Annotated in this window: 55 protein-coding genes, 5 tRNA genes, 1 pseudogene and 1 riboswitch (2 of these 62 running past the window's edge); of the genes and pseudogenes, 20 read left to right on the forward strand and 41 right to left on the reverse strand. The window is 43.1% G+C overall.

The window, feature by feature from the left end; all coding sequences use genetic code 11:
- The 27 genes and pseudogenes from rpoB to FTV52_RS01190 form a co-directional block, all read right to left on the reverse strand.
- On the reverse strand, positions 1-1405 hold the 5' end (the start) of the coding sequence (rpoB, locus tag FTV52_RS01060) for a DNA-directed RNA polymerase subunit beta (RefSeq protein WP_131260966.1). 2684 nt of this gene lie to the left of the window's left edge; the window shows 1405 of its 4089 coding nt (coding positions 1-1405); its start codon is at positions 1403-1405; its stop codon lies off the left edge, out of view.
- Between the two features lie 307 nt (positions 1406-1712).
- Complete coding sequence (rplL, locus tag FTV52_RS01065; RefSeq protein ID WP_004975779.1) at positions 1713-2084, reverse strand: 50S ribosomal protein L7/L12; 372 nt, start codon at positions 2082-2084, stop codon at positions 1713-1715.
- A 48-nt stretch (positions 2085-2132) separates the two neighbouring features.
- The gene (gene rplJ, locus FTV52_RS01070) at positions 2133-2639 is read right to left on the reverse strand and encodes a 50S ribosomal protein L10 (RefSeq protein WP_096902333.1); all 507 of its coding nucleotides are present in this window, start codon (positions 2637-2639) and stop codon (positions 2133-2135) included.
- A gap of 321 nt (positions 2640-2960) precedes the next feature.
- On the reverse strand, positions 2961-3656 hold the full coding sequence (rplA, locus tag FTV52_RS01075) for a 50S ribosomal protein L1 (RefSeq protein ID WP_179989539.1): 696 nt from the start codon (positions 3654-3656) through the stop codon (positions 2961-2963).
- Between the two features lie 3 nt (positions 3657-3659).
- Positions 3660-4088: a 50S ribosomal protein L11 gene (rplK, locus tag FTV52_RS01080; RefSeq protein WP_004975771.1), complete on the reverse strand. Its 429-nt coding sequence runs from the start codon at positions 4086-4088 to the stop codon at positions 3660-3662.
- A gap of 116 nt (positions 4089-4204) precedes the next feature.
- Positions 4205-4738: a transcription termination/antitermination protein NusG gene (gene nusG, locus FTV52_RS01085; protein WP_004975770.1), complete on the reverse strand. Its 534-nt coding sequence runs from the start codon at positions 4736-4738 to the stop codon at positions 4205-4207.
- A 7-nt stretch (positions 4739-4745) separates the two neighbouring features.
- On the reverse strand, positions 4746-5186 hold the full coding sequence (secE, locus tag FTV52_RS01090; protein WP_004975769.1) for a preprotein translocase subunit SecE: 441 nt from the start codon (positions 5184-5186) through the stop codon (positions 4746-4748).
- A 73-nt stretch (positions 5187-5259) separates the two neighbouring features.
- Positions 5260-5335 (reverse strand) — tRNA-Trp (locus FTV52_RS01095).
- Between the two features lie 51 nt (positions 5336-5386).
- A complete protein-coding gene (gene tuf, locus FTV52_RS01100; protein WP_179989541.1) occupies positions 5387-6577 on the reverse strand; it encodes an elongation factor Tu in 1191 nt (396 codons plus the stop codon).
- A 148-nt stretch (positions 6578-6725) separates the two neighbouring features.
- Positions 6726-6800 (reverse strand) — tRNA-Thr (locus tag FTV52_RS01105).
- Between the two features lie 14 nt (positions 6801-6814).
- Positions 6815-6890, reverse strand: a tRNA-Gly gene (locus FTV52_RS01110).
- Positions 6891-6926: 36 nt separating this feature from the next.
- A tRNA-Tyr gene (locus FTV52_RS01115) sits at positions 6927-7010 on the reverse strand.
- Positions 7011-7065: 55 nt separating this feature from the next.
- Positions 7066-7141, reverse strand: a tRNA-Thr gene (locus tag FTV52_RS01120).
- A gap of 98 nt (positions 7142-7239) precedes the next feature.
- Positions 7240-8733, reverse strand: a complete 1494-nt coding sequence (trpE, locus tag FTV52_RS01125; protein ID WP_104852931.1) for an anthranilate synthase component I — start codon at positions 8731-8733, stop codon at positions 7240-7242.
- 160 nt (positions 8734-8893) lie between these two features.
- Positions 8894-9565, reverse strand: a complete 672-nt coding sequence (locus tag FTV52_RS01130) for a phosphoglycolate phosphatase (RefSeq protein ID WP_179989543.1) — start codon at positions 9563-9565, stop codon at positions 8894-8896.
- Between the two features lie 61 nt (positions 9566-9626).
- Positions 9627-10277 (reverse strand): FHA domain-containing protein, encoded by a 651-nt coding sequence (locus tag FTV52_RS01135; RefSeq protein WP_179989545.1) that lies wholly within the window; start codon positions 10275-10277, stop codon positions 9627-9629.
- A gap of 69 nt (positions 10278-10346) precedes the next feature.
- A pseudogene (gene gspD, locus FTV52_RS01140) lies at positions 10347-12602 on the reverse strand (type II secretion system secretin GspD).
- A gap of 60 nt (positions 12603-12662) precedes the next feature.
- On the reverse strand, positions 12663-13502 hold the full coding sequence (locus FTV52_RS01145; protein ID WP_004975757.1) for a type II secretion system protein N: 840 nt from the start codon (positions 13500-13502) through the stop codon (positions 12663-12665).
- Positions 13502-14242, reverse strand: coding sequence for a type II secretion system protein N (gspN, locus tag FTV52_RS01150; RefSeq protein ID WP_096901906.1), 741 nt, complete (start codon positions 14240-14242; stop codon positions 13502-13504). Before gspN ends, FTV52_RS01145 begins: the two co-directional genes overlap by 1 nt.
- A gap of 162 nt (positions 14243-14404) precedes the next feature.
- On the reverse strand, positions 14405-14731 hold the full coding sequence (locus FTV52_RS01155; RefSeq protein WP_004975751.1) for an H-NS family nucleoid-associated regulatory protein: 327 nt from the start codon (positions 14729-14731) through the stop codon (positions 14405-14407).
- 145 nt (positions 14732-14876) lie between these two features.
- A complete protein-coding gene (locus FTV52_RS01160) occupies positions 14877-15308 on the reverse strand; it encodes a thioesterase family protein (RefSeq protein ID WP_004975749.1) in 432 nt (143 codons plus the stop codon).
- Positions 15309-15317: 9 nt separating this feature from the next.
- Positions 15318-16511, reverse strand: a complete 1194-nt coding sequence (locus FTV52_RS01165) for a heme biosynthesis protein HemY (protein WP_179989547.1) — start codon at positions 16509-16511, stop codon at positions 15318-15320.
- Positions 16512-17348 (reverse strand): hypothetical protein, encoded by an 837-nt coding sequence (locus FTV52_RS01170; RefSeq protein WP_179989549.1) that lies wholly within the window; start codon positions 17346-17348, stop codon positions 16512-16514.
- Positions 17345-18124 carry a uroporphyrinogen-III synthase gene (locus FTV52_RS01175; protein ID WP_179989551.1) on the reverse strand — a complete coding sequence of 260 codons (780 nt, stop codon included), beginning with the start codon at positions 18122-18124 and terminating at the stop codon, positions 17345-17347. The genes FTV52_RS01170 and FTV52_RS01175 overlap by 4 nt, the downstream gene beginning before the upstream one ends.
- Before the next feature lie 21 nt (positions 18125-18145).
- Positions 18146-19066 carry a hydroxymethylbilane synthase gene (gene hemC, locus FTV52_RS01180; protein WP_154321288.1) on the reverse strand — a complete coding sequence of 307 codons (921 nt, stop codon included), beginning with the start codon at positions 19064-19066 and terminating at the stop codon, positions 18146-18148.
- 122 nt (positions 19067-19188) lie between these two features.
- A complete protein-coding gene (locus tag FTV52_RS01185) occupies positions 19189-19929 on the reverse strand; it encodes a LytTR family DNA-binding domain-containing protein (RefSeq protein WP_104852924.1) in 741 nt (246 codons plus the stop codon).
- Between the two features lie 71 nt (positions 19930-20000).
- Positions 20001-21155 carry a sensor histidine kinase gene (locus tag FTV52_RS01190; RefSeq protein ID WP_179989554.1) on the reverse strand — a complete coding sequence of 385 codons (1155 nt, stop codon included), beginning with the start codon at positions 21153-21155 and terminating at the stop codon, positions 20001-20003.
- Between FTV52_RS01190 and argH the strand changes: the two genes are divergently transcribed.
- Both argH and FTV52_RS01200 read left to right on the forward strand, forming a co-directional pair.
- Positions 21146-22576: an argininosuccinate lyase gene (argH, locus tag FTV52_RS01195; protein WP_179989556.1), complete on the forward strand. Its 1431-nt coding sequence runs from the start codon at positions 21146-21148 to the stop codon at positions 22574-22576. The genes FTV52_RS01190 and argH overlap by 10 nt on opposite strands.
- A gap of 14 nt (positions 22577-22590) precedes the next feature.
- Entirely contained in the window at positions 22591-22863 is a 273-nt protein-coding gene (locus FTV52_RS01200) for an oxidative damage protection protein (RefSeq protein WP_004975738.1), read from the forward strand.
- Positions 22864-23390: 527 nt separating this feature from the next.
- Here FTV52_RS01200 and phoU read toward each other — a convergent pair.
- Positions 23391-24113 (reverse strand): phosphate signaling complex protein PhoU, encoded by a 723-nt coding sequence (gene phoU, locus FTV52_RS01205; RefSeq protein ID WP_004975736.1) that lies wholly within the window; start codon positions 24111-24113, stop codon positions 23391-23393.
- 450 nt (positions 24114-24563) lie between these two features.
- Positions 24564-25901 (reverse strand): TolC family outer membrane protein, encoded by a 1338-nt coding sequence (locus FTV52_RS01210; RefSeq protein WP_179989558.1) that lies wholly within the window; start codon positions 25899-25901, stop codon positions 24564-24566.
- A 431-nt stretch (positions 25902-26332) separates the two neighbouring features.
- On the opposite strand from FTV52_RS01210, the gene FTV52_RS01215 reads away from it, so the two are divergent.
- The 7 genes from FTV52_RS01215 to FTV52_RS01245 all read left to right on the forward strand — a co-directional run bounded on the left by FTV52_RS01215 (position 26333) and on the right by FTV52_RS01245 (position 33121).
- Positions 26333-27397: a hypothetical protein gene (locus FTV52_RS01215; RefSeq protein ID WP_131260985.1), complete on the forward strand. Its 1065-nt coding sequence runs from the start codon at positions 26333-26335 to the stop codon at positions 27395-27397.
- A 99-nt stretch (positions 27398-27496) separates the two neighbouring features.
- A riboswitch (TPP riboswitch) is annotated at positions 27497-27644 on the forward strand.
- Between the two features lie 102 nt (positions 27645-27746).
- Positions 27747-29642 (forward strand): phosphomethylpyrimidine synthase ThiC, encoded by a 1896-nt coding sequence (thiC, locus tag FTV52_RS01220; protein ID WP_096901934.1) that lies wholly within the window; start codon positions 27747-27749, stop codon positions 29640-29642.
- A 77-nt stretch (positions 29643-29719) separates the two neighbouring features.
- Entirely contained in the window at positions 29720-30340 is a 621-nt protein-coding gene (locus tag FTV52_RS01225; protein WP_179989560.1) for an NUDIX domain-containing protein, read from the forward strand.
- Positions 30341-30350: 10 nt separating this feature from the next.
- Entirely contained in the window at positions 30351-31157 is an 807-nt protein-coding gene (gene cpdA, locus FTV52_RS01230; RefSeq protein WP_167845706.1) for a 3',5'-cyclic-AMP phosphodiesterase, read from the forward strand.
- 212 nt (positions 31158-31369) lie between these two features.
- Entirely contained in the window at positions 31370-31897 is a 528-nt protein-coding gene (gene dksA, locus FTV52_RS01235) for an RNA polymerase-binding protein DksA (protein ID WP_004975725.1), read from the forward strand.
- Positions 31898-31899: 2 nt separating this feature from the next.
- Positions 31900-32829, forward strand: coding sequence for a tRNA glutamyl-Q(34) synthetase GluQRS (gene gluQRS, locus FTV52_RS01240; RefSeq protein ID WP_004975723.1), 930 nt, complete (start codon positions 31900-31902; stop codon positions 32827-32829).
- Positions 32830-32881: 52 nt separating this feature from the next.
- A complete protein-coding gene (locus FTV52_RS01245; RefSeq protein WP_104852920.1) occupies positions 32882-33121 on the forward strand; it encodes a zinc-ribbon domain-containing protein in 240 nt (79 codons plus the stop codon).
- Positions 33122-33132: 11 nt separating this feature from the next.
- Here FTV52_RS01245 and ftsW read toward each other — a convergent pair whose 3' ends face one another.
- The 5 genes from ftsW to FTV52_RS01270 all read right to left on the reverse strand — a co-directional run bounded on the left by ftsW (position 33133) and on the right by FTV52_RS01270 (position 38261).
- Positions 33133-34329 (reverse strand): putative lipid II flippase FtsW, encoded by a 1197-nt coding sequence (gene ftsW / locus FTV52_RS01250; protein ID WP_004975720.1) that lies wholly within the window; start codon positions 34327-34329, stop codon positions 33133-33135.
- Positions 34330-34348: 19 nt separating this feature from the next.
- Positions 34349-35695 carry a UDP-N-acetylmuramoyl-L-alanine--D-glutamate ligase gene (gene murD / locus FTV52_RS01255; RefSeq protein WP_104853279.1) on the reverse strand — a complete coding sequence of 449 codons (1347 nt, stop codon included), beginning with the start codon at positions 35693-35695 and terminating at the stop codon, positions 34349-34351.
- Between the two features lie 171 nt (positions 35696-35866).
- Entirely contained in the window at positions 35867-36118 is a 252-nt protein-coding gene (locus FTV52_RS01260) for a DUF6587 family protein (protein ID WP_004975717.1), read from the reverse strand.
- 32 nt (positions 36119-36150) lie between these two features.
- Entirely contained in the window at positions 36151-38004 is a 1854-nt protein-coding gene (locus FTV52_RS01265; RefSeq protein WP_179989562.1) for a ferrous iron transporter B, read from the reverse strand.
- On the reverse strand, positions 38001-38261 hold the full coding sequence (locus tag FTV52_RS01270; protein ID WP_004975713.1) for a FeoA family protein: 261 nt from the start codon (positions 38259-38261) through the stop codon (positions 38001-38003). The genes FTV52_RS01265 and FTV52_RS01270 overlap by 4 nt, the downstream gene beginning before the upstream one ends.
- A 185-nt stretch (positions 38262-38446) precedes the next feature.
- On the opposite strand from FTV52_RS01270, the gene xerD reads away from it, so the two are divergent.
- The 4 genes from xerD to thrC all read left to right on the forward strand — a co-directional run bounded on the left by xerD (position 38447) and on the right by thrC (position 43031).
- A complete protein-coding gene (gene xerD, locus FTV52_RS01275; RefSeq protein WP_004975712.1) occupies positions 38447-39364 on the forward strand; it encodes a site-specific tyrosine recombinase XerD in 918 nt (305 codons plus the stop codon).
- A gap of 150 nt (positions 39365-39514) precedes the next feature.
- Positions 39515-40330, forward strand: coding sequence for a DsbC family protein (locus FTV52_RS01280; RefSeq protein WP_004975709.1), 816 nt, complete (start codon positions 39515-39517; stop codon positions 40328-40330).
- Between the two features lie 199 nt (positions 40331-40529).
- On the forward strand, positions 40530-41834 hold the full coding sequence (locus FTV52_RS01285) for a homoserine dehydrogenase (RefSeq protein WP_004975708.1): 1305 nt from the start codon (positions 40530-40532) through the stop codon (positions 41832-41834).
- Between the two features lie 57 nt (positions 41835-41891).
- Positions 41892-43031, forward strand: coding sequence for a threonine synthase (gene thrC / locus FTV52_RS01290; RefSeq protein ID WP_004975706.1), 1140 nt, complete (start codon positions 41892-41894; stop codon positions 43029-43031).
- 120 nt (positions 43032-43151) lie between these two features.
- Here thrC and FTV52_RS01295 read toward each other — a convergent pair whose 3' ends face one another.
- On the reverse strand, positions 43152-44243 hold the full coding sequence (locus FTV52_RS01295) for a serine hydrolase (RefSeq protein WP_131260992.1): 1092 nt from the start codon (positions 44241-44243) through the stop codon (positions 43152-43154).
- 229 nt (positions 44244-44472) lie between these two features.
- Between FTV52_RS01295 and FTV52_RS01300 the strand changes: the two genes are divergently transcribed.
- From FTV52_RS01300 to FTV52_RS01310, 3 genes are all read left to right on the forward strand, one after another.
- A complete protein-coding gene (locus FTV52_RS01300; RefSeq protein WP_004975702.1) occupies positions 44473-45108 on the forward strand; it encodes a response regulator in 636 nt (211 codons plus the stop codon).
- Between the two features lie 40 nt (positions 45109-45148).
- Positions 45149-46711 carry a PAS domain-containing sensor histidine kinase gene (locus FTV52_RS01305; RefSeq protein WP_167845705.1) on the forward strand — a complete coding sequence of 521 codons (1563 nt, stop codon included), beginning with the start codon at positions 45149-45151 and terminating at the stop codon, positions 46709-46711.
- A 69-nt stretch (positions 46712-46780) separates the two neighbouring features.
- Positions 46781-48214: a sigma-54 dependent transcriptional regulator gene (locus tag FTV52_RS01310; RefSeq protein WP_004975695.1), complete on the forward strand. Its 1434-nt coding sequence runs from the start codon at positions 46781-46783 to the stop codon at positions 48212-48214.
- Positions 48215-48263: 49 nt separating this feature from the next.
- On the opposite strand, the gene FTV52_RS01315 is transcribed toward FTV52_RS01310, so the two are convergent.
- The 4 genes from FTV52_RS01315 to lptF form a co-directional block, all read right to left on the reverse strand.
- Entirely contained in the window at positions 48264-49427 is a 1164-nt protein-coding gene (locus tag FTV52_RS01315; protein ID WP_004975690.1) for a S41 family peptidase, read from the reverse strand.
- 24 nt (positions 49428-49451) lie between these two features.
- Positions 49452-50999, reverse strand: coding sequence for a 2,3-bisphosphoglycerate-independent phosphoglycerate mutase (gene gpmI / locus FTV52_RS01320; protein ID WP_179989564.1), 1548 nt, complete (start codon positions 50997-50999; stop codon positions 49452-49454).
- Positions 51000-51143: 144 nt separating this feature from the next.
- On the reverse strand, positions 51144-52214 hold the full coding sequence (gene lptG / locus FTV52_RS01325) for an LPS export ABC transporter permease LptG (protein WP_179989566.1): 1071 nt from the start codon (positions 52212-52214) through the stop codon (positions 51144-51146).
- 1 nt (position 52215) lies between these two features.
- Positions 52216-53316: an LPS export ABC transporter permease LptF gene (gene lptF / locus FTV52_RS01330; protein WP_179989568.1), complete on the reverse strand. Its 1101-nt coding sequence runs from the start codon at positions 53314-53316 to the stop codon at positions 52216-52218.
- A 158-nt stretch (positions 53317-53474) separates the two neighbouring features.
- On the opposite strand from lptF, the gene FTV52_RS01335 reads away from it, so the two are divergent.
- The 4 genes from FTV52_RS01335 to FTV52_RS01350 all read left to right on the forward strand — a co-directional run bounded on the left by FTV52_RS01335 (position 53475) and on the right by FTV52_RS01350 (position 56355).
- A complete protein-coding gene (locus FTV52_RS01335; RefSeq protein ID WP_179989601.1) occupies positions 53475-54923 on the forward strand; it encodes a leucyl aminopeptidase in 1449 nt (482 codons plus the stop codon).
- Positions 54916-55323, forward strand: a complete 408-nt coding sequence (locus FTV52_RS01340) for a DNA polymerase III subunit chi (protein WP_131260997.1) — start codon at positions 54916-54918, stop codon at positions 55321-55323. Before FTV52_RS01335 ends, FTV52_RS01340 begins: the two co-directional genes overlap by 8 nt.
- A gap of 48 nt (positions 55324-55371) precedes the next feature.
- Entirely contained in the window at positions 55372-55992 is a 621-nt protein-coding gene (locus FTV52_RS01345; RefSeq protein WP_004975677.1) for a hypothetical protein, read from the forward strand.
- A 144-nt stretch (positions 55993-56136) separates the two neighbouring features.
- Positions 56137-56355: a hypothetical protein gene (locus FTV52_RS01350; protein ID WP_096901968.1), complete on the forward strand. Its 219-nt coding sequence runs from the start codon at positions 56137-56139 to the stop codon at positions 56353-56355.
- Positions 56356-56464: 109 nt separating this feature from the next.
- On the opposite strand, the gene FTV52_RS01355 is transcribed toward FTV52_RS01350, so the two are convergent.
- Together FTV52_RS01355 and FTV52_RS01360 are read right to left on the reverse strand one after the other, a co-directional pair.
- Positions 56465-57010, reverse strand: coding sequence for a VTT domain-containing protein (locus FTV52_RS01355; RefSeq protein ID WP_004975673.1), 546 nt, complete (start codon positions 57008-57010; stop codon positions 56465-56467).
- Between the two features lie 123 nt (positions 57011-57133).
- Positions 57134-57671, reverse strand: partial view of a riboflavin synthase gene (locus FTV52_RS01360; protein WP_179989570.1) — the 3' portion only. 122 nt of this gene lie beyond the right edge of the window; the window shows 538 of its 660 coding nt (coding positions 123-660); the start codon falls outside the window, past its right edge — the gene reads right to left on this strand; it ends in the stop codon at positions 57134-57136.

Here is a 57671-nt window from a genome sequence, read left to right on the forward strand (position 1 = left end):
TCATCTCGCCCACTGAACGTACGCGACGGTTACCCAAGTGGTCGATATCGTCGACTTCACCTTTACCGTTACGGATTTCGATCAATGTTTTAAGTACATCGGTAATGTCTTCGTTAGACAAAATACCTTCAACTTCACGTGATTTCTGATCTGTACCCACTTCGTAAGGACGACCCAAACGACGGTTGAACTTCATACGACCTACTGGCGATAAATCATAACGCTCAGAAGAGAAGAACAAGTTATTGAACAGATTTTCAGCGGCTTCTTTCGTCGGTGGCTCACCTGGACGCATCACTTTGTAGATTTCTACCAAAGCATCTTCACGACCAACAGTTGTATCTGCACGTAAGGTGTCCGCAATGAACGAACCACGGTCGATGTCATTGGTGAATAGGATGTTAAATTGTTTAACACCACCTTCTGCAAGTTTCACCATGATTTCATGGCTTAACAAGGTGTTTGCAGCAATCACATCGCCATCTTTTAGCTGGATGTCTTCTGCAGTAATACGTTCGTACAAGTACTCATCAGGAACTGAAAGCTTCTCAAGACCAGCTGCTTCCATTTGACGTACGTGACGCGCATTAATGCGTTTACCTTGCTCAACAATCACTTTGCCGTCAGTATCAGTGATGTCAAATTGTGCCATTTCGCCACGTAAGCGTTCTGGGACAAGGTCAATTTGGTAGCTACCCATGTCTAAATAGACAGGTACTTTCTCAAAGAACAAGTCTAGGATTTGTTCATTGCTATAGCCCAATGCACGCAACACTACAGTCGCAAGCAATTTACGACGACGGTCAATACGCACATAAACGAGGTCTTTGGCATCGAATTCAAAGTCTAACCATGAGCCACGGTAAGGAATAATGCGTGCTGAATACAACACTTTACCGCTCGAGTGGGTCTTACCTTTATCATGGTCAAAGAACACGCCTGGTGAACGGTGTAATTGAGAAACAATTACACGCTCAGTACCGTTAATCACAAAGGTACCGTTATCCGTCATCAATGGCATTTCGCCCATGTAGACTTCTTGCTCACGCACATCTTTGATTGATTTCGTTTCACGATCTTTAATGATCAAACGAATTTTTACGCGCATTGGTGCCGCATAAGTTGAGCCGCGAAGAATACACTCACGTACATCAAACTCAGGCTTACCAAGACTATACTCAACAAATTCTAAAGCAGCATTGCCAGAATAACTTTCTATAGGAAAAACTGAACGAAATGCGGCTTGGAGACCGATATCTTCGCGGCTTTTTGGAGTTTTGCCATCTTGAAGGAAAGTACGGTACGAGTCGACTTGAATCGAAAGCAAGTACGGTGCATCCATTACTTGGGGCAATTTACCAAAATTCTTACGGATCCGTTTCTTTTCGGTATATGAGTATGCCATCTGGAGTCCTCGGAAAGTAAACTAAACCCGCCTGCAGAACGGGTTTAGAAGGAATTACGCAGGCCGATATGGCCACCACTCTTTACAAATGCTGCAATTTTTAGTGGTATTAAAACGCTTAACAATATTTTTAAATGTGGAAAAATATTGGTAAGCGTTTGATTTTATTGATTTATATTGTTTTCGATGGTTTTCCCATCATTCAAACAAAAATCGAGCCGATAATTGTAACGCAAAAAGGCTGATGACCCAAGAGCCATCAGCCATTTTTTGGAGTCGATTATAAAAAAATCGACTCCCCTTAAGATTACTTAAGTGTAACTGTAGCACCAGCTTCTTCAAGTTTCTTCTTAAGCTCTTCACCTTCTTCTTTAGAAACAGCTTCTTTGATCACTGAAGGAGCGCCTTCAACGATGTCTTTAGCTTCTTTAAGACCAAGGCCAGTAGCTTCACGAACTGCTTTAATTACAGCAACTTTGTTCGCACCGAAAGAAGTCAACTCAACGTTGAATTCAGATTGCTCTTCTGCAGCAGCAGCGCCAGCGCCTGGAGCAGCAGCAACAGCAACAGCAGCAGCTGATACATTAAATTTCTCTTCAAAAGCAGAGATAAGTTCAACAAGTTCAAGAACAGTTTTTTCAGCAACTGCGTTTAAGATTTCTTCGTTAGTTAAAGCCATGAGAATAACTCCAAATGGAAATTGAATGGTGTGGAAATAAATTTAAGCTTATGCAGCTTCTGACTCGTTTTTCTCTTTGAGCGCAGTAATAAGGCGACCCAATTTCGAAATAGGAGCTTGAAGAACGTTTGCAAGCATAGTAAGCGCTTTTTCTTGGTTCGGAAGATTCGCAATTACGCTAACTTCAGCACCTTGATAAAGTTTGCCGTCAAATGCAGCAGCTTTAAGTTCAAATGCTTTATTCGTTTTAGCGAATTCTTCGAACAAGCGTGCAGCTGCACCCATGTCGTCTTCAGAAGTTGAGAAAGCTAAAATTGTTGGGCCAACAAGGTTGTCGTTCAAGATCGTGAATTGCGTATCTTGAAAAGCACGTTTAGCCAAAGTATTACGTACAACACGTGTAGTAACACCTAATTTACGCGCTTCAACACGTAGAGCCGTTAATTGCTCAACGCTCATACCTTGATAGTCAGCAACAACAGCAGAGAACGCTTTAGAAGCAACTTCGTTAACTTCTGCTACGATCTGTTTTTTGTCTTCGATAAGAAGAGCCATTGTAAAACCTCCTAACGGTGATTTATGTGCTTACGTGAAGCACACTCCCAATTCGTAAATTCATTGCTGAACTTACACGCGGAGGAGGAATAAATCACACCACCGCGTCTACCCAGGCTGGAAGATTAAGAAAGCAGCATAAAACTACTCTCGCCTGAGGTCTTTGACGCTGATAAATTCTCATTTACCAATTCAAAGTCCGCCTGAATGTCCCCATCTCCTGCTAGGAGAGGGTTAGGGAGAGGTTTAACCCTCATCCCGACCTTCTCCCAGAGGGAGAAGGAGACTTTTCAGGACTTTAAAATTCTTTCTAAGTCAGACTTAGTTAGAAACGTTCTGTACATCAATAACAAGACCAGGACCCATAGTAGAGCTCAAAGTGATCTTTTTGATGTATACGCCTTTAGAAGTTGCAGGCTTTAACTTTTTCAAGTCAGCAACTAAGGTTTCAACGTTTGAACGAACTGCTTCAGCAGTAAAGCCAACTTGACCAATCGCAGCGTGGATAATACCCGCTTTGTCTACACGGTAACGCGCTTGACCTGCTTTTGCATTTTTAACTGCAGTCGCAACGTCAGGAGTTACAGTACCCACTTTAGGGTTTGGCATTAAGCCACGTGGACCAAGAATCGTACCCAACTTACCTACTACGCGCATTGCATCCGGAGCTGCAATCACAACGTCAAAGTCAAGGTTACCCGCTTGAATGCTTTCAGCTAAGTCGTCGAAACCAACTACGTCTGCGCCTTCAGCTTTAGCAGCTTCTGCAGCAGCACCTTGAGCGAAAACAGCTACACGTACAGTTTTACCAGTACCTGCAGGAAGTGTAGTCGCACCACGAACAACCTGATCAGATTTACGTGGGTCAACACCTAGGTTTACCGCAACATCCAAAGATTCTTTGAATTTAGTAGCAGGAAGGTTGTTTAGAACTTCAACTGCTTCTTCCAAAGTGTAAACTTTGTTTGCTTCTACAGCAGCAGCAATGGCTTTTTGACGTTTAGTTAACTTTGCCATGTCTTATAGCTCCACATCCAAGCCCATAGAACGTGCAGAACCAGCAATGGTACGCACACGTGCTTCTAAATCAGCACCAGTTAAATCTGGTTCTTTAGTAGTCGCGATTTCTTCTAATTGAGCACGAGTCAACTTACCAACTTTGTTTTTGTTAGGTACAGCTGAACCCTTTTGAATGCCTGCAGCTTTCTTAAGAAGAATTGCAGCAGGAGGAGTTTTCATGATGAATGTGAACGACTTGTCGTTGTACACAGTGATCACTACAGGAATTGGCAAACCTGGTTCAACTTTTTGTGTAGCAGCATTGAATTCTTTACAGAATGCCATGATGTTAACACCACGTTGACCTAATGCAGGACCAATTGGTGGAGATGGATTCGCTTTACCAGCTGGAACTTGCAGCTTGATATAGCCGTCAATCTTCTTAGCCATTTCAAATTACCTCTGGGTACAAACGCCGCTAGGCTCCCCAATATTTTAAGTAACGATACCGTTACAACAACAATGCCCGATTCATCATAAATCGGGCGTTTTCCAACCACTCAAACTTAAACGGATTTTTCGACTTGACGAAATTCCAGCTCAACCTGAGTAGGTCGATTAAATACATTAATTGTCAACGTTAAACGTGACTTCTCGTATTGAACTTCTTCCACCACGCCTTTAAAGTCGGTGAATGGACCATCAATCACAAGTAATTCTTCGCCTGGTTCAAACATCGTCTTCGGACGAGGTGCTTCACCAGTATTGCGTACACGTGCAAGAATCGCGTCAGCTTCTTTTTGCGTAATTGGGGCAGGCTTTTCTGCTGTACCACCAATAAAACCTAAAACTTTTGGACACTCTTTAACAATGTGCCAAGTTTCATCGTTCATTTCCATTTCAACCAATACATAGCCTGGAAAGAACTTACGCTCTGACTTACGTTTCTTACCATCCTTCATTTCTACCACTTCTTCGGTAGGAACAAGGACTTCACCAAAGCTATCGGCAACAGCGCTACGCTGGATTCGATCATTAAGCGAACGCATCACTTGTTTTTCATAACCTGAGTAGGCATGAATAATGTACCAACGTTTCATAGCTCTTTTACCCGATAATTAACTTGATTGCCCAGCCTAACAAATAGTCAAAACACCACAATACAATTGAAGTGACTACAACAACAATCAATACATGCCATGACGTTGTTACAGTTTCCTGTTTAGTAGGCCAAGTGACTCGACGTAACTCAATACGTGAATCTTTAAGCAAACGAACAAAGCCTTTGCCTTGATGGGTGGCGTATAATAAACCTAAAGCCACAACGATACAAGCCAAAATTACCCCAACACGCACCCAAATATCATTGGCTGGTGCCCAATACGCAGGAAGATGCTGATTCACCATCATCGAAGCGATGAATAAAATCAAAGCGATACCCCACAACACGTAGTCTAATGGAGAACTCGATTGAACAACTTCAGCAGAATTATTTCTTTGAGGGATTGGCGCGTCGCTTAATGCGTCACGCGATTTATCATTCGACATTTTTGTACTCGTCGTAGAATTCGCGACTTATTATATGACTAGATTAGCCGACATCAAGCTTTTTTAAAAAAAGTGGCAGGCCAGGAGGGACTCGAACCCCCAACATTCGGTTTTGGAGACCGACGCTCTACCAATTGAACTACTGACCTACAAAACAGAACGAGAGCCAAAGCTCTCGACCTGTTTAACACATTCTATAATTATGCTGTTACTTTAGCAACAACACCCGCACCTACAGTACGACCACCTTCACGGATCGCAAAACGTAGACCTGGGTCCATTGCGATTGGGTGGATTAATTCTACTGACATTTCAACGTTGTCACCTGGCATTACCATTTCAACGCCTTCTTTCAACTGGATTGCACCAGTTACATCAGTTGTACGGAAATAGAATTGTGGACGGTAACCGTTAAGGAATGGAGTGTGACGACCACCCTCTTCTTTAGAAAGTACGTATACTTCCGCATCGAATTTAGTGTGTGGCTTGATTGTACCTGGCTTAGCAAGTACTTGACCACGTTGTACGTCTTCACGCTTAGTACCACGTAAAAGAACACCACAGTTCTCGCCCGCACGACCTTCGTCAAGAAGTTTACGGAACATTTCTACGCCAGTTACAGTTGTTTTAACTGTGTCTTTGATACCAACGATTTCAACTTCTTCGCTTACTTTCACGATACCAGTTTCTACACGGCCAGTTACTACTGTACCACGACCAGAAATAGAGAATACGTCTTCGATTGGCATTAAGAATGCTTGATCGATTGCACGTACTGGCTCTGGGATGTAAGTATCAAGCGCTTCAACAAGAGCAACTACAGCATCTTCGCCATATTGACCTGATTCACCGTTAAGTGCAGCAAGTGCTGAACCACGGATTACTGGAGTGTCGTCGCCTGGGAAGTCGTAAGTAGAAAGAAGTTCACGAACTTCCATTTCAACTAATTCGATTAACTCTTCGTCGTCTACGATATCGCATTTGTTTAAGAATACGATGATGTAAGGTACACCTACCTGACGAGAAAGAAGGATGTGTTCACGAGTTTGTGGCATTGGACCATCAGTCGCTGAACAAACAAGGATCGCACCATCCATCTGAGCAGCACCAGTGATCATGTTTTTAACATAGTCGGCGTGACCTGGGCAGTCTACGTGCGCGTAGTGACGAGTTGGAGAGTCGTATTCTACGTGAGAAGTATTAATTGTAATACCACGTGCTTTTTCTTCTGGTGCAGAGTCGATAGCAGCGTAATCTTTCGCTTCACCACCAAACTTACGTGCACATACTGTAGCAATCGCAGCTGTTAAAGTTGTTTTACCATGGTCAACGTGACCGATTGTGCCCACGTTAACGTGTGGCTTATTACGTTCAAACTTAGCCTTAGCCATGTTCATCTTCCTCGTTTACGTCGAACACAATGCTGAGTAAAACTCTGCCCCGACATATCGCCTAAAAAACTAGACACCTAATACTTGAAAAGCAGACTAATAAGCCTGCTTTTTGAAAATCTTGTGCGAATAATCGCTAAACTGTATCTGGAGCTCTTATCGAGATTTGAACTCGAGACCTCTCCCTTACCAAGGGAGTGCTCTACCACTGAGCTATAAGAGCGACAAATCCTTCGATGGAGCGGGAGACGAGGATCGAACTCGCGACATGCAGCTTGGAAGGCTGCCGCTCTACCAACTGAGCTACTCCCGCATCTATGTTGGTAATTACCACTTCTATCGAAGTTAATGGTGGTGGGAGAAGGATTCGAACCTTCGAAGCTTACGCGGCAGAGTTACAGTCTGCTCCCTTTGACCGCTCGGGAATCCCACCATTTTCACACTTACTCAGTGTTCGTTCTTTACTTAACAACTCAAACTCCCTAAGATGGTGCCGGCACACGGATTCGAACTGTGGACCTACTGATTACAAGTCAGTTGCTCTACCAACTGAGCTATGCCGGCGTTTCTTAGTGTTTCGTACGTTTCGTATCGGAACGGTGTGCAGTTTAGCAAAACTTGAAATCCGTGCAAGTGTTTTTTTCAAAAAAAACGCTAAAAACTCATAAAATCAATCCATTTGATGATAATTCAACCGCTTTGATCACTGCGCGAGCTTTTATTTGGGTTTCATTCCATTCAGATTCAGGATTTGAGTCCGCAACTAGACCTGCGCCTGCCTGCACATAGACCTTATTTTGACGAATAACACAGGTACGAATCGCAATCGACATGTCCATTTCGCCATGCCAGCCTAAATAACCAACAGCACCACCAAAAACACCACGTTTTACAGGCTCAACTTCATCAATAATTTCCATGGCACGAATTTTTGGTGCACCCGAAAGTGTCCCTGCAGGGAAAGTTGCCTGAAAAACATCCAAAGCATCGACATCGTCACGCACTTCACCTTGCACATTGGACACAATATGCATGACATGCGAATAACGCTCGATCACCATTTGATCAGTCACTTGTACTTTACCAATTTTGGCGATACGCCCGACATCATTACGCCCCAAGTCAATCAGCATTAAGTGTTCGGCAATTTCTTTTTCATCCGACAACAAATCTTGCTCAAGTGCCAAATCTTCTTCTTTGGTTTTACCGCGCGGGCGTGTACCTGCTAAAGGACGCACAGTGGCAATACCATTTTCCAAACGCGATAAAATTTCAGGTGATGAGCCGACAATATGAAACGGCTGATCATCGCCCAAAGTTTTGCCTTGTACCAAGAATAAGTACGGCGATGGGTTGAGATGGCGCAAAGCACGATAAACCTGTAACGGCTCACCATCAAAATCTGACACCATGCGATGTCCAGGCACCACTTGCATAACATCGCCTGCACGAATGTATTCTTTGACGGTATCAATGGTCGCCAAGAATTTTTCTTTGCCTGTAAGCGATTCAAAATGTGGTGGCGTATGTTTTTCTGCTTTTAGACTAATCGGGGTTGCTAAAATTTCTTCTAGTGCATCGAGTTGTTGTTGTGCCTTGTCATAAGCATCTGCCTGCGCTGCATCGGCATGCACAATTAAGAACAAGGTATCTTTTAAGTTATCAAACACGATGACTGTTTTAGACAACATCATCCAAATATCAGGTAAACCGACTGGATCTGCTGCAGGCACGTTTTTTAAACGCGGTTCGATATAACGCACTGCATCGTAACCAAAATAACCCACCAAACCACCTGTAAAGCTTGGCAATTCAGGCAAGTCAGCTTGCGTAGGCACTTTAAATTGCGCTTGAAAATCGCGGATATACTGAAACGGCTGTGCACAAGTTTGTTTTTCGATTGAACCGTCAGCATGTTGGATGGTGAGTTCACCCGCATTACAGGAGAAAACTGTAGATTCACCCAAACCAATAATTGAATAACGTGCCCAGTTTTCACCACCTTCTACAGACTCAAACAAATAGGCTTGTTGATGCTGCTTCAAACGTGCAAATACCGACAATGGAGTTTCGGTATCGGCCAAACGCTGGCGATATACAGGAATGAGGTTGTAGCCTGCTGCTTTAAGTTGTTCAAATTGAGTCAGAGTGGTCATGTGAAGCTCTCTATATTTCGATGTAGCAATGTTTTCGATAAGACGAAGTGAAGGACGGTTGTAGATTGACTAGCGTCGCCATCGAAATATGGGCATTACAGCCTGACTCATATTGATATCCTTTATAGCAATTAGCGTAAAATTATTTGATTTTTGAATCTTAAATATTTAACAATTCAGTTAAATTATCCACAATTTGTTGCGGCTGACAATTGGCAATCGGCTCACCATGATTATAGCCGTAGCTGACCACAATACAATCAATCCCCGCTCGACGCGCGGCTTCAACATCATTAGAAGAATCACCAATCATCAAGACTTGAGACTTCTCCACTTGATAATGTTCAACACAATGCAGCAATTGACGCGGGTGTGGTTTACGCTCTTCAAAACGGTCTCCACCAATCACATCATCAAAATAATTTTGCATGTCTAAGGCTTCGATAATGGCACGTGCAGGTTGTTCTGGTTTATTGGTCACACAAACCAAAGTTTTGTTCTGTGCTTTTGCCCAATCCAAAAACTCAATAATGCCTGCAAAAGGCTGCGTGTCGATACACGGATCGGCATTATAAATTTCTAAGAAGGTGTTCAGTAGCTGTTGTTGCTGTTCAGGATGAACTTCGCCCATTAAGTGCGATAAGACACTATTGCAAAATACCGCAGTTCCCTTCCCCACCCAAGTTCGCACTTGTTCCAGTGTTACCAAAGGCAGTTGCAGTGCATTTAAACTCATGTTCATGGCGCGGTATAAATCTGTCGCAGAATCGACCAAAGTGCCATCTAAATCAAATAAAATGACTTGACGTGTATCAAGCTGAGCAATAGACATTCTTCCCCCTAAATGAACAAAGGCATGCGATCGCATGCCTTGATTGTAAAGCAAAGGCTGCTTATTTAAACAATAGCCAAGCCAAAACTGCCAAAATCACCAAGACAATCAGTGAAATCAAGCCAACAGAAGCATTTTTTTTCTGTTCTTTCTCTTGTTCCACACGAGAAACAGGCTGCTCGACAGACACAGGTGTTGGCTCTGCTGGAACTGCATGAATATCCACGCCTTCTGGAATAGGTGCTGGTTTTGGTACTGCCACGCCTTGCGGCATACCATCTCGGTTTAATTGAACAGAACTGTCACGTTGATTCAATTCAGGCATTCCCTGCTCATTCATTTGCTGTGCAGGTGTTTTTTCTGTTTGTGCTGTGACTTTTTCAGCAGTTTCGGCGACATCTGCCGCATGTTCCAATTCAACCGCAGGCGCAAGTACCGAAAACTTTAAGCTAGCAAATTGGACGATATCACCTTCTTTAAGTAAGGTTTCATCGGCAATGCGTAAATCATTTACAAAAGTGCCGTTGGAAGAATTTAAATCTTGCACATACAGCGCTTGTTCTTTAAGTAAAAAAGCCGCATGTTTACGTGAAATTTCTGCCGATTGCAGCACCAAATCTGCACTTTGATGACGCCCCACCAACATATCACGGTCGATACTAATTTCTTGGCCAGTAAATTCACCGCTAATTGCTTGTATTTTCCAAGTCATAAATAACTTCTCTCGTGTGATTTGGCGACATCATAACATGCCCTCAACCACAATCTGCGCAGGATACGATTAAGGTGTAGCGCGAATTGTGGTCGTAGTGACTGTATTTTTAGTTTTGCTGACTTCCTGCTGCGGCAAAACTACGTTTTGGCGCTGTACCGCAGGCTCAATCGCAACAGGGGTGCTCACCACCGTTGCTGTGCGGTTTGCAGACACTGCTGATGGTAAGGTTTGATAAGTTCCTGTTTGCGGCGCCACTCGAGATACAGGCAAACGCTGCTGATAAACATCGCTAACATTCTCAGGCAGTTTAGCAAAGCTACCATCGGCATCCATTGCCAACTGAAGGCTATACAATTGGCTATAACGCTGCTGCGAAATACGGCGAATATCCTGACTATCTCCCACAATGGTTGGGTGAATAAAAATCAATAAATTACGTTTTTGATTAGATTGACCATCGGAACGGAATAAACGCCCCAACCCTGGAATAGCACCCAAACCTGGCACAGCCTGACGACTATAAACCGAGTTATCAGAAATTAAGCCACCTAAGACAATGGTTTGTCCGTGCTCGGCCAAAATAGAAGTTTTAATTGCGCGTTTGCTGGTGACTAAATCCTGCGCCTGACCTTTATTGGCTTTGACATCTGACACTTCTTGTTCAACTTCCAAGCGTAGTGTTCCGCCTTCACCAATATGTGGCACGACTTTTAAAGTAACCCCGACATCTTTACGTTCAATAGTGGTATACGGATTTGCCACACCACCATTGGTAGATAATGAACCTGTTACAAAAGGAACGTTTTCACCAACCACAATATAGGCTTCTTCATTGTCCATGGTCACAATAGATGGCGTAGACAATAAATTGGATTTGGTTTTTTCCTTCAAGGCCTGAATCATCGCACCATATAGCTTGCGTGAACCATCACGACCTTCACGATAATCACCCAACACCAATGACGTACCTGCACCAATCGCACTGCCTGCGCCTGCTGCACCACCAGTTAAATAGCCTGCAGCAACATTTTTTAAACTTGCACCAATATTGTCAAAATTAATTAGACCGATACCGCTGCTTAAATCGCCCAATGCCCACTGCACACCCAATTGGTCGGCATCGGTACCTTCCACTTCTATAATCGCAGCTTCAATCAACACTTGTTGACGACGGGTATCTAGTTGCTAAATGGCCGATTCAATTTCACGCATCAACTGCGGATCGGCTTTGACCACCAAAGCATTTTGCGAGCCATCGGCAATAATACTGACACCATTACCATTAAAACTGGTGATGTTGTTTTGATTGTTGCTATTCGAGCTGCCACCCAAATTAATACTTGGGGTGGAAATAGTCGATGAATTACCTGTGTTGTTATTGGTGCTGCTTAAATTACTAGCACTGTTGTTGTTACTGTTGCTATTTGCATTAGAGCTGCTGCTCACCGCCTGTCCTGAAACCAGACCTTGCAATATTTCTGCTAAATTCTGTGCACTGGCATATTTCAAGCGAAAAACTTTCAAACCACCCAAACGATCTGCCGCAGGCACATCCATCATTTCAATCATTTGACGAATGCGTTTACGTGTTGCGGTATCGCCTTTGATGATAATACGATTGGTACGGTTGTCCGCCACAATACGCACACGCGAACCTTTAACATCTTTCGCTGCCCCTGTCGAACTCATCGACTCAAGCAAGCCAATGACTTCTTCGGCTTGACTGGATTGCAGGCTAATCGCTTCAATGTCATTTTGCCCCGTACCATCTAGGTTACGAATAATGCTTTCTAACTGATAAATGTTACTGGCACGATCAGACACGATTAGAGCATTGGTGCCCCCGACCGCAGACAAATGCGCAAACTGAGGCATGAGCGGACGTAAAGCAGGAATCAGGTCATTGGCATTGGTATTTTCTAGCCAAATCACTCGCGTTACAATTTGGTCACCACGCGCATTTTGACGACCATCATAGGGAATGCCTGAGCTTTTTACATTGCTGTCAGGTACAAGGCGAATGGTATTGCCTGATGGTATTGCCACCACACCATTCACATTCAATACGCCTAAAAACAGGTCATAGACTTCATTTTTATTCAGGGCTTTGTTGGAAATCACCGTGACATTGCCACGCACACGCGGATCGACTGCAAAGTTCTTGCCCGTAATATCGGCCACTTCATTAATAAATGCAGTTAAGTCCGCATCACGTAAATTAATTTTCCAGGTTTGCGCATGACTTGCAGTACTCACCATTGCAACAAGCGGTGCAGCAGCCAGTAATGCCCAAAATGGACGCTCATAATTCAATAAAGCCATAATCTACTGTGTTTCCTAACCCTAAATATGTCTCTGCATGTAGTTACGATGCCGATCCATTTAAAAATTTTGTTGTATGGTCATCACTTGATCACCACGTTTTATTTCTAATTTCACTTGACCTTCACGACGTGCCTGTTCAAGCAATTGTGCATCGCTTTGTCCTTGCCCGACGTTTTGCCCATTTAAAGACAAAATACGGTCACCTGGCTGTAAACCCAGTTTATTTCTTAAAGCGGCTGGCGTACGTGTAGTCACTTCATAACCATTGCCCGTATTTGCTTCAACACCCATCTCTTTTAAGTATTGTTCGCGATCTTCCTGTATGCGCTGCACTGCCTGTCCAATGGCATTATTCGGTTGTGCGGACTGCGTAGGTGCAGTTACAGGAGCTTGATTACCACTTGGAATTAAAGGTGCGATAGGTTGATTTAAACCATTTTCAATACCTTTAAACAATACTTCACGCGTCGCGCCACTGCTATGACGTAAAATAACCCGATCCCAGTAGACTTCTGCCAATTGGTACTGACTCAAATCAATCACATCACCCACACGGTAACGCTCTGCCACCTCATTCACTTTAATGACCGCAGAAGAAAACTGACTCGGCTGCCCAACCACTACACCTTGCAAAGTCATATTTAATTGATCATCGGCAGTGTTGCTGCGCCCAAGTTCTTGAAACAATGCAAAGGAGGTAATATTCGGGATTTGTGGTTGCTGTGAACCCAACTCCACCCGATCAATTTGCATGACTTGGGGCGGCGCAACAACCCACCAAAATAAACTCGCCAGTTTCCAACACAGATACAAAATCAAAAAAGCTAAAAATACTGGCGCAGCACGATCAAACTGCTTCCAGTGCAAATTCCCTAATCGTTCAGAGAGTGTACGCATTAGAAACCTCCTTTTAATAGAGGTTGGCGAGTGCTGATCACATAGGTATCTAAGCCCGCTTTGCCTTCATAAGAGGCGATATTCATCAATAAGCGTTGCGTGAGTTGCACATCTAGCATCAAGCTTTGATCAAGCGCAATATTCAGCATTTTTTGTTCACGTTGATCGCGAATATCAAATAACAGTTTGCCATTTTCATCGGACAAACTGCCTTTTAACGCAGGGATATTCATACGGTCTTGGCGCTGAGCAAAACGATACAGCAATTCGCCACCCGCCCACTGCAGTTGTCCTTTGGCTTTGGTGAAGCCTTGCTGTTTTTTAAAATTCAAATGAATGTCTTTGAGTTGAATCGCATTACTTGGCCACTGCCAATCCACAATACTTTTTAAGGTTTCTGGCGCAACTTGCCCATCTAAAGATTGCACCAAGACGCTACCAAAACGATAGCCAACAATGCCTTCGAGTTTAGTATTGCCACTATGCACTTCAACATCGGCAGCGACACGCAATAAAACTAAATCTAAAGGACGTGTATTCCAACTTAAAGAACCACGTAACTGTCCCTTATGCCAATCGGCTTGCCCCTTCCAGATATTGCCACTCACATTATGTAAGGTCTGATTATTTTTATAAAATTTTGAAATTAACCACGCTGCTGGAATTTGTAATAACACAAAAAACAAAAATGCAATGAGGGCGAAAATCCACCACGTGATGTATTTGGGTTTCTTTATCATGCCACCACGACCAACCTTACTAATTTTTCTATGAATGACTTTTTATAACACTCACACATTATGCACACTTTTTCGGCGTCGCCAATTGATACAGATAAAAAAACCAAGCCGTATTGCTTGGTTTTTGAACTCTAAGTCAAATCAATGACAAATTGATGAAGCTTAGATTAGAAAATCTTCAAGTTTTGCACCTTTTTCTAATTCAGCGACTAACCAGCGTGGTTTTTTACCACGACCAGTCCAAGTATCTGTAGAATTGATTTTGCTACGATAACGTGGCGCTACAGTTTTACGTGGGCTTTTCTTACGCTTGCTTTCGCCAACTTCCAAAATCTGCTCAATGCTTAAACCCAAATTGTCTGCAATCGCTAAAATTTGATTATAGGCATCTTCAATTGCTTGATCTTTTTTCGTGGCAATTAATGCTTCCGCTTCAGCTTGTAAACGCTTTAACTGTTCTACAGACAAATTGCTAATATCAGGCATCATACTTACTCCAAAAACTATGCTTTTTATATTCAGTTATTAAATTAAGCAGATTCATTCTATTTTTATCAAACCGAAGCGTCAATAAAAAATCTACTACTCTACATATAAATAACAGTCGGACATATTATGAACTGATTATTAAGATTTAATCAAGAATATGCGGTACGGTTTTTTCTATTTTATGAATACCCGCGCGTACATTTTCAGGGATTAAGGTTTTTTGCATATTGACGCGATCTACACATACAATCACCGCATCTGCCTCTGCCACCACCATTTGCTGTGCTTCACTGTGGATTAAATAATGCATACGCATGGCACTATTACGCAATTCTTCTACCCGAACGCCAATTTTTAAAATATCAGGATAAACCACAGGACGTATATATTTGCACTGATTTGAGGCAATCACAGTCAAAACATCTTGCTGTAAAATTTTTAAATGGTCTAAATAATATAAACGCGCACTTTCAATATAACGGTAATAGATCACATTATTGACATGCCCAAAAGCATCCATATCTCCCCATGCAACACGCTGCTCAAAAACAATTGGATAATCTGCTAGTGTTAACACAACTCACCCTTAAATTTTAATTTCGACAAAATTAGAATTATTTTCAAAGATTAAATTTAACTGTTTTAATAATTCAGGCTGATCTTTTAAATTAGATTTAACTCTTAAATAACTCATTAATACGTGTTCAGGATATAAATCCAGTAATTGCTCGGCTTCTGAATAACGCGCTGTTGCTGTAAAAATATGCCATTTGGCAAAACTAAATACAGGTAATGCAGGGTATTTCTGTTCCCACAGATTTATTTGCTTTTCAATTTTGGCATAATCAGGTTGTTGTTTTAACAACTGCTGTTGGAACCATAAATAAAACACTTCCTGATTAAACTGTTCACTCAACATCTGTACCGCAAGACGTTCATGTTGTGCGGCCAAATCAGGCAGACGCGACAATAACTTCAACCACAACACCTGAATGGCATAAGACTGACTGAAAATCTGCTCACTTAAATCACTATAACGCTGCTGCAAAGCCTGTAAATTTTCTGCATCAGCCTGCTCAAATTGGGTTAATAACTCAGTCAGCCACTTTTGCTTGGTGTCTGCATCTAAATGCCCGTATTTGGTCGAACGTAAATAATGCCAAGGATATTGCGTGGCAAATTCGCCCCACAAGGCAATTAAACGTTTTTGATAAGCCGTTTTGACTTTAAATAACCACGGCGATAATTCGTGCTGATTCAAAAACTCTAAATGCGTCAAAGCTTGTTCAGGTTGTTGCTGCGCTAAATAAATTTCAATACGCTGTATTTCTGCCAACTCAAACGCCATGGCACTGCTTTGATTTAAGGCAGCCAACGCTTGCGGATATTGCTGTTGGATGGAGTGCATACGTGCTTCCATCACTCCTTTGAGCAAACCTGACTGGGCAAACACCTGTCGAATAAACTGGTGTTGATCTTCTGCAGCATCCAACAACCAAATGACCGCCAACTGCTCATAAGGATGCAGATTTTTAAAGTTAAATACTGTTTTAACCTTACGCTGTTCACGGCTAAAATAGCGCTTTAACAACAACCATAAAATTTGTAGCGAAACACTGATCGACAAGAAAAAGAACAACAACAACCAAATATTGGTTTGTAATTGCCATTCGCGCCAATACACATAAACATAGCCTGAACCATACCCATAACTCAGTACGCTCAGCAAAGCGACCAGTACAATACTGACCACCACATAGGCGAGTAAAATCTGTTTCATTTATACCGCCCCCAATAAAGCACGTGTTTTTAAACTCGGCGTTGGAACGATATTTAAGTTTTTAATTTTTTCTAATTGCTGAACCAATTGTTGTGCTTTCTGATCAGGCAATTGTTGTAATAACTGAATAATGTCATTCACTTCTTGTTGATATTGCACATATTGACCTTGCATAAAGACTTGTCGAGCCAGCAATAGACGCAATTGCGCTTCTTTTAAAATAATCTGACGCTGCATCAACTGTGTCGCAGGTTGCTTGGCAGATTCAATACTCAGCCATTTTTGCCAAAAAAAACGATCATCGACATCGGCAGGGTTCAGCTCAGGCTGTTGAGCTTGCTGTTTTAATTGTTGATCTAACTGTTGCAACAACTGACTTACTTGTTGATATTGCGCATCACGTGTTGTTATAAATTGTTGAATTTGTTTCTGATCTTGCTGAACAACTTGGTGCAAACTTTGTTTCAAAGCAGGAGCTAAAGCATATTCGTTTAACTCACGGTCTAAATGAGCTAGCTTTTCAGTCGCATAGTGAAACTGTTGTTGTTGTAAGGAAAATTCCACCAAGTCCAATTGCTGCGCCACCATATCTACTGGTTGAATCGCATCTTCTTGCTGCACAGCGCTGGATACTGCGGACTGTTCTGGCGCATCTTGGGTATAATTACGGCGCTGCAAAGCCACCAACTGATCATTTAAATTGGCATTGGTTTTTTCTACAAGATGCAAACTTTGACTGAGTTGCTGTTGTTGCGCTGAAATTTGCATCACATCAAAACTTAATTTGACGATCCAGACCAAAGCGATCAACACCACTATCACAACCAGTTTTTTCATAGTTTTCCTTGCATACGCATCATTTGCTGCAATATTAATTCTGTTTTTAAATGGGTCAACTTGAATACGTTATATTTTGTATGATGCTGCGTTTGATAATCGAGCAAAATTTTCTCTAAACGATCACCCAATACCCAATAATAACCTTTGTTCAGTAGATCGAAATCCTGCTGAATCAAGCTCAGCCAGTTTAACCAACTGGCTTCACTGCTAATCATCATGATAAATTCTGAAGATTGTATTAAACGCGCGCGTACTGCCTGCATTTTTTCAATAGAACTGGCAGGACACTCCCGTCGATACAACACAAAATTATGGATCTGCATCCCCTGATCAAGTAGTGTTTGCATCATAAATTGCCGACCGCCCACACCACGCCAAAAGGCAATGTGTGTGCCGACTTTCAAATTTTGCAAACACGGCAAACTCAGCATCCCTTCGGAAGTTTCAACCTGTGGGACTTCACTGTGAAGACCATATCCACTTAAAACTTCTGCAGTTTTTTCGCCCACAGCCACCCAACGTATATGCTGCAAATCCTGCAATGATATTTGGCTTCGGGCTAAATATTGCATCCCAATATCGACAGCAGTCGGACTAACCACCACAATAATATGCGTGTGAGGCAACTGGGCATATAAATTAGCCAGTTGCTCCGACCACGGCTGTGCAGAAAGCTGCAACAAGGGCAAATCAATGACCTCAATATGCTGTTGTTGCAAAGCCTGAGTTAAGGCCTCTGCACGATCTTGAGGTCGGGTATTAATGAAGAGCATGGGCTTCTGGTGCAATATGAATTATTGATACAGGGCTTTGAGTAATTCGCCCGCACCCTGTGCCAATAAAGCTTTTGCCAATTCTTCACCTAGCATTTCAGCCTGTTCAGGTGCGCCAAATTGCACAGCTTTAAGAATGGTTTGCCCATCGACACTACCAACACGACCTTCAATCTGCAACTGACCATTCTGCAAAGTTGCGTAGCCTGCAATTGGCACCTGACAACCGCCTTCCAAGTAGGCATTAAAAGCACGTTCGGCACGTACACAGACATTGGTTTCGGCATGCATTAACGGTAAAATCAAATCCAATACCGCCTGATCTTGGCTACGACACTCCAAACCTAAAGCGCCTTGCCCAACAGCAGGTAAGCTCACATCAGGCTGAATAGTATGACGAATACGCTGCTCCAAACCTAAACGTTTCAAACCTGCACTGGCCAAAATAATGGCATCATATTGACCATCATCCAGTTTAGATAAACGTGTTCCCACATTGCCGCGTAAATCTATAATTTCTATATCTGGGCGCGCTTTCAAAATTTGGCATTTACGGCGCAAGCTTGAAGTTCCAACTTTAGCGCCCTGTGGTAAATCTGCAAAACTGGCATAGTGATTCGATACAAAGGCATCAAGCGGGTCTTCACGCTCACAAATGACCGCCAAGCTCAAACCTTCAGGCAATGCCATGGGTACATCTTTCATAGAGTGTACGGCTAAATCGGCACGACCATCCATTAAGGCGGCTTCTAATTCTTTGACAAATAAGCCCTTCCCCCCAATTTTTGCCAATGGGGTATCTAAAATTTTATCGCCCTGCGTGACAAAGGTCACCAACTCAACAGTTAAATCGGCATGCATCGCCTCTAAGCGGGCACGAATGTGTTCAGCCTGCCATAACGCAAGCGGGCTTTGTCGAGTTGCAATTTTCAGGGTTTTCATCATAGTGGCTAAGCAAGATAAATAAGTTCATCTAAACTTAACCTGATCCCCTAAAAATGCAAGTCTATTTCTTTGCCGATTTATCAATCTGTTGCGTATTCATCTGCGATGAGGCTGATCAATTAGAGTTTTTGGATGCGTTCTCGCAATAAAGGCAAATGTCGTCGGCTAACAGCCAAACGCTCATCTAGCTCACGGCAACGTACCTGATACTGTCCTGAATTGACCACTTCTAGCCCCTCCAAAAACTGAATCGAGACCAAGGCATTTCGGTGAATCCGAATAAACTGATCACCAAATTCGGTTTCTAAATCTTTCAGCGTTTCATCAATCAAGACACTGCCATTTTTATGACGCACCGTGACATATTTCTGATCAGCTAAAAAATAGTAGATATTTTCTATTGGCACCAATTCTACACCGCGATAGGTTTTCGCCGCGATTTGGTGACGTTTTATTTTTAATTCGTCCATATTTTCTTTTTGTTTTAAATGACTCATCTGCGCTTGCGTGAGTTTTGTTAAATGATCTAAAACCTGTTGCAATTCCTGTTGCATTATCGGTTTTAACAAATAGCCTTCCGCATTGGATTTAAACGCATCAAGTGCGTGTTCATCATAAGCGGTACAAAACACAATGGCTGGCATAGGGTCAAGCTCACGCAAATGTTGAGCACAACTTAGACCATCCATTCCCGGCATTTGAATATCTAATAATATGACATCCGGCTGATGTTCATCCGCCAGTTCAATCGCCTGTTGCCCATGAGCTGCCGTTGCCACCACATGATGCCCCAGTTGAGTGACCAAACGTGATAATCGCTCTCTAGCTAGAGGCTCATCATCACAAATTAGGATGTCCATTTTTCCTCCTTTTTAAGTCAATAACTTTATTTTTATCAAGTCTAGAAAAATCAGAGCAATCACAGCTTATTTTATTTATAACGGTATTGCAGCACCGTGGTGTACATACCATTCCCCGCATAATTTTTGAAAGTAACACTGCGCCCATAATACGCTTTTAAGCGCTGTTCCACGTTTTGCAGTGCAATCCCATGTCCAGATCTTAAATTTATTTTATCGCTGACATACGGATTTGTAATGACAATATTGACTTGGTTTTGCAATATTTCGATCAATATACTTATCGTACTCTTTGCTAAAACTTTTTCAACTCCATGAAAAATACTATTTTCTAGCAAGGGTTGTAAAGTTAATAACGGAATTTGTACCTGACTGAGCAGTTGCGGTTGTTCAATTTTCCATTCTACCGCCAACCGATCACCCAAACGAATTTGTTCAATCTCTAAATATTGCTGGCAAAGTTCAATCTCATCTTTCAGGCTCACCAGTTTTAATTCCTGCAAACTGGCACGGAATAAACGTGATAAATTCAGCAGCATCTGCTCGGCTTTATCGGGATCAATTGCAATTAGACTGATCACATTATTTAAGCTGTTAAACAAAAAGTGTGGATGAATACGGGCCTGCATAGCATGCACCCGCGCTTGCAATTCGCTATGCCGCTGCTGAATAGCTTGTTCTCGGACATAGATATAACGAAAGCAAAACGCACCCAATAGCACGCCATAACTCAAATGCAGTCCGACACCTTGTAACAGATCATCTATACCAAACTGCTGTAGATGAAAGTTTTGCCCAAAATGCAACAAGGTATTTAAACTGAGCGTGGTCAGCAACACGATGCCTTGCAGCAGCAAAAAACTGACCAAAAAAGATAAACTCAAGCCCATGCGTAAAAAACGCGCCTGAAAAAACTCCACCAAGGCCGCAAAACACAACACCACCCAATTGATATAGAGTACGTATTGCAGCACCCGAGCAAAACTTAAGCCGTGCCAACCTTGTGCTTCAGCCAGTGCCAAAACCATTGCCAAGGCATTACTGCCAATAAATAATTCAATTAGATATTGCCAACGTCCTATTTTCGTAAAAAAATACAGCTCATGTTGTTCTGCCTGCGTATCAGCATAAGTTTGATTGGCTTGTTCTTCGGCAAGTGAATCTGAATTTGTTATACTCTTGTCCAAATCACCGCTTTTTACTTTATTGAGCCGATATGACCACATCTTCTAATTCCTCAAATCCGTCACAAGCCCAAACTTCGGGTATGTGGGGCGGTCGTTTCTCTGAAGCGACTGATGCTTTTGTTGCTGAATTTACAGCATCTGTTCAATTTGACCAACGCTTTTATAAACAAGATATTGCTGGCTCAATTGCGCATGCAACGATGCTTGCCAAAGTAGGCGTACTTACGACTGAAGAGCGTGACGATATTATTCAAGGTTTAAATACCATTCAGGCTGAAATTGAAGCAGGTCAATTTGAATGGCGTATTGACCTTGAAGATGTCCACATGAACATCGAATCACGCCTTACTCAACGTATTGGCATTACAGGTAAAAAATTACATACAGGTCGTAGCCGTAACGACCAGGTGGCAACCGATATTCGTTTGTATGTCCGTGACGAAATTGATGCCATTTTAGAATTATTAAAAAAATTACAACACGGCATTTTAAGCTTGGCAGCCAAAAACACCCACACCATTATGCCTGGTTTTACTCATTTACAAACCGCACAGCCTGTGACTTTTGGTCATCACCTTATGGCGTGGTTTGAAATGTTGGTACGTGACTCTGAGCGTTTAATTGACTGCCGCAAACGTGTTAATCGTATGCCTTTGGGTTCTGCCGCTTTGGCAGGTACCACTTACCCAATTGACCGTGCTTTTACCGCAGAATTGTTGGGCTTTGAAGCTGTATCTGAAAACTCGTTAGATGCTGTATCAGACCGTGATTTCGGGATTGAGTTTAACGCTGCTGCATCTTTAATTATGATGCACTTGTCGCGCATGTCTGAAGAACTGATTTTATGGACATCGGCACAGTTCAAATTTGTGAATATTCCAGACCGTTTCTGCACTGGCTCATCCATTATGCCGCAGAAGAAAAACCCAGACGTACCAGAATTGGTGCGCGGTAAAACAGGTCGTGTTTATGGCGATTTAATGAGTCTGTTGACCCTGATGAAAGGTCAACCGCTTGCCTACAACAAAGACAACCAAGAAGACAAAGAACCTTTGTTTGATGCCATTGATACCGTGCGCGGCTCGCTCATGGCATTTGCCGATATGATTCCTGCTTTAGTACCAAACATTGCAGAAATGCGTGAAGCTGCATTACGTGGTTTCTCTACGGCAACTGACCTTGCAGATTACTTAGTAAAAAATGGCGTGGCATTCCGCGATGCACATGAAATTGTAGGTAAAGCCGTAGCATTGGGCGTACAAGAAGGCAAAGACTTGTCTGAACTTAGCCTAGAACAATTACAGCAATTCTCAGATTTAATTCAAGCTAATGTATTTGAAAAAGCACTGACCCTTGAAGCCTCTGTAAATGCACGTGATCATATTGGCGGTACAGCGCCTGCACAAGTTGCAGCGGCAATTGAACGTGCTCAAACACGTCTTGCTCAACTTTATGCATAATCAGGAAGTGAGAGATGTCTAAACAAGTATTTTGTCGTAAATATCAAACCGACATGGAAGCGATGGATTTCGCTCCTTTTCCGGGTGCCAAAGGTCAAGAATTACTTGAAACGGTATCTAAACAGGCTTGGCAGGAATGGCTCAAACACCAAACTACGCTCATTAATGAAAAGCGTTTAAATGTGTTTGAACCTGAAGCGAAAAAGTTTTTGGAAGAACAACGTGAGAAGTTTCTCAACAATGATGCCAGTTTGGAAGTCGCAGAAGGCTTAAAACCTCAAAACTAATCCAAGTACTGTTTTTTCATTTTGGAAAATTCAAACCTTGTTTATTTTACAATTAAAAGAGTCTTTATGAAGGCTCTTTTTTTATGCCATTTGTGATTATGAGTTGCCGCAACAATGTTTTAAATAAATGAAAATAGATTCAAAAAATTAAGCTAATTTCCTATTTTTATTTCTCGATTGAAGCGTATATTTTATAGTCACAACAAAACACTTAACAATAGATTAATTATTGATTTCAAAAAGAATAGTTTTAAAAATAATCACACTAAAAATAATGTAATTTAAAAATACATTTGTATATAAAACGCTACATTCCACTACAATAAACCACATGATTCTTGAGTGTGATTTTCCTATACTTATTTTCAAGGAGATAAGCAATTATCTCTCACTATAATAAATATCCCCGATTTCAATCTCAGATTTCCCCCAAAGTCTGAGATTTTTTTTATCCAAAATTTCGGCTGTTTCAAGCCATAAAAAAAGCCCCATCATTAGATGAGGCTGAATATTCAAAAAAGCTGAACTTAGCGTTCCTGTACTTTTTCTTCAATTTCTTTGACACTGGTATGACGTACGTCAAAACCTTTGACCATATAAATCACTTGTTCTGAAATATTTCGTGCGTGGTCACCAATACGCTCTAACGAACGTAACACCCACATCACATTAATCACACGTGAAATATGACGCGGATCTTCAATCATATACGTCATTAGAGTACGTGTTGCAGATTGATATTCACGGTCAATATCGGCATCGGCAAGTAAAACACGCAGTGCTTGATCGACATCTAAACGTGCAAAAGCATCCAGTGCATCGTGAATCATGACACGCACTTGGTTACCAATATGACGTGTTTCCATATAGCCGCGTGGCGAACCACCTTCTTCACATAAGTTTTGGGCAATACGGGCAATTTTTGCAGCTTCATCACCAATACGCTCTAAGTCAGTATTGGCTTTAGACATGGCAATCACCATACGCAAATCAATTGCGGCTGGATGACGACGCGCCAAAATCAACGTTAAGGCTTCATCAATTTCGGTTTCCATGCGATTGACAACATTGTCTTGGAACTGAACTTCTACCGCCAAGGCTGCATCGGTATCCAAGAGTGCGTGAATCGAGTTGGCAACCTGCTGCTCTACCAAACCACCCATGGCCATAAATTTGGTATTTACATCCTGCAAATCTTCATTGAACTGAGAAGAAATATGGTGACTTAACACAGGATTATTCGTACTCAAGGAATACACTCCACAACAAAAGGATAGACTGACGCAATGATTGAATATTAAAGCACAGCAATGATGACGTTTTTATGACATTTTCTCACCAAACTCTCAAGTCTGATCGTTTCTGTCTTTAAACAGCATAAGCCATTCAGATGACAAAATGACTTGGGTCTGTTGACATTTCGTCTATGTTTGCGGCAACGCATATTTTTTAGCTGATATAAGGCATGGGACAGGAAATTTAGTCATTCTAAATGACTGACTCATAAAGCAATAGTAGCAAAAATATGCTCGCCCCCTTGCGCAGCAAACAAAGCAACGCTTTGTTCTTGCTCATGTGGCTAAAACTTTCTCAGATTGCGTTATGAAACTTGGCAATAGTCTCGCTATTCCCTGCGTTTCATGCCTGATCTGCTCAGTTTTAGCCTACAGCGCAAGCCATTTATGAAATGTCAACAGACCCTATATGGCTTTCCGAATCAACCAAGCATTCATTTCCTGCACATCTTGTTCAGTCAATTGCCCAACGGCTGCTTTCAACTGTAACACATGCTTCAAATAGTCATACTGTGCATTGAGATAATCCTGCTTGGCAGAAAAGGCGTTACGCTGTGCCAACAGTACATCCACCATGGTTTTTAAACCTTCCTGATATTGCGCTTTGGATGCTCGTGCCACTAAATCTGCTGAATTCATTGCAGCCTGTCGCGCCTGCAATTTGGCTTGATCAGTTTCGACTTGTAAATATGCCTGTTTCACATCGGTATTGGCTTTACGGATTGCTGCATCTAGCTCGGCTTCAGATTTTTGTACCAAAACCACTGCTTTATGCACATTTTTATTGACCCGCCCACCGCTAAACACATTCCAGTTCATTTCAATCCCGACCTGGTCGAACTGACCATCGGGCGACATGATACTTTCAGGGCTTTGTTTGGCATAACCATAACTGCCCACAGCTTCTACCTGCGGATAACGTGCTGCTTGTTCAACCCGACGTGCATCTTCGGCATATTGTCGCTGCAAACGTGCCTGTTGAATAGCCAAATTTTGAGTTTGTGCCAATTGCGACCATGCCTCTAAACTTTCAGGCACAGGTTTTTGAAATTGAAAGTCATCTCGCAAAACTGCCAAACTTTCTTGATATGGCCCAATCAATTGTGCCAACTGCTCTTGTGCCAAAACCAACTGCACATGTGTTCCAATCCTGTTCGCTCGTGCATTTTGATATTGCGCATTGGCTTCACTGACTTCACTTTTAGCCACCAAACCTTCACGCAGTTTGGCATTCATCATATTGAGCTGTTCCAACAAAGCTTTTTCTTCTTGTAAATATGCTGTTGTTAAAGACTGCTGTCTCAGCACATTAAAATACGCTTCTGATACATTCAAAATATGTTGCTGTTGTTGTAAACGTAAGGTGACTTCACTCAGGCTTAACGAGGTTTTGACTTGTTTCAGGGCTTGCCAAGCATCCCAACGAAATAAAGGCTGACGTGCTGTTAACGCGACTTGACGTGAAGTTGAAGATGAACTGCTTAAAAGCTCTGGCGAGGAACTGGCAATATTGACTCGACTCATTTCCTGACTTTTACGGGTGATATTGCCCGACAGAGTCACAGTTGGCAGTAAATTGCCTTGCGCAAGCCCTAAATTTAATTGATCGGCCTGATATTGTAATTGCTGTGCGCGCCAAGTCGGATCGCTATTTTGAGCACGCTGATAGGCTTGCATTAAATCCAAAGCAAAAGCGCTTGAACTCATCCAACATAAGCATGTTACTAACATCATTTTTTTCATTATTTTTCGATCAACCCACTCTGTAATTTCGTCAATCCTACTGCAATGTATTTTACACTGCCCATACTAAAGCGAATTTGCATTTTTTTCGTATGACTTTCATTAATTTTGATAATTTTTCATATTATTTCAATTCATTGCAATACTTAAGCAAAGCCATACACGTGCTAACAATCACTGCATAAAGTGGCACTTACTCACAGGCATGTAACCAAACTCTAGCAGAATACTACAATTTACTCCGCGGCTTTGACTTTACAATGCAAGCTCTCCCTTTGTCCTTCGACCCAAGCTTCTAAAACCGTGTGTCTCACAGCGGATATTTTAAATTTAGAATTTTGGTATGAATGACTCATTTTGAATTTTTGGAATCCATAGTGCCTAAATGAAGGCACTAGATGATGAATGAATACTCATGTTGAATTGCTGTAATGGTTAAATTTCTTCGCACCAGTAAACTTGCCCTACTGCTTGGCAGTTGTCTGTGTTTGCTCGCCTGCCAAAATTCAGATACGCCTCCCGTAGCTGAACCACCAAAGGTACAGGCCAGTGCCAGCGAACCTGTAGATTTGACCCAAATGTGTGAAAACATTCAGCACAATATGCAGCAAATTGACAATACCCGCACCACGTTTGCGCTAGAACAAATTAATCAGGATTTAAAAGTTTGCCTACCGTTGCTACCTTTAAATGAGCAATTAAATTTACTCAATCTTTCGACCCAAATGTATCAACGCTTTTTGCATGTAGAACGCAGCGCTGCAGAACAAGCCGCTTTTGATCAACATGCTTTTGATATGGCGCAGCATCCGACCATTCAGCAAAGTCATTTTGAAAACTTTGCCTTGCGTGATCAATATTTATTGAAACATAAGGGACAAGCCTATTTAGAGCTATACGATGCAGGTGAAGCACAGTTGGTTTATCGTCGTAGCCCACAATACTTAGCCATTATTTTTGCGCCTTACATGCCCGATGCCGAGCAGATTTTTATTGAAAGAATGGCCAATGACAATATGCAGCACAGCTTGCGTGATGGTGGACTCACCCTTGATGCTGCCGATTTGGCAGAACGCGCCTTATTTTGGGAAGATTACGTGCAGCGTTATCCTAAAAGTCACTTTATACGGGATGCACGTTATCTAGCCGAAGTGTATGCCTTGCTGCTGTTTAAAGGCACAGTCAACAGTCCTGTTTCTCAGGATTATGTCGATGAATACAGTATCCAACCTGCCGTATTATTTGAAATTAAAAAACTGGCAAAGTTGCAAAAATCTCCCTTAGCACAGCAAGCGCGTAAATTCCTTGCCTTTTTACACATGAGCAGTGAACAACGACTCACTGAAATTGCAGCACAGCCCACTGCACGTGAACAGCGTGAATATGGCGATGATGCTTTAGTACATGCACAGTTGCATCAATATTTAAATTTAAAGAACATCTCCATCCATGCAAAACGCGATTGTTTTAGTGATGCCGTTTGTATTACTCGCTAATTATCCAAAGTCGCTTAAAGCTCAAATACTTGTCATTAGGCATCAAAGAATAAAAGCCGCGCGAAGCCTGCTTTTATACCAACAACGTGCTACTATTTATACAGCTTGACGGAGCGCGAGTAATTCCTCGCTGAGATTGTGTCCATGCTGAGTTTGTAGCCTAAAATCTGCAAACCAAGCTGTAAACCCAAGTACCGTTGAACCTGATCAGGTTAAAACCTGCGTAGGAATCAAGCCACCTAAAAACCCAGCCACACGGTTAATGTTGAACTATTAAAGTCTCAACAACTCAATTGCAATGTTTTTGGTCGTGCTTGATTCGTTGATTTCATTCTTCAGGATCATTGCAATGAACCAATTAACGAATCTATCCCCTGCTGACATTTCTGCTCAACACGAGCAAGATGCCAAAGATTTAACCCGCATTTTGCCAGCATCGAAAAAAGTCTATATTCAAGGCTCACGCCCAGACATTCAGGTGCCAATGCGTGAAATCGAACTGACCGACACCCCAACAGGCTTAGGCGGTGAGCACAATCCGCCGCTCATGGTGTATGACACTTCTGGTGTGTATACCGATCCAAATGTAGAAATTGATCTGAATAAAGGCTTGCCGAACATCCGCGACAGTTGGATTGAAGAGCGCCAAGACACCGAAAAACTAGAAACCCTCAGCTCGGCATTTGGTCAAGAGCGTTTACGCGATATTCGCACTGCAGAGATTCGTTTTGCCCATATTCAAAAGCCGCGTCGTGCCAAAGCGGGTAAAAACGTCACCCAAATGCACTATGCCAAACAAGGCATCATTACCCCTGAAATGGAATATATCGCCATTCGTGAAAACCAACGCCAACGCGAAGGTGTCGATATGCGTCAGCATCCAGGGCAAAACTTTGGGGCTAAAAACTTAACTGAAATCACGCCTGAATTTGTACGTCAGGAAGTGGCTGAAGGCCGTGCAATTATTCCTGCCAACATTAACCACCCAGAATGTGAGCCAATGATTATTGGTCGCAACTTTTTGGTCAAAATCAATGCCAATATTGGTAACTCGGCACTGGGTTCAAGTATTGATGAAGAAGTCGCGAAAATGACTTGGGCGACCCGTTGGGGCGCAGATACCATCATGGATTTATCGACAGGTAAAAACATCCATGAAACCCGTGAATGGATTATCCGCAACTCGCCTGTGCCAATTGGTACTGTACCTATTTATCAGGCACTAGAAAAAGTAAACGGCATTGCCGAAGACCTCACTTGGGAAATTTTTAAAGACACCCTGATTGAACAGGCAGAGCAAGGGGTGGATTACTTCACCATTCACGCAGGTGTGTTATTACGTTATGTACCCCTCACGGCTAACCGCTTAACAGGCATTGTGTCACGTGGTGGTTCAATCATGGCACAGTGGTGTTTGGCACACCACGAAGAAAACTTCCTGTACACACATTTTGATGAAATCTGCGAAATCATGAAGGCTTATGACGTATCGTTCAGCTTGGGTGATGGTTTACGTCCAGGTTGTATTCAAGATGCCAATGATGAAGCACAGTTTAGTGAGCTGCGTACTTTGGGCGAATTGACCCACCGTGCTTGGGAACATGATGTACAAGTGATGATTGAAGGGCCAGGACACGTGCCAATGCACATGGTCAAAGAAAATATGGACTTGCAGCTTGAAGTCTGTAAAGAAGCACCATTCTATACACTTGGCCCATTAACCACTGATATTGCTCCAGGCTACGACCACATAACCTCTGCCATTGGTGCAGCGATGATTGGCTGGTACGGTACAGCGATGCTGTGCTATGTGACACCTAAAGAACACTTAGGCTTACCAAACAAAAAAGACGTCAAAGATGGCATCATCACCTATAAGATTGCAGCCCACGCGGCCGACCTTGCCAAAGGTCACCCAGGTGCACAAGCCCGTGACAATGCCCTATCTAAAGCACGTTTTGAATTCCGTTGGGAAGATCAGTTCAACCTAAGCCTTGACCCAGACACCGCACGCAGCATGCATGATGAAACCATGCCCAAAGAAGCGCATAAGTCTGCACACTTCTGTTCAATGTGCGGACCGAAGTTCTGCTCCATGAAAATCACGCAAAATGTGAGAGATTATGCACAAAATCAAAATGCTGCGAACAAAACAGAGCAAGTAGATGCAGAGGTAGAATCAGGTCTCAAAGCCATGAAAACCGCTTATCAGGAACATGGTCAAAAATTGTACCATAAGCTATAAATTGTTTAAAAAGCGTTTGTATTCAATCAAATCTCAGTTAGGATGAAATCATGCTTTGCTCATCCTGATGAGAGTTTATGAAGATTATTCAACAAGCAACTTATGGTCAACACGATGCACAGATTCACCAGCGTGAATACCTGTATCGCGGGTTTATTCAGGTTGAGAAAGTCAGCCTGAGCCATCGCTTGTTTAATCAAACCACCTATACCCCAGTCCTTCAGCGTGAACTCATTCAACGCCCTGAAGCGGCTGGGGTACTCATTTATGATGCAGCACAACAAAAATTTGCCCTGATTGAACAATTCCGTATTGGTGCAATTGATGATTGCGACTCGCCTTGGCAACTCGAAGTGATTGCAGGCGTGTTAGATGGTAATGAATCACCTGAAAGCTGCATTCGTCGTGAAGCTTTGGAAGAGTCGGGCTGTGAATTAAAAGAATTACAACATTTATTCAGTTTTTATCCATCTGCGGGTGCATGCGCAGAATTGTTCCACTTATATAGTGCGAGCACCACGTTACCACAGGAAGGTGGCGTTTTTGGAATGCCAGATGAGGGAGAAAACATCCAACTACATATTATTGATTATCAGGACATTCCTGACTTACTGACCAATGGTCGGCTAAAGAACGCACCTGTCATTATGGCATTGCAATGGTTACAACAACAAATTAAAACCGTGAAGGATGTCTAAGGGGTCAGGCATGACTTTATTCTCAAACAATCATCAGCAACGCTGGACCATTGTACAAATTTCAGATACGCACCTCATGAATCAGGAAGATTTAGAGTTTGTGCACATGAATCCTGAACGTAGCTTTCATGCAGTGATGCACGATATTCAACAGCAATATCCGCAGGTCGATGCTATTTTCCATACTGGCGATTTAGCACAAATCCCTGTTGCTGAAACCTATCAGCGTTATTTGCAGTTTATGCAGACTTTGAATACGCCGCATTTCCAGATTCCGGGCAATCATGATGATGCCGCGGTTTTTCCATTCCATTTACAGTCCAATCAAGTTCATGCAATTGAGTTGGGCAATTGGAGTGTCATTTTACTGAATACTGCGGTTAAAGGTCGGATTGATGGCTGGATGGACGCAGCACAATTACAGCAGTTAGATCAGCTTTTACAGCAACATGCGCAGCAGCAGGTGATTATTGCCTGTCATCACCATCCTTTTGATATACAATCGCACTGGATAGATCAGCACAAACTTAAAAATACCGAAGCCTTAATTGATGTATTGGCACGCCACAACAATGTCAAATTGGTGCTGTGTGGGCATGTGCATCAAGACTCATTAAATGAATGGCAAGGGATTCAATTTTACTCTACGCCTTCGACCTGCGTGCAATTTAAACCACATAGCCAGCACTTTGCGCTTGGGCCTGAGGCACCGGGTTACCGTGTGTTACATTTGAATGCAGATGGCAGTTTTAGCACCCAAGTGCATCGGGTTGAGCATGTCACACAACAAATAAATTTTGAAATTTCAGGTTATTAACTTTCCATTTTATTTTTTTTGCTTTACTTTATGCCTTCAACGAAAAAATGCGATAACACATCCAAACATCAAAGACTATCCATAATCAAAAAAAGTCTATATGATGACGTCCCCCGAAGAGAGAATTCTTTCTGAGGGAGTGGATAAAAACACTTGCATATCACCATATTTTTCGCGTATGAATCTTACGCATATGATGAGGAATGCCCTACATGGCGAATGACAACCAAAATCAAGTCTTGGACGAACAAACAGATCTTGTAGAAGAAAAAGCTACAAAACGCGTGCGTAAGGCAAAGCCAAAGGCTTTAGAGGGTGGTTCTACAGCTAGCTTATTTGGTATTGCACCTTATCAGCCGAAAAAGAATGAAGAATACATGTCTGAAGGACAACTCGAACATTTCCGTCAAATTTTAATGGCGTGGAAAGAAGAGTTAATGTCAGAAGTAGATCGTACACTCAACACCATGCAAGACGAAAATACCGCTTTGCCTGATGTGAATGACCGCGCGACACAAGAAGAAGAATTTGCGATTGAATTACGTACCCGTGACCGTGAACGTAAATTGATTCGTAAAATTGAACAATCCATTGAAGCGATTAAAAACGATGACTATGGTTTCTGTGAAACTTGTGGTATCGAAATTGGTCTGCGTCGTTTAGAAGCACGCCCAACGGCAACGTTATGTATTGACTGCAAAACTTTGGCAGAGATCAAAGAGAAGCAAAATAACGGTTAATTGTGACTGTTGAAAATTCTTTAGCGGAGCATGCTCCCCATGCGCAGCAGCGAGATCATATTTCGCTGACGCGCTACTCAGGTCGGTTTGCGCCATCGCCAACCGGCCCTTTGCATTTTGGCTCTCTCATTACTGCCGTTGCCAGTTATTGCGATGCCAAAGCCCAGCACGGCACTTGGCTGGTACGTATTGAAGATACTGACATCCCACGCATTTACCCTGGCAGTGAAAATCATATCTTGCGTTGTATTGATGCCTTTCAATTTGAGCCGGATGCCGAAATTATTTTCCAGAAAGATCGCCTCGATCTCTATGCAGCCGTGTTGCAACAATTGCAGCAACGCGACTTGGTCTATGCCTGTCAATGCACCCGCAAAATGCTTGGCTCCAATCATATTTATGCAGGGACTTGCCGCAATTTAGGTTTAGATTTTGCCAATCAAGCGATTCGAGTCAAAGTCACAGACCAAGAGATTTGCTTTCAAGACCGCCTGCAAGACAAACAATGTTCCAACCTTGCGCAGGACTTGGGCGATTTTGTCCTAAAACGGCGTGATGGCATTATCAATTATCAACTGGCAGTGGTGGTGGATGATTATTTGCAAGGCATTACCCATGTGGTTCGCGGCGCAGATTTACTCGACAACACCGCACGGCAAATCTATTTGGGGCAACTGTTAGGCTACCCTAAACTCAGCTACACGCACCTGCCTTTAGCCATGAATGCACAAGGGCAAAAACTGTCTAAACAGAACTTGGCACAAGCTTTAGATTTAGCCCAAGCACCGAAGCTGCTACAAGCCGCTTTAACTGCCTTAAATCAAGCCACTGTCGAATTAGACACCCCTGCACGCATGCTTACGCAAGCCATTCAGCAATGGGATCTTTCACGTATTCCTGCAGGCACAGCTTTACACGGCTATTATTTATAAAATTTAAAATTCAGTTATGCTCAAATTGAAATGGATCATTTGAGGTTGTGTCATGTTTTTTATTTTTGGTGTTGGACCGAAAACCAAAGTGGTCGAGAAAAGTCAATTTAGCTGCCCCGTTTGCCGCACTCGCAGTAGCTATGAACTCAGACAGCAACGACAATATTTTTCCTTATTTTTTATTCCCTTGTTTCCTATGTCTAAACAAAAAAATACTACAGTCAAGTGCTTACACTGCGGAACAGTCATGCCAAGCATGGTCTTGCACCATGCTCAGCCAGAAGCGAAATAGAAGGATAAATTCTAGAAGCTGGATTCTTCACGGCTAGGGTTAATCTCATGCGTGCTGGCTTCAATTTTCAGAATCAAACTCACCATCACTGCACACATAATTAACGATGAACCACCATAACTAATAAAAGGTAGAGTCAAACCTTTGGTAGGCAACATACCCATATTCATGCCTGCATTCACCATAATCTGTAATAAGAAGATAATGCTGATGCCATAAGCCAAATATCCTGCACGTAAGTACTGGTTTTTCAGGGCGCGATGACCAATTTTAATGCAGGCAATCAGCATAGCAAAAGACAAGCTCAACACCACAAAAATGCCTAAAAAGCCAAACTCTTCACCTAAGACAGCCAACATAAAGTCCGTATGTGCTTCAGGTAAATAGGACATTTTCTGGATACTATGCCCCAAGCCTACGCCTGCCCATTCACCGCGTCCAAATGCCATTAAGGCGTTAGACAACTGATAACCGACACCCAAAGGGTCATTCCACGGGTTTGAGAACGACATTAAACGCTCAAAACGATAAGGCTCAAATACCACCAAAAACACAAAGGCGGCAATAATCGCGCCAAAGGCAATACCAAACTGAATTAATGGCGCACCAGCTAAAAAGAAGACCCCTAACATGGTCAAGGCAATCACCACGGTCGCCCCCAAGTCAGGCTCTGCAATCACCAAACCTACCGTGACTGCCATAATCACTGCAAGACGAATCAGACCTTTAATGTTATTACGCACTTCTTCGGCACGGCGCACCACATAGTCAGCGGTAAAAATGGCCATCATCACTTTAGCGACTTCGGAAGCTTGCAGGGTAAAACCTGCGACCCGAATCCAGCGTTTAGAACCATTGACTTCAGTACCCACCAGCAACACTGCAGCCAACAAGGCAATGGTCACAATCCACAGAAAGAAGGTGTTGTTAAACCAGGTATTCAGCGGCACTCTATAGGCAATCACGGCAGCGATTAATGCCACCACAATAGAAATGCCATGACGCAATACATAGTGAAAGGCATTTTCATGCATGCGCTCGGCATAAGGCATAGAAGCCGATGCCACCATGATTGAACCAATACATAACAGCGCCAGTACGCTAAAAATCAGTACATTGCGTACATTCACTTCCGCTGGCAGTTTGGGTAACCAGCGCTCATAGACCTGATTGAGTTTATTGATTGTTGTCTGAGCAAAGCCAGCCATATCTCACACCTTATTGTTGTTATACCAGTGCGTTGACATAAGCAACGAACTTGTGACCACGTTCTGGATAGCCCGAGAACATATCAAAACTTGCACATGCAGGTGACAATAACACCACATCATGCGCTTGTGTATGTTGTTGGCAGATTTCAACTGCTTGTTGCAAGGTATCTGCAGTTAAGAGTTGGGTTGTTCCCGCAACTGCTGTTTCAATTTTCGTAGCATCCTCACCAATCAACACTGCCAGTTTGGCATATTGTTGCAATGATTGGCGTAGCGCAGTGAAGTCCTGCCCTTTGCCTTGCCCACCTAAAATAATCGCAACCTTACCGCCTTGTGCCTGAATTGCTGCACCCAAGCCATCTAAAGCTGCCAAAGTTGCACCGATGTTGGTTCCTTTGGAGTCATTATAATAACGCACCCCATGTAATTCTTTGACGAATTCACAACGATGCTCCAAACCTTTAAAGGTTTTCAGCGTTTCCAGCATGCTGTGCATAGATAAACCAATGGCTTCACCCAATGCCAAACACGCTAATGCATTAGCAATATTGTGTGTGCCTTGAATATACATCTCGGTGCTTTTTAATAAACGCTCACGCCCACGTGCCAACCACATGCTGCCATCATCATCTTTTAATAAGCCGTATTGGTTTAGGTCAGGCGCATTTAAGCCAAAACTTTGCATAGGAGTCTGATCTGGCACCAACGGACGACTCAAAGCATCATCACGGTTAAACACCACTTTTTTCACACCCTGAAAAATACGATGTTTGGCGGTGTGATAACCGAACATATCGCCATGACGGTCTAAATGGTCTTCACTCATGTTCAGCACTACCGCCACTTCTGCATTTAAATTCGAGGTGGTTTCTAGCTGAAAACTGGAGAGTTCTAAAATATACAGTTCAGGATCATCTTTAATCAAATCCAGCGCAGGGCGTCCCAAATTTCCACCTACCGCGACTTTTTTACCTGCCTGCTCTGCCATTAAACCAATCAGTGTGGTAACGGTACTTTTCGCATTAGACCCTGTAATTGCCACAATAGGTTTGTCGGTCGCACGACGTAAAATCTGAATTTCACTCACCACAGGAATGCCCTGCGCCATCGCAGCCTGAATTTCAGGGAGTTTTGGATCTAAACCTGGGCTAATCACAATTTCTTCCGCAGACAGCAATAAATCCTGATCAAACTGACCAAAACGGGTTTCTACTTCGGCAGGAATTTGGTCATGCCCTGGAGGTGTGGGGCGAGAATCTGTCACAGCAACGCGGTAACCCTGATGATGTAAAAAATTAACGGCTGCAACACCAGAAATACCAAGTCCTGCAACGACTTTTAATCCACCACGTTGTATTAACATTTTTGCCCCATTTTGTGCGCTAATTTTGAAACAGACAAAATAGTAGCACTTTGCTGTTTTGAATGCTTTTTCTGTTTGCAGTTCCTGCAGTTTTTTTGTGTCAGTGCGTAAAAAAACCGTCATATTGCAGACGGTTTTTAAAAAGAATATTGCTAAAGTGAATAAACAAGCCTATTTCCACTTCACCGCTTGAACTTCAACTTTCTTTTCTGCGGGTTGATCTTGAGAATCACAACCACAACTGCCGCCACAGCCTGCCGCGGCTGCAGGTTTTAGCCATTTGGCCAAGCCATGCCAGCCTTTTTCAGTACAGAAATTGGAGAGTTTTAGAAAAACTGCGCCAGAAGTCTTGGGAAAGACTTTTTTAAAGACTACTACAGCACTCCACAGTACCAATGCAGCAACAATTAAAATTTCAACCATGTTCATCTACTCCTGTAGGTCAGGCATGTGCCTTAACCCAACAAATACGATGCCGTTTGATAAGTCAGGAATGACATGAAATAAGCCAAACCAAATAGATAGCAGGTCATAATACTGACCGTACGCCATGATCCTGTTTCGCGTTTTACCGTTGCTAAAGTTGCCAAACAATGCGGTGCATAAATAAACCACACCAATAACGATAAACCCGTTGCCAATGACCAGCCCAGTTCACCACCACTAATTAAAGCAGCCAAACCTTGGGACATGGCATCTTCATCCACTGCAGATAAGGCATAGACTGTGCCTAATGCAGCCACCACCACTTCACGCGCTGCCATCGCAGGAATCAAGGCAATCACGATCTGCCAGTTAAAGCCCACAGGAGCAAAAATTGGCTGTAATACATGCCCCAGCATCCCTGCAAAACTATAGTCAATTGCAGGCATGGTCGCGCCTTCAGGCGGCTGCGGGAACGTACACAAGAACCACAATAAAATCGACAGTGCAAAAATAATGCCACCGACACGCTTTAAGAAAATTTTGGCGCGATCTAGCAAACCAATCCAAACACTTTTTAGGTCTGGAAAACGGTAGCTAGGCAACTCCATCAACAAGACATGCTCAGATTTATCTTTTTGCAAAAATTTAAGCACAAAAGATACGCCCAAGGCACTCACAATGCCTGCCATATACAGACCGAACAAGACCAGACCTTGTAAATTAAACATGCCCCATACAGTTTGATTGGGAATGAATGCTGCGATGAGTAAGGCATATACAGGCAAGCGCGCAGAACAAGTCATTAACGGCGCAACCATAATCGTGGTTAAACGATCACGTGGGTCAGCAATACTACGTGTTGCCATAATGCCCGGCACTGCACAGGCAAAACTAGACAGCAATGGAATAAAGGCACGACCACTCAAACCTGCGCTAAACATCAGCTTATCGAGCAAGAATGCGGCACGTGGCAAATAACCCGATTCCTCTAAAATTAAAATAAACAGGAACAGAATTAAAATTTGCGGCAAGAACACCACCACACCGCCTGCGCCCGCAATAATGCCATCCACAATCAAGCTGTTCAGCAAGGGATGGCTAATGTTTTCGCCAATCACTTCACCTAGCCAGCCAAATAAACTTTCGATGCCATCCATAAACGGTGCAGCCCAAGCAAATACCGCTTGGAAGACAACAAACATCATCACCGCAAGGCTGACTAAACCGAATACAGGATGTAAAAAAATTTTATCGAGGAAGTCGGAGCGTTTGTCTTCTTGATCTACAAAGTGCACCACATCATGCAAAATGGTTTGAATCCGTTGATGCTGACTGCCTGTTAAGCCTGTCAATTCTGTCTGCGGAACAGCAAATTTGCCCTGATCTAAGGCATGCATTAAGTTTTGAATACCTGAATCACGCACTGCCACGGTTTCCACCACAGGTACACCCAAACGCTCAGACAATTTTTGCGTGTTGATTTGCATGCCACGACGACGCGCCTCATCCATCATGTTGAGTACCAACAAAATCGGACGACCCAGTGCAATCATTTCCAAAACCAAGCCCAAATGCAATTTCAGGTTGGTGGCATCCACGACACAAAGAAAGGCATCTTGCTGACCTTCTTCGGCTATTTTGCCTTGTACCACATCTCGAGTAATGGCTTCGTCGGGACTGGTGGCTTCTAAACTATAAGTTCCGGGCAAATCCAACACCCGCACCGCCTGTCCCGAAGGCAAGGTGAATTGCCCGACTTTACGCTCTACGGTCACGCCTGCGTAGTTGCCAACTTTTTGACGTGTCCCTGTCAAATGGTTAAATAAAGATGTTTTACCGCAGTTTGGATTCCCTACAAGTGCGATACGTAAGGCATCGCTCATGCGGACACCCCTTGTTCAATTTCAATGCGTTCAGCTTCTACTTTGCGCAAAGCAAAACGGGTAAATCCCACTTGAATCAGGATTGGATCACCACCAAAAATACCTTTGGTAATCACCTGCACCTGCGTACCCGGCACAAAACCCAGTGTTTCTAAGCGGTTTGCCACCAAGTCACTAAGGGATGTTCCACCATCGGCGGTACGTAATACCTGACGGATGATGGCTGTTTGTTTTGCTTTAAGTTCTGACAAACGCACCGTGAAATTCCTATACCATTTTGCATATTATAACATGCAAATGAGAACAATTAACAAATAAGGTCGACTTACATTTAAATGCTTTATATCACATCGACAGCCTTGCTGAATTGGATTAGAGTAGAAAATAACGCTGCTTATTATCGAATTTCTCAATTAATTTTGTGATTTCGTCTGTGATTCCTATGCTGAACAAAAAACCTCGTATTCCTGCTGCAATACAAATTCCAGAAGCTTTGAGCTTTTTGGAAGGCTATCGCAACGATTTAATCGCGCAAAGTGTCAGCCCGCATACCCGCAATGCCTATCTGTCCGATTTAATTCAATGCAGTGACTATGTCAGCAAACCCATGCCTGAATGGAATCATGACGATATTTCAGATGTACTCATCGAACTCACCAAACAACAAAAAAGCCCCCGCTCTATTGCACGCTGCCTGTCTGCACTACGTTCTTTTTATAAATTTTTAAGAGAGCACAAACTGCGCTCTGACAACCCTGTTGCTGCGCATAAAACCCCAAAATTAGGTCGTGCCTTACCCAAAGATTTATCCGAAGCCGATGTTGAAGCCTTAATTCACGCTCCTGACATCAACACTGCACTCGGATTACGAGATCGTGCCATGCTTGAAGTCTTATATGCTTGCGGTTTACGAGTGACGGAATTGCTGAATTTACGTTTAGAATTAATCAACCTAAAACAAGGCTATTTACGAATTGTAGGTAAAGGCAATAAAGAGCGTTTGGTGCCTATGGGACAAGTCGCTTGTGAATGGATAGAAAAATATTTAACCGAGTCGCGTCCGCAACTGTATAAAAGTGCCACCGATTATCTATTTTTAACGGTGCATGGCGGCATTATGAGCCGACAAAATTTTTGGTATGCCATTAAACGCTATGCCCTGCAAGCAGGCATTCAAGCCGAGTTATCGCCACACACGTTAAGACATGCCTTTGCCACACACTTACTCAATCATGGGGCAGATTTACGTGTGGTACAAATGCTGCTCGGGCACAGCGATTTATCCACTACACAAATTTATACCCACGTTGCACAAATCCGTATGCAGCAATTGCATGCCCAACATCATCCACGGGCTTAAAAAAACAAAAACGACGTAGAAGCATAGGGTCTGTTGACACTTCATCTATGAACGTAAGCCATTTATGAAATGGCAACAGACCCTAACGATCACGAATATTTTTTGTTATGCTAACGCTCTATTTTTTATGCCAACAAGAAAGGGTTGTTTATGACATTTACCCGCTCGACACTTTTGATTGCCTGTTCACTGGCAAGTGCTTTTGCAATCACCGCATGTTCAAATGCAAACAATGAAGATAAAAAGCAAACCACACTCACCGCCAGTGCGCCTGCAACGGGTGAAGCATCAACCCTAATTGAACGCAATGCACAACAGCGTTTAAGTACAACCTTGCAGCAACATTTTAAAACTGCAGGTATCAACGCCAAAATTACCGACATTAAAGCCACTGAAGTTCCAAATTTATTTTGGGTGAGTCTTGAAGGCATGTCATCGGTCTATGCCACCAGTGATGGCAAATACATTATTCAGGGCGATGTGATCCGTTTAGGTGACAAAGAACTACATAACGTCAGTGAAAACCTGCAAGCAGGCGTGAACAAGAAAATTTTTGCTGAATTAAAACAGGAAGATTTATTGGTATTCCCTGCCAAAGGCAAAACCAAACACGTCATTTATGTATTTACCGATGTCAGCTGTCCATATTGCCATCGTCTACATGAGCAAATGGATGAAATGAATGGTAAAGGCATTGAAGTCCGTTACATTGCTTGGCCGCGTGGTGAACAGCACATGCCTGCTATGGAAGCAATTTGGTGTAGCGAAGATCGTCACGCTGCCTTTAATCAGGTCATGAATGGCGCACAAATTGCACCTGCCAACTGTAAAAACCCTGTTCGTGCTCAGTATCAATTGGGCTTAAATATGGGCGTCAATGGCACACCTGCGATTTATAATGCCGAAGGCGTATATTTAGGCGGCTATCTGTCTACCGCTGAATTGATCAAGCGCTTAGACAAATAAAAATAGCGGATCTGTGGATGCTGCATCATCCCAATACACCAAGACGTAGCATCTATGAAGCCAATATAAATAACGATTTTTTATGCGTTATTTTACTTTTTTTTATACTGTGAAGATAAGTGAGATCTGCCCTAGAGTCAGCGCGTTTTTTTAGCTATGATCTAGGCTTGCTTAAAGTTATTAAAATATGGAGTGTGACGTGAAACCAGTTCGTCTGGCAATCCTCGGTCTTGGTACTGTGGGTGGTGGTGCCCTTAAACTATTAAAAGAAAATGCTGCTGAGATTAGACGTCGCACCGGTCGTGAAATTGAAATCACTTATGTGGGAACACGTCGTCCGCGTCCTGACCTAAACTTGCCTGAATCGGTCAAGCAAAGCTCCGACTTGATGGACATTGTCCGTCAACCCGATGTAGACGTGGTGGTTGAAGTGATGGGCGGTATTCACCCTGCTTATGACGTGATCATGGAAGCCATGAAGCACGGCAAACAAGTAGTGACAGCCAACAAAGCCCTACTTGCAGAACACGGCAATGAGCTATTTAAAGCAGCTGAAGACAATGCCGTACAAATTGCCTATGAAGCTGCGGTTGCAGGTGGTATTCCAATTATTAAAGTCATCCGTGAAGGTTTGGCTGCCAACAAAATTGAATGGTTGGCAGGCATCATCAACGGTACAGGCAACTTCATTTTAAGTGAAATGCGTGAAAAAGGTCGTGCATTTGAAGATGTACTGAAAGAAGCACAAGAATTAGGCTATGCCGAAGCCGATCCGACTTTTGACGTCGAAGGTATTGATGCTGCTCACAAACTGACTATTTTGGCTTCATGTGCATTTGGTATTCCGCTACAGTTTGACAAAGTCTTTACCGAAGGTATTGGCAAAGTGACCGCGCAAGATGTGAAATATGCCGAAGAACTCGGTTTCCGCATCAAACACTTGGGTATTGCCCGTCGTACCGATAAAGGTATTGAATTGCGTGTTCACCCAACTTTAATTCCTGAAGAAGAATTGATTGCCAATGTTAATGGCGTGAAAAACGCGGTCTTGGTACAAGCCAATGCGGTTGGTCCAACGCTCTATTATGGCGCAGGTGCAGGTGCAGGCCCAACAGCCTCTGCGGTAGTTGCCGATGTCGTTGATATTGTCCGTGACATTTCTTATACCGAAGATGGCGCAGGTACAATTCCACAATTGGCATTTGAAGCCTTAACCGACTTGCCAATTTTAAGCCGTGAAGAAATGACCACGGGTTACTACATTCGCATTAATGCCGAAGACCAAACTGGCGTACTTGCCGATGTAACCACCATTTTAAGCCGTGCGGGAATCAGTATTGATGCCATCATGCAGCAATCACGCTTAAAAGACCTTATTCCTATCGTGATTCTGACTGACCCAGTCCTAGAATCGAAAATGGATGAAGCGTTACAACAAATTCAAGCATTGCCAACCATTCATGGCGAAATTGTACGAATTCGTTTAGAATCGCTTGATAATTAATCGGGTGAAGGGGAGTATTTCCCCTTGCCAAGCTCTACACACAATTGGAACATCATCATGTCGAATGCCAATCGTTATACTGGTTTAGTTGACCGTTATCGTGACCGTTTACCAGTGTCTGCAACCACACGTGCAATCTCTCTAGGCGAAGGAAACACGCCACTGATTAAGCTTGAGAATATTCCACGCATTATTGGTAAAGATGTTGAAATTTATGTGAAGTATGAAGGCTTAAACCCGACAGGTTCATTTAAAGACCGTGGTATGACCATGGCAGTTACTAAAGCAGTTGAAGAAGGTTCAAAAGCCATTATCTGTGCATCTACAGGTAATACTTCTGCTGCTGCTGCTGCCTATGCTGCACGTGCAGGCATCAAAGCATTCGTTTTAATTCCTGAAGGCAAAATTGCCATGGGTAAAATGGCACAAGCGATGATGTACGGTGCCATCACCATGCAAATCCGCGGTAACTTTGACGATGGTATGCGTCTAGTTAAAGAAGTTGCTGACCAAGCACCTGTGACCATTGTGAACTCGATCAACCCTTACCGCCTACAAGGTCAAAAGACCATTGCGTATGAAATTGTAGATGAGTTAGGTCGTGCACCAGATTACCACTGCTTACCTGTAGGTAACGCAGGCAACATTACTGCACACTGGATGGGTTATACCGAAGCGGTTGCCAACCAATCTGCCGATCAATTCGAGCAAGTGGTCTATGACGCAGCAACGGACAAATTCACAGGTCCAAACCCTGAAGGCCGCCCAATCATGGTGGGTTATCAAGCGTCTGGCGCTGCGCCATTCTTACGTGGTGCGCCTGTAGAAAACCCTGAAACTGTTGCAACTGCAATTCGTATTGGTAACCCACAAAGCTGGAACCATGCCAAAGCCGTTGTACGCGATTCAGAAGGTTGGTTTGATGAGCTAACTGATGCTGAAATCTTAGAAGCACAACGCATGCTTTCAATGTATGAAGGCGTATTTGTTGAGCCTGCATCTGCTGCGTCTATTGGTGGTGCAATGCGCGACATCAAAGCAGGTAAAATCAAAGAAGGTTCTGTGATTGTATGTACCGTAACAGGTAACGGTCTGAAAGATCCTGACACTGCAATGAAACAATGTGCAGATGCGGTGATGCTCTCTATTGATGCTACAATGCAACAAGTAAAAGACTCTATCCTTTCAAACATGTAAGTTTTGAATCGTGATCAAAAAAACCTGCATTAGCAGGTTTTTTTGTATTTGGAATCATGCAACTTTAACGGAAGTTGAGTCATACGATTGATAACTCAACGCTCCAAGCTGAATGTGCTCTTAAATACGTTTAGGTAACTGGCTTGCCCAACTCATTAAGCGAGTTGCATCATTGGTACGTGCTTGTGAAGTATCTGCACCCAAAAGCACCACCACTGCAGGACGGTTATTCAAAGTGGTATGCATCACCACACAACGCCCTGCTTCATTGATATAGCCTGTTTTAGACAGATTAATATTCCAACCACCATTACGTACCAGTGCATTGGTATTGTTAGATTTTAAAACACGATAACCCAAGTTAAAGTCATAGGTTGGCGTGGTTGAGAATTGGCGAATCAAACCATATTGCGAAGCGGTGCTGACCAAAATACCCAAATCACGCGCAGAAGATACATTACGTGGGTCTAAGCCTGTTGCTTCGGTAAAACGGGTAGAATGCATGCCCAATTCACGCGCTTTAGCATTCATTGCGGCTACAAAGGCATTTTTCCCACCTGGATAAGTACGTGCCAACGCTGCTGCTGCAGGATTTTCAGATTTCATTAATGCAAACAGTAACGCTTCGGCACGGTTTAACTTGTCGCCCACACGCAAAGTTGAGCTTGAGTTTTTACCTGCTGCACCTGCAAAATCAATCGATTGCAAAGTGATTTGTTCAGACATATTCAAACGTGCATCAGAAGTCACCACGGCAGTCATCACCTTGGTCACAGATGCAATAGGTAATGCCACATTGGTATTTTTGCTATACAGCACTTCACCTGTTTGCGCATCCATCACCAAAGCCGCACGTGCATTAACTGATGGTTGGTTGCTATAAGCAGAGGTATCTAAAATACGGACTGTTTTAGGCGCAGTGGAAGCAGGTGCAACACCATTGCTACTACGCACTGTAGTGGTAATTTTCGTTGAACCTGGCGGAGTAGGTTCAGCAACATAGCTCTCTGGCGCAGCCTGAGCGCTCGCACTGGTACTTTCCAGATCACCATTTAAGAATTGATCGGCTTGCTCCGAAGACCAACTTAAGGTCGCCTGACCGTCGCTCCCAGAGGAAGGATTGATGACAAGTTCAGCAAAACTGACAGAACTTAGGCTGAACATCATAGATGCGACCAGCACATGCATGAACGACTTCTTAGAATTTTTCACGACTGCTTACTCAACTCAGGGAGGTAAGATACATTTGCGTAGATACATTTGCGTATTACCTCAAATATGCCTTACATTTAAAAATACAACAATGAATCGTTTTTGACACCATATTGTGCAGAACTTTTCATTCTAGATTAAGAATAGCATTGCTAATTTTGTCGTTTCATTGCAAGCTAATTTTGCTTTATGTAACAAAAAAGATGATTTTTTCAAAGGGAGAGTGTAGGTGATCACAGTTTTAGTAGTCGACGATCATGAATTGGTACGTACTGGGATTTGCCGTATGCTCGAAGACCATGCCGATGTGCAGGTGATTGGACAAGCTGAATCGGGTGAAGAAGCGATTACCTTAGTGCGTCAGCATCATCCCAATGTGGTGTTGTTAGATGTGAACATGCCTGGGATTGGAGGCGTAGAAACCACACGTCGTCTATTGCAAACTGCACCAGACACTAAGGTCTTGGCGGTGAGTGGTTTGGCAGAAGAACCCTACCCTTCTTTATTGCTGAAAGCAGGTGCAAAAGGCTATATCACCAAAGGCGCACCTGTCAGTGAAATGGTACGTGCCATTAAAAAAGTCATGCAGGGCGGTAAATACTTCAGTGCCGACATTGCCGAACAACTGGCAAGTTCATACTTATCTGACACACAACAATCGCCTTTTGATAGTCTTTCAGAACGTGAAATGCAAGTGGCGATGATGGTGGTGAATTGTATTAGCGCACAGGAAATTGCCGATAAGTTGTTTGTCAGTGTAAAAACCGTAAATACCTATCGTTACCGTATTTTTGAAAAATTAAATATTGATAGTGATGTCAAACTGACTCACCTTGCCATTCGTTATGGACTGATTAAACCCTAAATTTTCAACGCTGTTGATGCACAAATAAGACCTTTACGATATGCCAGATTTAAAACAACATTCTGAGTTAAATCAGTATCATCTTGGCATGTGGTATGGTACTTACCGACTGCTGATTGCCTTTTGTTTGCTGCTGATTACCCTACTCACCTTTCAGCAGCTTGGCACACAATATCAGCACCCGGGTTTATATCTATACACCTTGGTCTGCTATTTTATTTTTAGCTGCCTGCAACTGATCAGCTATAAATATATTCCTTTTAAAAGCACGCAACAACTGACCCTGTTTTTTGCAGTCGATATTATCGCGCTCAGTAGCCTGACTTTTGCGAGCGATGGCCCTAATTTATATTTAAGTCTGCTGTTTGTGATCACGATTTTTGCAGCATCACTCTTGCTGCAAAAGCGTAAAGCCTTAGCCATTACCCTCATCGCGATGATTATGGTGATTTACCAACACTTTGTTGGGAGTTTGCTGGACTTTTCATCGCTAAATAATATTGGTCAAAGTGCGCTATTGGCATTTTTATTTTGGGTGGTTTATGGCAGTGGACGTATTGCAGTACGGCGTTTCCAAATTTTAGAAAATCTAAATTTTTCGCAATCTTTGGAATTAAACCGCCTACAAAATATCAACCGTTATATTTTAGAACAAACCGAAATGGGCTATTTGGTTTTAGATGAAAATTGCCATGTCGTCCTCAGTAACCCTGCAGCCTGTCATCTGTTGGGGATTCATCCTAAATATGCGCACGCGACCTATCCATTGTATAAAATTCAGCCCGATTTATTTGATCTGTTCAAATTTGATCAATTGCAAGATGGAGAAAAATTTCAATTCGAGTCGCAACTGAGTCATTTTCATGTGCATATTCAGGTACAAAAACTCAAAGTGCCACATCAAACGCTGACTTTATTGGCGCTGCAGGATGGACGTAAAATCAATCAGCAAGTCCAGCAACTCAAATTAGCCGCCTTAGGACAACTCTCTGCCAGTATTGCACACGAAATTCGCAACCCGTTGGCAGCCATTGTACAAGCCAACAATTTATTTACAGGCAGTGATGCTGCACAGCAACAATTGCTGTCGGACATGATCAGCAAACAAGCGACACGGATTGATAAGATTATTCACGACACGCTGAGTATGGTCAAAAATAAACAAACCACGCCTGTCGCGATTCAGCTCAATCAATTTTTGCCACAATTCATTCAGGAAGATTTACCTGATGCAGCGAGTCAAATTCAGCTTACACTGACCGAACCACTGAGCATCCAGTTTGATGAATCACAGTTTCGCCAAGTGCTGATTAACCTGATTCGTAACGCCATTCGACACAATGCTGCACAGCAGCCCATTGAGATTACGGTCTACCCGCAAACAACTTATATTTATATTGATGTGCGGGATTTTGGTGCAGGTGTCGCCAGTCAAGATCTCCTCTATCTGTTCCAGCCATTTTTCAGTACCGAAATCAATGGAACTGGTTTAGGATTGTATCTATCGCATAGTTTTTGCGAGGCGAATCAAGCCAAGCTGAGCTATGTAGAACAAGAACAAGGCGCATGTTTCAGGATGAAATGTCTACGTGCCATTGAATAAACGCGATTGATATTGGATCAATCTTGTTGCTGTGGTTTTGATTTAATTTTGTGTGGTTTTGGGGAAAATATGCACGCTGTTCAACCTTTGGTTTTATTGGTCGATGACGAAGAAGACCTTTGTACCCTCATGCAGATGACTTTGGCACGTATGGGGATTCAAACCCATGTCGCGTATCGTTTAGCACAAGCCAAGCAATTATTGGCAGAACATCAGTACGATGCTTGCTTAACCGACTTAAACCTGCCCGATGGCAATGGCTTGCAACTGGTTGAATGGATTTCCGAACAATATCCGAATGTACCTGTTGCCGTATTGACCGCCTACGGCAATATGGATATTGCGATTGCTGCTTTAAAAGCAGGTGCATTTGACTTTGTCAGCAAGCCTGTCAATCAAATACATTTACAGCAACTCCTTGAAAAAGCACTGAATAAACCTTTCGACACCACCGATCATCACAGCCAAGATCAGCTTGAATATAAAATGTTGATTGGGCAGTCTTTGCCTATTCAACAATTGCGCAGCACCATCAAAAAAATTGCGCGCTCGCAAGCGCCTGTATTTATTACAGGCGAATCGGGTACGGGGAAAGAAGTTGTCGCCAATTTGGTTCACCGTTTAAGTAACCGCAACGAAGGACCATTTATTGCAATTAACTGTGGTGCAATCCCCACCGAACTCATGGAAAGCGAGCTATTTGGACACAAAAAAGGTAGCTTTACAGGAGCGACTCAAGACAAACAAGGTCTGATTCAATCTGCACATGGTGGCAGCTTATTTTTAGATGAAATTGCCGAACTGCCACTGAGCATGCAAGTCAAACTGCTGCGTGCCGTTCAGGAAAAGCGCATCCGTCCTGTGGGTTCAGATAGTGAAATTGATGTCGATTTTCGTGTGATCAGCGCCAGTCATCAGGACTTAGAAAGTTTGGTTCAGCAAGGACGTTTCCGTCAGGATTTATTCTTCCGTATTCACGTGATGGATTTGGTCTTGCCTGCCTTGCGTGAACGTGGACAAGATATTCTGTTATTGGCAGACCACTTCATTCAAAAAGTTGCACAAGAATGGGACATTCCTGCCAAACAACTGACACCTCGTGCCCAGCAATTTTTATTAGAACAGTACTATCCGGGTAATGTGCGTGAGTTACGCAATATTATTGAACGTGCCATTACCCTGAGTGATGATGATGTTATTGATCTCAAACACTTACAAACCGCACCCTTGCGCCAATTCAGTATGAGCAATACAGCAACCACTGAATCACAACCTACAGCAGAAACACCACAGCAGATCGTGACAGATGTATTGCTGACAGGACGCAAACTGCCTGAAGAAGGTTTAGAAGCCTACTTGGAAAAAGTAGAAAAAGACATTTTACTGAATGCGCTGCACCTGACCCACTGGAACCGTACGTTGGCAGCAAAAAAATTGGGCATGTCTTTCCGTTCTTTGCGCTATCGTCTGAAAAAGTTTGGATTAGATACTGAAGATGAGTAAACGCTAAACAATGAAGACTGTCTAAAAATACGTGTTACTCAGATGAGACTTAACGGCGGCTCAGCAGTAAATCTGCCACATGCTCAAGATAAGCCTCTTCTTTCATTTCAGGACTTTGAATATATTGCTGATTCGGCTGAATCCCAACCCCTTCAATCATTTGCTCGCGTGGGGTGTAATAATGCGAAACCGTCATTTGTAAGGCAGCACCATCGCTAAGTGGGAACAGCTTTTGCACCACCCCCTTGCCATAACTTTTTTCGCCCATCACCCAAGCGCGTGAATGGTCTTTTAAAGCACCGGTAAAGACTTCTGCCGCAGATGCAGAGCGATGATTAATCAGTACTCCGACTTTTAAATTTTGAAACTCAAAGCTAGGTAACGCCTGAAATTGTTGATCGCCTTCAGAACGACTTTTGGTCGATACAATCACACCCTGATTTAAAAATAAATCGGCAGATTCCACCGCAGCAGACAGTAAGCCTCCTGGGTTATTACGCAGATCAATCAATACGGCTTTTAAGCGTGGCGTGCTATGTTCTTCAATTAAGCGTTTAATTTCATTGGCGGTGTCTTGCTGAAACACACGTACTTTTAACAACAAGACCTGATTAGAAAGCATCTGCGCCTGAATATCGGTTTCTACTTTTTTGTTGCGTACCAACATAATTTCAGGCTGATTGGCTGCACGTTGTACGCTTACAGTCGATCCCACTGAGCCTGTGAGCAGGTTATTGACCTGATCTGCACTCAGCTTTTTCAGTTCTTGGTTATCAATTTTAAATAGGCTGTCGCCATTCTTCAGCCCTTGTTTAGCCGAGTCGGCATTGGCACTTAAATTTTGAATGACCCAATGTTGCTGGGCAGCGTCATAGCGCAAAGTAAAATCAACCGAGGCCAAGTCGCCTTCGGTATATTGTAAAAGTTGTTTATATTCTTCAGCAGTTAAATAGCGTGAATAACGGTCTAAACCGCTCACCAAGCCACGAATGGCTTGCTGAAACAAGGCATCATCACTTTTTTCAGTCACATAGTTGTCTTTGACAATGCCATAGATTTGTACAAATTCCTGTATCGACTCTACAGGCACATCGACATAGTCCTGTTGTAGTGTAGGGCCATCTAACTCCCAATCTGGCGCAGCCCAAACACTCGAATGACTGGCACACAACACGCTTGCCAACACAACCGCATAAATTTTGTGAGCCGTCATTCCATCATCTACCTGTATCGAGGGTTATGCCTGTAAGCGAATTAAGTTGCGACCTTGCATATCTGCTGGCACTGGCAATTGCATCAAATTCAATAAAGTTGGTGCAACATCTGCCAACACACCACCTTCCAAAATGGTGGCCTGAGTTGGGCCTACATAAATGAATGGCACTAATTCAGTGGTGTGCTGAGTATGTACCTGACCACTGTCATAGTCTTGCATTTGCTCGACGTTACCATGATCAGCTGTAATAATCATGTGACCTTGTTTCGCCATCACCGCTTCATAAACGCGACCTAAGCAGGTATCTACCGCTTCAACTGCTTTGACAGCTGCATCAAACACACCAGTATGACCGACCATATCGCCATTGGCATAGTTCACCACCAACAAGTCATATTCACCTGAGTTAATGGCTGCAACCAGTTCATCAGTCACTTCATAAGCGCTCATTTCAGGTTTTAAGTCATAGGTTGCTACATTTGGCGATGGGATCAGGATGCGTTTTTCACCCGGATATTCATCTTCACGGCCACCACTAAAGAAGAACGTCACGTGTGCGTATTTTTCAGTTTCAGCAATACGCAATTGCGTTTTGCCCAAGTCTGATAAATATTCACCAATGGAGTTTTTCAAATCTTCTGGCATGTACGCCACTGGTGCAGCAATGCTGGCTTGATAACGGGTTAGCATCACAAATTTAGACAATTGCGGCACAACTTTACGTTCAAAACCAGCAAAGTCTTGTTCCACAAAAGCTTTGGTCAATTCACGCGCACGGTCAGCACGGAAGTTCATAAACACCACGCTGTCGCCATCTTGAATTTTGGCAATTTCACCAATACGGGTGGCTTTGACAAACTCATCGCTTTCATCTGCTGCGTAAGCCGCTGCCAAGCCCTCTACCGCAGTTGCAGCAGTACGCACTGCCTCGCCTTCAGTGAGTAGACGATAGGCTTGTTCTACACGATCCCAACGGTTGTCACGATCCATTGCAAAGTAACGGCCAATCAGGCTGGCAATACGACCTTGATTTGGATATTGTGCAAATAATGCGTCCAGTTTTTCCAAAGAAGGCTGCGCGCTTTTTGGTGGCGTATCACGGCCATCTAAAAAGGCATGTAGATAAACTTTTGCACCACGTTTTAATGCCAATTCTGCCATCGCCACGATATGATCTTCATGCGAATGCACACCGCCTTCAGACAATAAACCAAGCAGATGCACTGCACCCTTGGCTGCTTTGGCTTTTTCTACCGCATCGACCAACACTTCATGTTCAAAGAAAGCGCCTGTACGAATGTCTTTGGTAATACGGGTAAAGTCTTGGTACAACACACGTCCTGCACCCAAGTTCATGTGACCAACTTCAGAGTTACCCATTTGACCATCTGGCAAGCCCACATCTTCACCTGAACCAGAGATCAAACCATGCGGATGCTTTTCCTGCATAGCAGTCAAATTTGGTCGTTTCGCTGCTAAAAACGCGTTGTCTTCGACCGCTTCGCGATGACCCACACCATCCATAATCACCAATACGTGAGGGATTTTGCCAGCAGTTGCATCCGCCATAATCAATACTCTTTTTCGTCTACAAATTAATCATGCTATCTTAACGAATTTTGCGTCAAGACTCTATGTTCAGAAGATGGTTTCCGCCACTGATTCAGATAGGTTTAGCCAATCAAACAGAAAAGCAGCAGCATCGGTGCGCACTTAGCGCGCACGATGCAGTAAATAGCCGCCGATGACAAACATCAGAACAATAGGAATAAATACGAACCACGCAGGCGATGGTGCATAAACCAAGCTTGCATAGCCCAAGAAATCCTGCAAATAAAAGAAGGTTAAACCCACAAATAAGGCAATCACCAAACGAAAACCCATGGATTGCTGACGTAACGGCCCAAAAATAAAGGAACAGGCAATCACCACCAAGGCAATTAGGGCAAATGGCGCACCGAGTTTTTGCCAAAAGGCCAATTGGTAAGTTTTTGGCACTTGGCTGTATTCATGCATATAACTCATGAAACTCACCAACTGGCTAGGTGATAAATCTTCAGGGTCGATGGTGACCATGTGTACATATTTCGGCTGCAAAGCCAATGCCAATGCTTGTTGGCTATTTTTGGCCAAGGTCGCGTTACCTGCCTGCAGAATATCCATCTGTTCAGTTTGATTCAGCAACCAACTGCCATCTTTTACAAACTGCCCTTGGTCGGCAGACAGCGTGCCACGCAGACGATAATTGTCATCAAAATCGACCACTTGCACATTTTTTAGCTGACCTTGGGCATTGGCATAGTCAATATAAATAAAACGATTGCCTTCACGTGACCAATAGCCACGAACTTCGCCCAACTCCGCTACGCTGCGGTGACTTTTAACACTTTTGGCCTGTTCGTTGGTATACGGAATCACCCACTCGCTGAGTACGAACGACAGAACGACCAGCACTAAAGCGGAACGAATGACCCATCCCACAATACGCCACAGACTAATTCCCGCAGAGCGCATCACAATCAATTCACTGTTGGATGCTAAAGTACCCAAACCTAAAACTGCGCCAATTAAGGCAGAAATAGGTAAAATTTCATAAAGATAGGTTGGTGCGCCCCATAACACATACAATAGTGCCTGCCATGCGCCATAGCCTTCTTTAAGTGAACCCAGCTCTCCCAAATAGGTAAACAACACCTGCAAACCAGACAGAATTGCGGTGGCACCAAACATAGCCAGTGCCGTGGTCTTGGTAACGTGTTTTGCAACTATACGACGTGCCAACATCTTAAGACCTCACTCGCTGAATTTGCTGCTTAATTTTAGGTGCCAGTTTTTGTTTACGCGAGAACAAGGCTGCGGCAATGGTATACGCCAACAACACCAACGGATAAGCAATCATGCCCATTTCTTGTTTGCTGATACGGGTTTTAACCGCCATGAGCGCCACAATCAAACTGGCGAAAATTAACAAGGCAGGAAACAGTTTTAAATAACGCCCCTGACGCGGACTAACTTCTGACAATGCCACGGCTAAAAACAACGCCACCACAATCGCAAAAGGCACAAAAATACGCCATCCCAGTTCACTTGCGACCACAGGGTCTGCACGGTTTTTCCAAAGTTGCGAGGTGGTTAAGGCTTCTACTTCGGCACTTTCAAATTTAGCTTCTTTGTCATTCTCTAAACGTAAACGATAACTTTGGAATTCTGCCTGTGAATATTTGGCTGTGCCCGGAAATATTTCATAACGACGCCCTTCGACCAAATCCACCACATTGGCAGGATCATTTTCCAGCTCTACCCGTGTCGCTTCTTTTGCCAGAATCATGACATCAGGACGACCTGTTTTTTCTGCACGTTGATAAAAGAAAATATCTTTCAGGTTTTTACGATCTTCGGACAGATCGCCTGCGTAAATGGTATATGGCCCTGAAGAAATAAATTCTTTGGGTCGCACCAAATCAAAACCTGTGCGTACTGCCTGACTGGTGGTCAATGCTTCAAACTGACGCAGTCCCCACGGTGATGCCCACAGCATTAAAAAGCCTTGGACAATTAGAAATACCAGCGTCATTGGCACCAATAAACGTGCCAATTGATGCCGACTCACGCCACTGCTGTTGAGCACTGCCATTTCATGGTCGACATATAAACGACCAAATACCAACATCAAGCCAATAAAGAAACCCAAAGGTAAGATCAGCGTCAAAAATTCAGGCAAGCGATAGCCAATGATGCTGAATAAAATACTCGCATCCAAACGCCCTTGTGCCGCCACGCCAAAATACTTGATCAAGCGACCACCCATCATGATCAAAGTCAGTAAGGCAATCACAACCAAGGATGTCGACACAACTTGCTTGACCAAATAACGCCGAATAATCAAATTATTTCTTCCAAAATGTGAGGGAATCCAATTCGCGTTAGTTTACCTGAATGTTGAAAATATAAAACCTATCGCCTTGTTATACATTGAAACTCAACGCATAAAAATGTTTCAATGGTTGCATAGTTTGCACATTTAGATAGGCATAAAATCCAGTGATTAAATTTAGCTTAAGTCCCGCATTCCAAGAACACAGCGCGAGTGAATCTTTGTCAATTTTAGTGGCTGCAGAACAGGTGCCACAGGCAACTGCTGCTTATCAAATCAAGGATTTAGACAGCATTATTCAAGCGACACAATTTAAAGCAGGCTTTAATGAAAGTTTAAGTTTGGTGGCTAGCGTTGTTGAATGCGCCAATAGCAACCTGATCGGTTTGGGTAAAACCGAAGAATTACCAGCCGCAAAGCTGGCAAAAATTGCACAAAGCATTATCAAATCTTCACAAAAAAAATTTAAACAGATCAGCATTGATTTGTCTGCTCTGCCTAGCGAGCTGCATTATGTATTTGCACTCAGCCTGACCCAAGCAGCCTATGCTTTTGATGAATACAAAAGCAAAAAGAATGAGTTTCAGCTTGAACAAATCAACTTAATTGCCAAGGACAGCTCACTGACTGCCGATCAGTTGCAGTTAATTGAAGCCATGCAATCAGGTCAAAACATGGCTCGCGACTTGGGCAACCGCCCGGGCAATATTTGTTTCCCTGAATATTTGGCAGAACAAGCTCAAGCACTTGCGGCAGAATACCCAGATCTGCTCAAAGTCACCATTTTAGATGAAGCAGAAATGGCCGAATTGGGCATGGGTGCATTCCTTGCAGTCAGTCAGGGTTCAGACCGTCCTGGGCGCATCATTAGCCTTGAATACCAAGCGCAGCGTGACGAAGCACCTGTGGTATTGGTCGGCAAAGGGATTACTTTCGATACTGGCGGCATTTCTCTCAAACCTGGCTTAGGCATGGACGAAATGAAATTTGATATGTGTGGTTCTGCTTCAGTCTTGGGCACCATGCGCGCACTGTGCGAAGCACGTTTGCCAATTCATGTTGTCGGTACGATTGCTGCAGCAGAAAACATGCCTTCAGGCAAAGCGACTCGCCCAGGTGATATTGTGACCAGTATGAGCGGTCAAACCATCGAAATTTTAAATACCGATGCCGAAGGTCGTTTGGTGCTGTGCGATACCCTGACCTATGTAAAACGCTTCAATCCTGCTTTGGTAATTGATATTGCGACGTTAACAGGCGCTTGCGTAGTTGCATTGGGTTCGGTACTCACAGGCATGTTTACCCCAGATGATGAACTTGCGGCGGAATTGGAGACTGCGGGACACACCACATTTGACCGTGTATGGCGCATGCCCGTGATTGACGATTATCAAGAACAACTGGATTCACCATTTGCCGATATTGGCAATATTGGTGGGCCTAAAGCAGGTTCAGTTACTGCAGCATGCTTCTTGCAACGCTTTACCCGTGACTATCGCTGGGCGCATCTAGACATTGCAGGCACTGCATGGAATTCAGGCAGCAATAAAGGCGCAACAGGTCGTCCTGTACCGTTATTGATGCAGTTCCTCGCACAACGTGCAAGCAATAATGGCTAAAGTTAGCTTTTATTTGTTTGAAAAAAGTCCTGAACGGCAAGTGGAAAGCACTTGCCGTTTATGCCGCAAAATTTTGCGGCAGCAGGCACGCATTTGGCTGCATTGCCCTGATCCAGAGTTACAGCAAATATTGGATGAGCGTCTGTGGAGTTTTGATGCCAGCAGCTTTATTCCACATGGCATTAACCAAACACAGGCCAGCGTATGTATTTCTGCCGAATTACCGCAGCAATCGGACTGGATTGTGTTTAATTTTAACAGTCAGGCACTTGAAGCCTATGCAAAATTTAGTCACATTATTGAGATTATTGAAAATCACGAAGCAGCTAAAGTGCTTGGACGTGAAAAATTTAAACAATATCGACGTTTGGGCATAGAACCACAGACGTTTAAGCTTTAATTTTAAAACGTTTTTTTAAAAATACTGCTCAAAATAAGGAGAGATGCGGTGACTTTAAATGTCGGCTCAGATTTTAAACAGCGCTGGTTAACCGCGCCTCAGGCTGTGCGCCAGACATTTATGGATGATCTGCATCGAATTTGTGAGGTCTTGCAACCTGAAACGCAATTACACAACTGGATTGCAGAAGATCAGCGCGCTCAGCAACAATCACAGGAAAAAATTGAACAAGCCTATGCTGACCTGAAAGCACGTTTGATTGAAGAAGCACGGCAACGTCGCCAATTGGCACTCGAACTCAAATTAGAACAGCAACGTGCAGAACAAGCCGCTTATGCTGCACAGCTACAGCAAGATGAAGCGCAACGCTTTGCAGAACAAACTCAAGCACTTGAGTTGATGCGTCAAAGTCTGGATCAGGAAATTTCAAACTATACTGCACGTTATGAGCAAAATCCTGAATTACCTGCAGTGACTTTTAATCAAGCCGCAACTGCGGTAAGTGATGATCAAATTGTTTCTGAACTTGAAAGTGTACGTTTGCGTTTAGAGCTAGAAGCCGAAACTCAAATTGAGCAGGCGGTAACGATCTTTCGTGCGCGACTACATGCTGCAGCCCAAGAAGAAATTGACTATATCTTAAAAAATTCAAATTTTTCTAAAGAATAATTTTACTTTTTATCCCCAATTAGCCCAAAGTCTTAAGCCCAATGTCATCAAAATGAAATAATTTTGTCACATGATAGTCATCCAGAAAAAGTTGAATTTTCAACTTTCATCTCCTTTAATGACTTTTGCAATCATGGGTTTCAAATGGATATCTTGACGAAAATTTCAGGCAAAATCGACCATCTTAATGCGGGCGAACAGTGGAGTATTCGTGCTCAGGATTTATGGATCAGTCGTGCAGATTTCCAATCATTAAGCATGTACTTGTCTAAAGAAGCGGAAAAGGGTGAGTTTTCAATTCAAAGTAACGATACTTTTAGCCCGCGCTTGGGTGGCACAGAATTAATTGTCACCAAACACTAAAACTGAACAATATCAAAAGTCCACACGGTGGGCTTTTTTTGTGGCCATCAATCCACTTTTTTAGTTATCGCGGTGGATTTAGAAGAAGAAAATAGAAAAAATGAGGAATTTAAATCCAATCACCCAACCAAGACAAAATATTACCCAAGCCATAACCTATTGCCATTAAAGAAAAAATCCATACGGCAGCACCCACCACATTATAAAAACTAAAGGTCGCCAAAGGCATGTGCCCTGACCCTGCAGCAAATGGTGCAAATGAGCGTACAAACGGTATAAAACGCGCCATTAAAATAGTTTTGCCACCATGTTTCATAAAATAATGGTTGGTTTTGACAATATATTCAGGTTTGAAATAACGTGAATGTTGATGAAAATACTTCACCCCTAGAATTCGTCCAGTGTAATAGTTGACGCTATATCCCAAGACTGCCGCGACAAAAAGCAAAATCCCCATATAGTGCAAATGCACCACGTCAGTGGTGGAACACAAGGCACCAATTGCGATCAGCAAACTATCGCCTGGTAAAAAGAACATGAACACAGAACCTGTTTCTGCAAAAATAATCAGAAACAAAATGGCATAGATCCACAGACCATAATTATCGAGTAATAATGGCAGCCAGTGTTCCAAATTCATTAAAAAATCAATCATCTACATTAAACCAAAGGGGTGTTTATGATGAAAAAAACATCTTTATCTTTTTAATTATCCCTAAAAACAAAAAAACAGTCTAATTTTTCAATCAGACTGTTTAAATTTCATTCGGCTCTGTGCTTATTTTAAAAAGCCATTTTCAGCCAAGAATTCCATGCTAATTTTAGATTGCTGCGTAGTTTCTGCAGCTTTATCACCCAAGAGCAAACGCTCAATATAACGCGCCAAGACATCCACTTCTAAATTGACCTTGCTGCCAACTTTCCATGTGCCAATATTGGTACGCTCTGCCGTGTGTGGAATTAAATTCAGACTGATAACACTGCCGCGTAAATGGTTAATGGTCAGGCTGATGCCATCGACGGTCACCGAACCTTTTTCTGCCAAATATTTGGCAATTTCTGCAGGTGCAGTCACTTCATAGTAAATTGAACGTGCATCTTCACGTACCAGCGTAATTTCACCGACTGCATCAACATGGCCACTTACGATATGTCCACCAAAACGTGTGGTCGGCAACATGGCTTTTTCGACATTGACAGGCTGACCCACTTTCCATGTGCCTAAAGTGGTACGGTTCAAACTTTCACGGGACACATCTGCGACATACCAATTGTCGCCCCACTCGATCACAGTCAGGCAAATACCATTGGTGGCA

It is taken from the genome of Acinetobacter sp. YH1901141, assembly GCF_013416935.1.
Classification (GTDB): Bacteria; Pseudomonadota; Gammaproteobacteria; order Pseudomonadales; family Moraxellaceae; genus Acinetobacter; species Acinetobacter towneri.

Excerpts from the sequence above, each read along its gene's own strand:
- rplA (WP_179989539.1), bottom strand. The coding sequence starts at position 3,656 with ATGGCAAAGTTAACTAAACGTCAAAAAGCCATTGCTGCTGCTGTAGAA.
- secE (WP_004975769.1), bottom strand. The coding sequence starts at position 5,186 with ATGTCGAATGATAAATCGCGTGACGCATTAAGCGACGCGCCAATCCCT.
- lptG (WP_179989566.1), bottom strand. The coding sequence starts at position 52,214 with ATGTTGGCACGTCGTATAGTTGCAAAACACGTTACCAAGACCACGGCA.
- gpmI (WP_179989564.1), bottom strand. The coding sequence starts at position 50,999 with ATGGCGGATGCAACTGCTGGCAAAATCCCTCACGTATTGGTGATTATG.
- FTV52_RS01340 (WP_131260997.1), top strand. The coding sequence starts at position 54,916 with ATGGCTAAAGTTAGCTTTTATTTGTTTGAAAAAAGTCCTGAACGGCAA.
- FTV52_RS01310 (WP_004975695.1), top strand. The coding sequence starts at position 46,781 with ATGCACGCTGTTCAACCTTTGGTTTTATTGGTCGATGACGAAGAAGAC.
- murD (WP_104853279.1), bottom strand. The coding sequence starts at position 35,695 with ATGTTAATACAACGTGGTGGATTAAAAGTCGTTGCAGGACTTGGTATT.
- FTV52_RS01155 (WP_004975751.1), bottom strand. The coding sequence starts at position 14,731 with ATGATGCCTGATATTAGCAATTTGTCTGTAGAACAGTTAAAGCGTTTA.
- FTV52_RS01350 (WP_096901968.1), top strand. The coding sequence starts at position 56,137 with ATGGATATCTTGACGAAAATTTCAGGCAAAATCGACCATCTTAATGCG.
- FTV52_RS01265 (WP_179989562.1), bottom strand. The coding sequence starts at position 38,004 with ATGAGCGATGCCTTACGTATCGCACTTGTAGGGAATCCAAACTGCGGT.
- xerD (WP_004975712.1), top strand. The coding sequence starts at position 38,447 with ATGCTGAACAAAAAACCTCGTATTCCTGCTGCAATACAAATTCCAGAA.
- FTV52_RS01210 (WP_179989558.1), bottom strand. The coding sequence starts at position 25,901 with ATGAAAAAAATGATGTTAGTAACATGCTTATGTTGGATGAGTTCAAGC.
- thiC (WP_096901934.1), top strand. The coding sequence starts at position 27,747 with ATGAACCAATTAACGAATCTATCCCCTGCTGACATTTCTGCTCAACAC.
- FTV52_RS01245 (WP_104852920.1), top strand. The coding sequence starts at position 32,882 with ATGTTTTTTATTTTTGGTGTTGGACCGAAAACCAAAGTGGTCGAGAAA.
- rplL (WP_004975779.1), bottom strand. The coding sequence starts at position 2,084 with ATGGCTTTAACTAACGAAGAAATCTTAAACGCAGTTGCTGAAAAAACT.
- FTV52_RS01215 (WP_131260985.1), top strand. The coding sequence starts at position 26,333 with ATGGTTAAATTTCTTCGCACCAGTAAACTTGCCCTACTGCTTGGCAGT.
- FTV52_RS01280 (WP_004975709.1), top strand. The coding sequence starts at position 39,515 with ATGACATTTACCCGCTCGACACTTTTGATTGCCTGTTCACTGGCAAGT.
- rplK (WP_004975771.1), bottom strand. The coding sequence starts at position 4,088 with ATGGCTAAGAAGATTGACGGCTATATCAAGCTGCAAGTTCCAGCTGGT.
- FTV52_RS01190 (WP_179989554.1), bottom strand. The coding sequence starts at position 21,155 with ATGTGGTCATATCGGCTCAATAAAGTAAAAAGCGGTGATTTGGACAAG.
- FTV52_RS01145 (WP_004975757.1), bottom strand. The coding sequence starts at position 13,502 with ATGCGTACACTCTCTGAACGATTAGGGAATTTGCACTGGAAGCAGTTT.
- rplJ (WP_096902333.1), bottom strand. The coding sequence starts at position 2,639 with ATGGCTCTTCTTATCGAAGACAAAAAACAGATCGTAGCAGAAGTTAAC.
- FTV52_RS01170 (WP_179989549.1), bottom strand. The coding sequence starts at position 17,348 with ATGAAAAAACTGGTTGTGATAGTGGTGTTGATCGCTTTGGTCTGGATC.
- gspN (WP_096901906.1), bottom strand. The coding sequence starts at position 14,242 with ATGATAAAGAAACCCAAATACATCACGTGGTGGATTTTCGCCCTCATT.
- nusG (WP_004975770.1), bottom strand. The coding sequence starts at position 4,738 with ATGAAACGTTGGTACATTATTCATGCCTACTCAGGTTATGAAAAACAA.
- FTV52_RS01200 (WP_004975738.1), top strand. The coding sequence starts at position 22,591 with ATGTCTAAACAAGTATTTTGTCGTAAATATCAAACCGACATGGAAGCG.
- argH (WP_179989556.1), top strand. The coding sequence starts at position 21,146 with ATGACCACATCTTCTAATTCCTCAAATCCGTCACAAGCCCAAACTTCG.
- FTV52_RS01305 (WP_167845705.1), top strand. The coding sequence starts at position 45,149 with ATGCCAGATTTAAAACAACATTCTGAGTTAAATCAGTATCATCTTGGC.
- FTV52_RS01135 (WP_179989545.1), bottom strand. The coding sequence starts at position 10,277 with ATGACTTGGAAAATACAAGCAATTAGCGGTGAATTTACTGGCCAAGAA.
- FTV52_RS01165 (WP_179989547.1), bottom strand. The coding sequence starts at position 16,511 with ATGAAACAGATTTTACTCGCCTATGTGGTGGTCAGTATTGTACTGGTC.
- trpE (WP_104852931.1), bottom strand. The coding sequence starts at position 8,733 with ATGACCACTCTGACTCAATTTGAACAACTTAAAGCAGCAGGCTACAAC.
- ftsW (WP_004975720.1), bottom strand. The coding sequence starts at position 34,329 with ATGGCTGGCTTTGCTCAGACAACAATCAATAAACTCAATCAGGTCTAT.
- dksA (WP_004975725.1), top strand. The coding sequence starts at position 31,370 with ATGGCGAATGACAACCAAAATCAAGTCTTGGACGAACAAACAGATCTT.
- tuf (WP_179989541.1), bottom strand. The coding sequence starts at position 6,577 with ATGGCTAAGGCTAAGTTTGAACGTAATAAGCCACACGTTAACGTGGGC.
- thrC (WP_004975706.1), top strand. The coding sequence starts at position 41,892 with ATGTCGAATGCCAATCGTTATACTGGTTTAGTTGACCGTTATCGTGAC.
- hemC (WP_154321288.1), bottom strand. The coding sequence starts at position 19,066 with ATGAAAACCCTGAAAATTGCAACTCGACAAAGCCCGCTTGCGTTATGG.
- FTV52_RS01130 (WP_179989543.1), bottom strand. The coding sequence starts at position 9,565 with ATGTCTATTGCTCAGCTTGATACACGTCAAGTCATTTTATTTGATTTA.
- FTV52_RS01260 (WP_004975717.1), bottom strand. The coding sequence starts at position 36,118 with ATGGTTGAAATTTTAATTGTTGCTGCATTGGTACTGTGGAGTGCTGTA.
- FTV52_RS01315 (WP_004975690.1), bottom strand. The coding sequence starts at position 49,427 with ATGACGGCTCACAAAATTTATGCGGTTGTGTTGGCAAGCGTGTTGTGT.
- FTV52_RS01185 (WP_104852924.1), bottom strand. The coding sequence starts at position 19,929 with ATGGACATCCTAATTTGTGATGATGAGCCTCTAGCTAGAGAGCGATTA.
- FTV52_RS01355 (WP_004975673.1), bottom strand. The coding sequence starts at position 57,010 with ATGATTGATTTTTTAATGAATTTGGAACACTGGCTGCCATTATTACTC.
- cpdA (WP_167845706.1), top strand. The coding sequence starts at position 30,351 with ATGACTTTATTCTCAAACAATCATCAGCAACGCTGGACCATTGTACAA.
- FTV52_RS01175 (WP_179989551.1), bottom strand. The coding sequence starts at position 18,124 with ATGCTCTTCATTAATACCCGACCTCAAGATCGTGCAGAGGCCTTAACT.
- FTV52_RS01225 (WP_179989560.1), top strand. The coding sequence starts at position 29,720 with ATGAAGATTATTCAACAAGCAACTTATGGTCAACACGATGCACAGATT.